This is a genomic window from Erwinia sorbitola (assembly GCF_009738185.1).
Taxonomy (GTDB): Bacteria; Pseudomonadota; Gammaproteobacteria; order Enterobacterales; family Enterobacteriaceae; genus Erwinia; species Erwinia sorbitola.
In genome coordinates, this window is sequence record NZ_CP046509.1 from 1,819,559 (window position 1) to 1,877,229 (window position 57,671).

Annotated in this window: 49 protein-coding genes, 1 tRNA gene, 1 pseudogene and 1 CRISPR repeat array (2 of these 52 running past the window's edge); of the genes and pseudogenes, 36 read left to right on the forward strand and 15 right to left on the reverse strand. The window is 53.3% G+C overall.

Annotation, left to right across the window (positions count from 1 at the left end; all coding sequences use genetic code 11):
• The 3 genes from GN242_RS08145 to GN242_RS08155 all read right to left on the reverse strand — a co-directional run.
• Nucleotides 1–319, reverse strand: partial view of a DUF1852 domain-containing protein gene (locus tag GN242_RS08145; RefSeq protein ID WP_156287257.1) — the 5' end (the start) only. Its footprint begins 659 nt before the window's first position; the window shows 319 of its 978 coding nt (coding positions 1–319); the start codon lies at nucleotides 317–319; its stop codon lies off the left edge, out of view.
• 362 nt (nucleotides 320–681) lie between these two features.
• A complete protein-coding gene (gene yajD, locus GN242_RS08150) occupies nucleotides 682–1,029 on the reverse strand; it encodes an HNH nuclease YajD (protein ID WP_154751548.1) in 348 nt (115 codons plus the stop codon).
• Between the two features lie 231 nt (nucleotides 1,030–1,260).
• Nucleotides 1,261–2,379 (reverse strand): NADH:flavin oxidoreductase, encoded by a 1,119-nt coding sequence (locus GN242_RS08155; protein ID WP_156287258.1) that lies wholly within the window; start codon nucleotides 2,377–2,379, stop codon nucleotides 1,261–1,263.
• A 103-nt stretch (nucleotides 2,380–2,482) separates the two neighbouring features.
• Here GN242_RS08155 and GN242_RS08160 point away from each other — a divergent pair, with 103 nt between their 5' ends.
• A complete protein-coding gene (locus tag GN242_RS08160) occupies nucleotides 2,483–2,857 on the forward strand; it encodes a winged helix-turn-helix transcriptional regulator (RefSeq protein WP_154751546.1) in 375 nt (124 codons plus the stop codon).
• A gap of 117 nt (nucleotides 2,858–2,974) precedes the next feature.
• Here GN242_RS08160 and GN242_RS08165 read toward each other — a convergent pair whose 3' ends face one another.
• A complete protein-coding gene (locus tag GN242_RS08165; RefSeq protein ID WP_231617144.1) occupies nucleotides 2,975–3,679 on the reverse strand; it encodes a TetR/AcrR family transcriptional regulator in 705 nt (234 codons plus the stop codon).
• Here GN242_RS08165 and GN242_RS08170 point away from each other — a divergent pair.
• The 3 genes from GN242_RS08170 to GN242_RS08180 all read left to right on the forward strand — a co-directional run bounded on the left by GN242_RS08170 (nucleotide 3,668) and on the right by GN242_RS08180 (nucleotide 9,459).
• A complete protein-coding gene (locus GN242_RS08170; protein ID WP_156287259.1) occupies nucleotides 3,668–4,552 on the forward strand; it encodes an NAD(P)H-binding protein in 885 nt (294 codons plus the stop codon). The two genes, GN242_RS08165 and GN242_RS08170, sit on opposite strands and share 12 nt — an antisense overlap.
• Nucleotides 4,553–5,263: 711 nt before the next feature.
• Nucleotides 5,264–6,373 (forward strand): efflux RND transporter periplasmic adaptor subunit, encoded by a 1,110-nt coding sequence (locus tag GN242_RS08175; RefSeq protein WP_156287260.1) that lies wholly within the window; start codon nucleotides 5,264–5,266, stop codon nucleotides 6,371–6,373.
• Nucleotides 6,370–9,459 (forward strand): efflux RND transporter permease subunit, encoded by a 3,090-nt coding sequence (locus GN242_RS08180; protein ID WP_156287261.1) that lies wholly within the window; start codon nucleotides 6,370–6,372, stop codon nucleotides 9,457–9,459. Before GN242_RS08175 ends, GN242_RS08180 begins: the two co-directional genes overlap by 4 nt.
• A 122-nt stretch (nucleotides 9,460–9,581) precedes the next feature.
• On the opposite strand, the gene GN242_RS08185 is transcribed toward GN242_RS08180, so the two are convergent.
• Nucleotides 9,582–10,484, reverse strand: a complete 903-nt coding sequence (locus GN242_RS08185; RefSeq protein WP_156287262.1) for a LysR family transcriptional regulator — start codon at nucleotides 10,482–10,484, stop codon at nucleotides 9,582–9,584.
• A gap of 136 nt (nucleotides 10,485–10,620) precedes the next feature.
• On the opposite strand from GN242_RS08185, the gene GN242_RS08190 reads away from it, so the two are divergent.
• On the forward strand, nucleotides 10,621–11,367 hold the full coding sequence (locus tag GN242_RS08190; RefSeq protein WP_156287263.1) for an SDR family oxidoreductase: 747 nt from the start codon (nucleotides 10,621–10,623) through the stop codon (nucleotides 11,365–11,367).
• Nucleotides 11,368–11,714: 347 nt separating this feature from the next.
• Here the strand turns inward: GN242_RS08190 and GN242_RS08195 are convergent.
• Nucleotides 11,715–11,790, reverse strand: a tRNA-Asn gene (locus tag GN242_RS08195).
• Between the two features lie 511 nt (nucleotides 11,791–12,301).
• Between GN242_RS08195 and GN242_RS08200 the strand changes: the two genes are divergently transcribed.
• From GN242_RS08200 to GN242_RS08320, 25 genes are all read left to right on the forward strand, one after another.
• A complete protein-coding gene (locus tag GN242_RS08200; protein ID WP_154751539.1) occupies nucleotides 12,302–13,225 on the forward strand; it encodes a sugar ABC transporter substrate-binding protein in 924 nt (307 codons plus the stop codon).
• 31 nt (nucleotides 13,226–13,256) lie between these two features.
• Nucleotides 13,257–14,741, forward strand: coding sequence for a sugar ABC transporter ATP-binding protein (locus GN242_RS08205; protein WP_154751538.1), 1,485 nt, complete (start codon nucleotides 13,257–13,259; stop codon nucleotides 14,739–14,741).
• Nucleotides 14,742–14,760: 19 nt separating this feature from the next.
• On the forward strand, nucleotides 14,761–15,792 hold the full coding sequence (locus GN242_RS08210) for an ABC transporter permease (RefSeq protein WP_154751537.1): 1,032 nt from the start codon (nucleotides 14,761–14,763) through the stop codon (nucleotides 15,790–15,792).
• A gap of 297 nt (nucleotides 15,793–16,089) precedes the next feature.
• Nucleotides 16,090–17,007, forward strand: a complete 918-nt coding sequence (nac, locus tag GN242_RS08215) for a nitrogen assimilation transcriptional regulator NAC (RefSeq protein ID WP_154751536.1) — start codon at nucleotides 16,090–16,092, stop codon at nucleotides 17,005–17,007.
• A gap of 146 nt (nucleotides 17,008–17,153) precedes the next feature.
• Nucleotides 17,154–18,110: an HTH-type transcriptional regulator Cbl gene (gene cbl, locus GN242_RS08220; RefSeq protein WP_156287264.1), complete on the forward strand. Its 957-nt coding sequence runs from the start codon at nucleotides 17,154–17,156 to the stop codon at nucleotides 18,108–18,110.
• A 104-nt stretch (nucleotides 18,111–18,214) separates the two neighbouring features.
• Complete coding sequence (locus tag GN242_RS08225) at nucleotides 18,215–19,441, forward strand: MFS transporter (RefSeq protein WP_231617145.1); 1,227 nt, start codon at nucleotides 18,215–18,217, stop codon at nucleotides 19,439–19,441.
• Nucleotides 19,442–19,565: 124 nt separating this feature from the next.
• Complete coding sequence (locus GN242_RS08230; RefSeq protein ID WP_231617146.1) at nucleotides 19,566–20,441, forward strand: DUF3289 family protein; 876 nt, start codon at nucleotides 19,566–19,568, stop codon at nucleotides 20,439–20,441.
• Nucleotides 20,425–20,919 carry a DUF943 family protein gene (locus GN242_RS08235; protein WP_156287266.1) on the forward strand — a complete coding sequence of 165 codons (495 nt, stop codon included), beginning with the start codon at nucleotides 20,425–20,427 and terminating at the stop codon, nucleotides 20,917–20,919. The genes GN242_RS08230 and GN242_RS08235 overlap by 17 nt, the downstream gene beginning before the upstream one ends.
• Nucleotides 20,920–21,179: 260 nt before the next feature.
• Nucleotides 21,180–22,637: an NAD-dependent succinate-semialdehyde dehydrogenase gene (locus GN242_RS08240; protein ID WP_154751532.1), complete on the forward strand. Its 1,458-nt coding sequence runs from the start codon at nucleotides 21,180–21,182 to the stop codon at nucleotides 22,635–22,637.
• 363 nt (nucleotides 22,638–23,000) lie between these two features.
• Nucleotides 23,001–24,470 (forward strand): aldehyde dehydrogenase family protein, encoded by a 1,470-nt coding sequence (locus GN242_RS08245; RefSeq protein ID WP_154751531.1) that lies wholly within the window; start codon nucleotides 23,001–23,003, stop codon nucleotides 24,468–24,470.
• A 43-nt stretch (nucleotides 24,471–24,513) separates the two neighbouring features.
• Complete coding sequence (locus tag GN242_RS08250) at nucleotides 24,514–25,182, forward strand: haloacid dehalogenase type II (protein ID WP_154751530.1); 669 nt, start codon at nucleotides 24,514–24,516, stop codon at nucleotides 25,180–25,182.
• A gap of 19 nt (nucleotides 25,183–25,201) precedes the next feature.
• Nucleotides 25,202–26,479 carry an NAD(P)/FAD-dependent oxidoreductase gene (locus GN242_RS08255; RefSeq protein ID WP_156287267.1) on the forward strand — a complete coding sequence of 426 codons (1,278 nt, stop codon included), beginning with the start codon at nucleotides 25,202–25,204 and terminating at the stop codon, nucleotides 26,477–26,479.
• Nucleotides 26,480–26,537: 58 nt separating this feature from the next.
• Nucleotides 26,538–28,142: an ABC transporter substrate-binding protein gene (locus GN242_RS08260; protein WP_156287268.1), complete on the forward strand. Its 1,605-nt coding sequence runs from the start codon at nucleotides 26,538–26,540 to the stop codon at nucleotides 28,140–28,142.
• 29 nt (nucleotides 28,143–28,171) lie between these two features.
• Nucleotides 28,172–29,125: an ABC transporter permease gene (locus tag GN242_RS08265; RefSeq protein WP_133843264.1), complete on the forward strand. Its 954-nt coding sequence runs from the start codon at nucleotides 28,172–28,174 to the stop codon at nucleotides 29,123–29,125.
• A complete protein-coding gene (locus tag GN242_RS08270; RefSeq protein ID WP_154751527.1) occupies nucleotides 29,125–29,979 on the forward strand; it encodes an ABC transporter permease in 855 nt (284 codons plus the stop codon). The genes GN242_RS08265 and GN242_RS08270 overlap by 1 nt, the downstream gene beginning before the upstream one ends.
• Entirely contained in the window at nucleotides 29,976–31,640 is a 1,665-nt protein-coding gene (locus GN242_RS08275) for an ABC transporter ATP-binding protein (protein WP_154751526.1), read from the forward strand. The genes GN242_RS08270 and GN242_RS08275 overlap by 4 nt, the downstream gene beginning before the upstream one ends.
• Nucleotides 31,641–31,827: 187 nt before the next feature.
• A complete protein-coding gene (locus GN242_RS08280; protein ID WP_154751525.1) occupies nucleotides 31,828–33,159 on the forward strand; it encodes an NAD(P)/FAD-dependent oxidoreductase in 1,332 nt (443 codons plus the stop codon).
• Nucleotides 33,160–33,168: 9 nt separating this feature from the next.
• On the forward strand, nucleotides 33,169–34,017 hold the full coding sequence (locus GN242_RS08285) for a GNAT family N-acetyltransferase (protein ID WP_154751524.1): 849 nt from the start codon (nucleotides 33,169–33,171) through the stop codon (nucleotides 34,015–34,017).
• Nucleotides 34,017–34,943, forward strand: a complete 927-nt coding sequence (locus tag GN242_RS08290) for a 2-hydroxyacid dehydrogenase (protein WP_156287269.1) — start codon at nucleotides 34,017–34,019, stop codon at nucleotides 34,941–34,943. Before GN242_RS08285 ends, GN242_RS08290 begins: the two co-directional genes overlap by 1 nt.
• A gap of 1 nt (nucleotide 34,944) precedes the next feature.
• The gene (locus GN242_RS08295) at nucleotides 34,945–36,078 is read left to right on the forward strand and encodes a M20 aminoacylase family protein (protein WP_156287270.1); all 1,134 of its coding nucleotides are present in this window, start codon (nucleotides 34,945–34,947) and stop codon (nucleotides 36,076–36,078) included.
• Nucleotides 36,079–36,216: 138 nt separating this feature from the next.
• Complete coding sequence (gene gabT, locus GN242_RS08300) at nucleotides 36,217–37,533, forward strand: 4-aminobutyrate--2-oxoglutarate transaminase (RefSeq protein WP_154751521.1); 1,317 nt, start codon at nucleotides 36,217–36,219, stop codon at nucleotides 37,531–37,533.
• A gap of 137 nt (nucleotides 37,534–37,670) precedes the next feature.
• Nucleotides 37,671–38,177 carry an Lrp/AsnC family transcriptional regulator gene (locus tag GN242_RS08305; RefSeq protein WP_105594848.1) on the forward strand — a complete coding sequence of 169 codons (507 nt, stop codon included), beginning with the start codon at nucleotides 37,671–37,673 and terminating at the stop codon, nucleotides 38,175–38,177.
• 212 nt (nucleotides 38,178–38,389) lie between these two features.
• Entirely contained in the window at nucleotides 38,390–38,860 is a 471-nt protein-coding gene (locus tag GN242_RS08310; RefSeq protein WP_156287271.1) for a GNAT family N-acetyltransferase, read from the forward strand.
• Complete coding sequence (locus tag GN242_RS08315) at nucleotides 38,857–40,917, forward strand: hydantoinase/oxoprolinase family protein (protein WP_154751519.1); 2,061 nt, start codon at nucleotides 38,857–38,859, stop codon at nucleotides 40,915–40,917. The genes GN242_RS08310 and GN242_RS08315 overlap by 4 nt, the downstream gene beginning before the upstream one ends.
• Nucleotides 40,907–42,895, forward strand: a complete 1,989-nt coding sequence (locus GN242_RS08320; protein ID WP_156287272.1) for a hydantoinase B/oxoprolinase family protein — start codon at nucleotides 40,907–40,909, stop codon at nucleotides 42,893–42,895. Before GN242_RS08315 ends, GN242_RS08320 begins: the two co-directional genes overlap by 11 nt.
• Before the next feature lie 77 nt (nucleotides 42,896–42,972).
• Here the strand turns inward: GN242_RS08320 and GN242_RS08325 are convergent, their stop codons facing one another.
• The 8 genes from GN242_RS08325 to rluE all read right to left on the reverse strand — a co-directional run bounded on the left by GN242_RS08325 (nucleotide 42,973) and on the right by rluE (nucleotide 51,314).
• On the reverse strand, nucleotides 42,973–44,100 hold the full coding sequence (locus GN242_RS08325) for a ribosomal protein uL16 3-hydroxylase (RefSeq protein WP_154751517.1): 1,128 nt from the start codon (nucleotides 44,098–44,100) through the stop codon (nucleotides 42,973–42,975).
• A 93-nt stretch (nucleotides 44,101–44,193) separates the two neighbouring features.
• Nucleotides 44,194–45,654, reverse strand: a complete 1,461-nt coding sequence (gene phoQ, locus GN242_RS08330) for a two-component system sensor histidine kinase PhoQ (RefSeq protein ID WP_154751516.1) — start codon at nucleotides 45,652–45,654, stop codon at nucleotides 44,194–44,196.
• A 2-nt stretch (nucleotides 45,655–45,656) separates the two neighbouring features.
• The gene (phoP, locus tag GN242_RS08335) at nucleotides 45,657–46,325 is read right to left on the reverse strand and encodes a two-component system response regulator PhoP (RefSeq protein WP_154751515.1); all 669 of its coding nucleotides are present in this window, start codon (nucleotides 46,323–46,325) and stop codon (nucleotides 45,657–45,659) included.
• A gap of 182 nt (nucleotides 46,326–46,507) precedes the next feature.
• Nucleotides 46,508–47,878 (reverse strand): adenylosuccinate lyase, encoded by a 1,371-nt coding sequence (gene purB, locus GN242_RS08340; protein ID WP_154751514.1) that lies wholly within the window; start codon nucleotides 47,876–47,878, stop codon nucleotides 46,508–46,510.
• A gap of 28 nt (nucleotides 47,879–47,906) precedes the next feature.
• Nucleotides 47,907–48,551 (reverse strand): high frequency lysogenization protein HflD, encoded by a 645-nt coding sequence (gene hflD / locus GN242_RS08345; RefSeq protein WP_156287273.1) that lies wholly within the window; start codon nucleotides 48,549–48,551, stop codon nucleotides 47,907–47,909.
• A gap of 394 nt (nucleotides 48,552–48,945) precedes the next feature.
• Entirely contained in the window at nucleotides 48,946–50,061 is a 1,116-nt protein-coding gene (gene mnmA / locus GN242_RS08350; protein WP_154751513.1) for a tRNA 2-thiouridine(34) synthase MnmA, read from the reverse strand.
• Nucleotides 50,062–50,121: 60 nt separating this feature from the next.
• The gene (locus tag GN242_RS08355) at nucleotides 50,122–50,595 is read right to left on the reverse strand and encodes an NUDIX domain-containing protein (RefSeq protein ID WP_156287274.1); all 474 of its coding nucleotides are present in this window, start codon (nucleotides 50,593–50,595) and stop codon (nucleotides 50,122–50,124) included.
• A 62-nt stretch (nucleotides 50,596–50,657) separates the two neighbouring features.
• Nucleotides 50,658–51,314 (reverse strand): 23S rRNA pseudouridine(2457) synthase RluE, encoded by a 657-nt coding sequence (gene rluE, locus GN242_RS08360; protein ID WP_154751511.1) that lies wholly within the window; start codon nucleotides 51,312–51,314, stop codon nucleotides 50,658–50,660.
• A gap of 103 nt (nucleotides 51,315–51,417) precedes the next feature.
• On the opposite strand from rluE, the gene icd reads away from it, so the two are divergent.
• A complete protein-coding gene (gene icd, locus GN242_RS08365; protein WP_154751510.1) occupies nucleotides 51,418–52,668 on the forward strand; it encodes an NADP-dependent isocitrate dehydrogenase in 1,251 nt (416 codons plus the stop codon).
• Nucleotides 52,669–52,884: 216 nt separating this feature from the next.
• Here icd and GN242_RS08370 read toward each other — a convergent pair whose 3' ends face one another.
• Nucleotides 52,885–53,445, reverse strand: coding sequence for a TetR/AcrR family transcriptional regulator (locus GN242_RS08370; RefSeq protein WP_156287275.1), 561 nt, complete (start codon nucleotides 53,443–53,445; stop codon nucleotides 52,885–52,887).
• 298 nt (nucleotides 53,446–53,743) lie between these two features.
• On the opposite strand from GN242_RS08370, the gene GN242_RS08375 reads away from it, so the two are divergent.
• The 5 genes and pseudogenes from GN242_RS08375 to GN242_RS08395 all read left to right on the forward strand — a co-directional run.
• Nucleotides 53,744–54,526, forward strand: coding sequence for an SDR family NAD(P)-dependent oxidoreductase (locus GN242_RS08375; RefSeq protein WP_156287276.1), 783 nt, complete (start codon nucleotides 53,744–53,746; stop codon nucleotides 54,524–54,526).
• Nucleotides 54,527–54,979: 453 nt separating this feature from the next.
• Complete coding sequence (locus tag GN242_RS21835; RefSeq protein WP_156287277.1) at nucleotides 54,980–55,585, forward strand: STY1065/STY2022 family phage-derived protein; 606 nt, start codon at nucleotides 54,980–54,982, stop codon at nucleotides 55,583–55,585.
• Between the two features lie 209 nt (nucleotides 55,586–55,794).
• A pseudogene (locus GN242_RS21770) lies at nucleotides 55,795–55,989 on the forward strand (Gp138 family membrane-puncturing spike protein); the annotation flags it as partial.
• Nucleotides 55,970–56,302, forward strand: a complete 333-nt coding sequence (locus tag GN242_RS08390) for a tail fiber assembly protein (protein WP_156287278.1) — start codon at nucleotides 55,970–55,972, stop codon at nucleotides 56,300–56,302. The pseudogene GN242_RS21770 and the gene GN242_RS08390, both read left to right, overlap by 20 nt.
• Nucleotides 56,303–56,452: 150 nt before the next feature.
• A CRISPR array of direct repeats spans nucleotides 56,453–57,080; the repeat unit is 28 nt; unit sequence GTTCACTGCCGCACAGGCAGCTTAGAAG.
• Between the two features lie 250 nt (nucleotides 57,081–57,330).
• Nucleotides 57,331–57,671, forward strand: the 5' portion of a protein-coding gene (locus GN242_RS08395) for a glycosyltransferase family 9 protein (RefSeq protein ID WP_154751506.1). Its footprint extends 745 nt past the window's final position; only the first 341 of its 1,086 coding nucleotides appear in the window; its start codon is at nucleotides 57,331–57,333; the stop codon falls past the right edge of the window.

The window sequence follows — 57,671 nt, forward strand, 5'->3', positions numbered from 1 at the left end:
TGCGCTCGTTAGTTTTTTTATCAACAATATTCGTTTTCAATATTTCAATTGCAGGGAAAGTCTGCCCCTTGCCTTCAATATCCATCTCAACAGAAATTATTTCAAGTTCGACAGAATAACGATCGCTATTAGGGTTATCCCAGTGCGCCAGGGAGTTGAAACGATCGTCAATCATCGTTAAGGCATTACGCAGGTTTTCCTGACGTTTGTTTCCTCTGGCTAAATTAGCAAAGTTTGTTGTGATGCGGGTATTTTCAGAGGGATTATAGTTTTCATCAAAAGAAATGCTTTTAATGGTAAATTTAAATTGTTTATTCATGATGATCCGACTTCCTGATTTCTGATATAAACCTGAATTTATTTCTTATTTTTCAGTGTTTTTATAATCTACAGAGCTGATAGCACAGTATCTTTTATGCCAGAATCATTGATAGAGGAAAAGTGATTAAATTTCATTGAACATGAACCATCTTCATGATGGAGCAGGGCAGCGAGTCGCTGGTTACAGGCGCTACTGCATCGCAGGATTGTCAGTGAGGATCCACGAAGGCCGCTAAAGGGGGATGATAACCTGGTTACCCCTCTCCTTAGCTTAAACCGTGCCTGCTGCTGCGGTTGCCTGAATCAGTTGAGACCTGGCCTGTCAGGGCTGCATCAACAGCCCTGCGCCATAAACTGACATTATTTTTTCTTGTCGAGAATGGATTTTAGATTGGCGAAGGGGTTATAGGTCGCTGCACCAACATCATCTTGCGCGTCTTCCCCTGCCACCACGGTCGTACCGTACTGGTCAGCTTCAGTGTACTTCGAATGTTCGTGGTCATGGCAATAGAGACATAACAACTCCCAGTTACTGCCATCTTCCGGGTTATTGGTGTGGTCGTGATCGATATGGTGAACTGTTAGTTCGCGCAGGTTGGAATAAACGAACTCCCGTGAGCAGCGCCCGCATACCCATGGGTAGATTTTAAGGGCTTTCTCACGATAGCCGCTTTCCAGCCGCGTGTAGTTTTTTGGGATCAGAGCCATTGCTGATGTTACCTGTATAAAAATAATCTGCGTTAGAGCATCAATATATCTCATAACGGAACAGAAGGAGAGCGGTTGGCTATGATGTTAATGAGCAAAATGAGGGGGAAGATACGGCGATTAAAGACGCTTCACGCTTATCAGTGGCCTGCAGCCCACCTAATCCTTCAGGCGGCCCCGATTTTCAGGGCCGCCGTATGAAAATAGAGTTGCAGCAACTTTCGCGCTGTCTTAAACCAATTCAGCCAGGGATGCCGGATTAAATCCGTTCAACTTTGTGTAATTATCGTCTTGTACTTTCGTTACCCAATCCGGATCGCTCAACAGGGCGCGACCTACTGCGATAAGATCAAACTCTTCGCGCTCCATGCGCTCAATGAGTCGTTCCAGGCTTGCAGGAGCCGATCCCTTTCCGGCGAAAGCATGCGTCACATCATTATCCAGACCAACCGAACCCACGCTAATCGTCGCGGCGCCTGTCACTTTTTTCGCCCAGCCCGCACAGTTCAGGCCATTTTCACCATCAATCTCAGGGAATTCCGCTTCCCAAAACCGACGTTGCGAACAGTGCAGGATATCGACGCCAGCCTCGACCAGCGGCAATAACCATTCTTCCATTGCCGCCGGTGTTTCGGCGATTCGCACTCCGTAGTCCTGCTGCTTCCATTGGCTGACACGCATAATAATTGGAAAGTCTGAACCGACCGCATGGCGAACTGCTGAGACAATCTCACTGGCAAAGCGCGTACGCTCTTTGATTGTGGGGCCGCCGTAGCGATCGGTACGCAGATTGGTACCTGCCCAGAAGAACTGGTCGATCAGATAGCCATGAGCGCCATGGATTTCAACCGTGTCGAAGCCCAGACGTTTGGCATCTGCTGCTGCCTTGACGAACGCCGAAATGGTATCTGCAATATCTTCTTCACTCATTGCAGCGCCGCGTGGGTCTCCGGGTGCATCGAAACCTGATGGGCTTTCAACAGGTGCATCCGGTTCCCAGCCGTTGATGTAACGCGCCGCACCGGTATGCCAGATCTGCGGTGCCATTCGGCCCCCCGCATCCTTTACGGCATCAATCACATTTTTCCAGCCAGTCAGAGCCGCTTCCCCGTGGAAAAAAGGGATGCCCGAATCGTTACGTGATGCCGGGCGATCAACAACGGTTCCCTCAGAAAGTATCAGGCCGACCCCTCCCTCGGCACGACGCCGGTAGTAGGCGGCATTGGCTTCTCCCGGTATGCCATCCGGTGCAAAAAGTCGCGTCATCGGTGCCATAACAATGCGGTTTTTAAGCTGTAGAGAACGGACGGTAAAAGGGCTAAACAGAATACTGGATTTATTTTGAGACATACTCATCGACTCCATTGTGTCAGGAGTTCTATTAGGTATATTTTATAGACCTGATGTCAATCAGGCACCTTGAGTAGCCCAGGTATATCGAAGGAAACCTCTTATGCTGACTTTACACCCGCAGTGCTTCTCATCGGAATGTCCGAGCCGGGCACTGTTCGATCAAATTGCAGATAAATGGTCGATGATGGTTCTGGCTGTACTGGATGAGGAACCACAGAGATTTAACGCTATTAAGCGCCGGCTGGAGGGCGTGACTCAGAAGGCCCTGACGCAGTGCCTGCGCAGGCTCGAACGCAATGGTCTTGTCTCGCGACAGATCCTTTCGTTTTCGCCTGTGGCAGTACAATATGAAATCACGCCGCTGGGCCGGACCTTACAGCAGCCGTTTCGTGAACTACACCAATGGACGCTTAATAAATTGCCTGAAGTCGAAGCCGCAAGACGGCAGTTTGATCAGGCTGCTGAGATGAAATAAGCAAAGGTCGGGTTACCGGTATATGTCGTTGAAGCACAACCTTGCCTGGTAACAGAGCGGTAGTTTTTGATTTTTATACTCCGGAAGTGCGAGTGCAGACTGTTTGATGATGCAGGTTCAGGTTGTCCCATCAGAATCTGAAGGGATAACCTCGTCTTTCGGCCAGGCCGACATTGAAATATCAATGAGCTGTGAAAGCGTCTGACGGCTGGCTCCGGCTGAAGGCAGATTTACCACCGATTGCAGAATGCCAAAATAGTACCAGGCCAGCAGTTCAGCATCGACATCCCGCGAAATTTCACCCGTTTGTTGCCCCTCTAACAGAATATTTAACACTATCTGTCGCTGCTGGCGGATCCCTTCACTCATCGTCATTTTACCTGCGGCCGTAAGGTCTGCCTGCTCCGTGAGGCTTCGAGACAGCAGGCAGCCTTTACGCTGATCTGTTCCAGCGCTGCCCGGAAGGAACTCCCTCAGCAATGCTTCAACCCTCACTTTTGCCGAGTCAGATTGAATCGAATTCATGCGCCTCAGGACGCGATCCGTATACAGCCTGAGGCACTCATTGAACAGCCCGTCTTTATCACCAAAACGCTGATAAAGACTCGACCTGGACAGCCCTGTTGCTTCAGTAAGCTCGCTGATGGATGCATTTGCATAACCATGCCCCCAGAAAACGCCGATTGCTGCATTTAGCACGGCACTCTCATCATATTGTGGTTTACCGCTCATAAATCCTCCATTGACAAGCTGGAACGATCGTACCAGGATGTCTGGACTGATCGTTCCACAATATAATAAGGGTTCACTATGTTTAATCAATCGAATATGCCAGCTCCTGAACTTCGTATCGCTGTTGCAGGTGCGACAGGGCGGGTTGGTTCACACTTAATCAATAAGCTTGCATCAGAGGCTGTGGAGGTTATTTCGCTCACGCGTCAGAAGAGATCTGAAAATATTTCCGACCGTGTGTTATCTGCTGTTGTGGATTTTGAAAAGTTTTCAACGTTGGAGATGGCGCTGGTGGGTGTCGATAAGCTTTTCATCGCCCATGGCACTTCTCCCCAACAGGTGGCTAATGAGATAGCGCTCATTGACGCTGCGGTAAAAACAGGCGTGCGTCATATTGTTAAACTTTCGGTAATGGGGCCGGCAACACCCGTAAATCCGTTTGCGTGGCATGCAGTGATAGAGGCGCATCTGGCTCAACAACCGGTGGCCTCCACCGTCTTAAGGCCGACGACTTTCATGGATGTGCTCAAGCGTGCCGGAAGCCATATTGCTGGCGGAACCTGGGCGGGAGCTGCCGGAAACGGGCGTGTGAATTTGATCGACATTCGGGATGTAGCCGATGTGGCGCGTGTAGCATTACTGGAAAAAGTAGCAGACAACTCTCAGCGCGCATATCACCTTACTGGCCCGCGTAATTGGACAATGCATGAAGTTGCAGAGGAGTTATCTCATCTTCTGGGTTATACGGTCAGCTATTCAGACCGCTCACCCGGGCAACAGCGTACAGCTTTACTGGCTGAAGGCCTCTCTCCCTTCGTCACTGAACTGCTGGTTGGGCTTGACCGGATTTTCAACCACTCAGTTCTTATTGAGCGTACTTTGACTGTTGAAGAATTAACTGGATTGCCTTCGCGGTCATTGTCAGACTGGCTTCAGGAAAATATTGAATTTTTCAAAAGGTAGATACGAATAATCTACAGGTATTAAATTAAAGATATCTCCCCTCCGGTTAAGAGAGGGTTTCCCTGCCCGAGTATAATTTTCTCGTAACGCCTCTGCCAGCTGCCTCCGATCGCAGCAGCGTTTCATCATCATGGAGCACCTCAATCAAACTCGCTTTACCTGTCCGGAAGGCGATAAAAGAGGACTGGAGAGGGCGTTTGCACCCTTCAGGGTGAGAGTAACCAGGAGGATCATTGACAGGTCTTAAGTCAGTTTTAAATTGTGACCAAATAACTAAAAGGTTATATGTATTCAGTCGGGTGCTTCTGAACCAGATTGGAAAAATGACAAAATACACCAATGTACCTGCCCCTCAGCACTTTTCAGATCGCCACGCCCGGTGCCGGGCCGTGGTAACCGCCACAGAAGACTTCAGGCATTTCGACCACAAGAAAACCACTTTGTCATAATTGACAAAATAAATATGTTTTTTAATGGCTTACATCTGATATTTTCTATTTTTTGCAGGCTGTTGGCGCAGTAGTCTGCGCTGGCTGGCTGATTAAATTCATGGGAATTATCGATTAAGCGTACGTCGGAGCGACGGCGGCCGCAGCGATTTTGTGCTTACATATATTGAGAAGGTTATTGCCCTGATTGGTGACTATTGACATTATTGGTCACTATCTTGAGAATGCGGAAACTCTCCTGTTAACTTAATTAAGGGAATCCATGCTCAGGCTAAAACCCGCCACCCTGGCTGTTTGTCTGTTGCCGCTTGTCCTGGTGGCATGCGGCGACACTGCCGTTACCGACGATCCCCGAACCCAGCCACCTTTGGTCAGAGCTGCAACCGTAGTGAGCGCTGTCGACGGCTCCCGCGCATTCACCGGCGTTGTTGTTGCCCGAACTCAAAGCGATCTTGGCTTCAGGGTAGAGGGTAAAATTCTCGAACGCCTGGTGGATACCGGTCAGGCCGTAAAACGCGGTCAACCGCTGATGCGGCTGGATCCCGTTGATCTTGGCTTGCAGGCGCAGTCTCAGCAGCAGGCGGTTGCGGCTGCACGTGCGCGCGCACGACAAACGACAGTTGACGAAGCCCGTTATCGGGGACTGGTCACTACCGGTGCTGTTTCCGCATCGGCTTACGATCAGGTGAAGGCCGCAGCCGATACGGCTAAAGCTGAACTCAGTGCTGCTCAGGCTCAGGCCAAAGTGGCACAAAACGCGATGGGATACGCCGTGCTGCTAGCCGATGCCGATGGCGTGGTGATGGAGACGCTGGCTGAACCGGGCCAGGTGGTCAGTGCCGGGCAGCCTGTCATCCGGCTGGCAAGAGCTGGCCAGCGTGAAGCTATCGTACAGCTACCCGAGACGCTAAGGCCTGTGCCGGGCAGCGAGGCTCAGGCAACGCTCTACGGCACCGGCAATCGGCGGGTGCCAGCAAAACTGCGGCTCCTTTCCGATGCGGCAGATCCGCTAACGCGCACCTTTGAGGCAAGATATGTGCTTGAGGGAGCACTGGCGAATGCCCCGCTGGGATCCACCGTTACGCTGCATATTGCAGACGATAAAATACCGGGCCAGCTGACACAGGTGCCTTTAGCGGCCATCTATGATCCTGGCAAAGGCCCGGGTGTCTGGAGCATTTCGGGGAAGCCCGCCAAAGTATCATGGCGATCCGTTCAGGTGCAGGGATTGGGTGACGATGCGGCGAGAGTGACCGGTTCCCTTAAGCCGGGAGAGCTGGTGGTCGCTCTGGGTGCACACCTGCTGCATGACGGTGAAACTGTACGCACGATTCAGCAGGGCGATGACAGTGTTGCGGGGCGCAACCCATGAGCAGCGGGCGTTTTAATCTCTCGGCGCTGGCAGTTCGCGAGCGCTCCATTACTTTATTTCTGATTATCCTGATTTCAATCGCTGGCATTCTGTCGTTCTTCGAGCTTGGGCGGGCAGAAGATCCTCCATTTACCGTAAAGCAGATGACGATTATTTCCGCATGGCCGGGTGCCACGGCGCAGGAAATGCAGGATCAGGTCGCCGAGCCGCTTGAAAAGCGTATGCAGGAACTCAAGTGGTATGATCGTAGTGAGACTTACACCCGCCCAGGTCTGGCGTTTACCATGCTGTCACTTCAGGACAGCACGCCACCTTCACAGGTTCAGGAAGAATTTTATCAGGCGCGCAAGAAGCTCGGTGATGAAGCAAAAAATCTGCCAGCAGGCGTCATCGGGCCGATGGTCAATGATGAATTCTCTGATGTGACCTTTGCACTCTTTGCGTTGAAGGCGAAAGGGGAGCCGCAGCGCCTGCTGATCCGCGATGCGGAATCGTTGCGCCAGCGTCTTCTGCATGTGCCGGGGGTTAAGAAAGTCAATATTATTGGCGAACAGGCCGAGCGCATCTTTGTCTCGTTCTCGCATGACCGGCTGGCTACCCTGGGCATTGCTCCTCAGGATATTTTCTCCGCCCTCAACAGCCAGAACGTACTGACGCCCGCCGGTTCGATTGATACCAGCGGGCCGCAAGTCTTTATCCGTCTCGATGGAGCCTTTGACAAACTGGATAAAATCCGCAAAACGCCTATTGTCGTTCAGGGCAGGACGCTGCAACTTTCCGATGTGGCGACCGTGGAACGAGGCTACGAAGATCCAGCGACCTTCATGGTCAGAAACCAGGGAGAGCAGGCACTGCTGCTGGGTATCGTAATGCGTGAGGGCTGGAACGGTCTGGATCTGGGTAAGGCGCTGGATGCAGAAACGGCAGCAATCAATGAGGGCATGCCTCTGGGCATGACGCTGACGAAGGTGACCGATCAGTCAGCCAATATCAGCTCCTCCGTTGACGAATTCATGATTAAATTCTTTGTCGCGCTGCTGGTGGTGATGGTGGTCTGCTTCGTCAGCATGGGCTGGCGCGTGGGGGTGGTGGTCGCTGCTGCGGTGCCGCTGACACTGGCTGTGGTTTTTGTCGTAATGGAAGCTTCTGGCAAAAACTTTGACCGCATTACCCTGGGCTCGCTGATACTGGCGCTGGGGTTACTGGTGGATGATGCCATCATTGCCATCGAAATGATGGTGGTGAAGATGGAGGAGGGTTACGACCGCATCAAAGCCTCGGCCTATGCCTGGAGCCATACGGCCGCTCCGATGCTCGCCGGTACGCTGGTCACCGCCGTCGGGTTTATGCCCAATGGGTTTGCACAGTCTACGGCGGGCGAATACACCAGCAATATGTTCTGGATTGTGGGCATCGCGCTGATCGCTTCCTGGGTGGTGGCGGTAGTCTTTACGCCGTATCTGGGCGTAAAAATGCTGCCAGAGATCAAAACCGTTGAGGGCGGACACAAGGCCATCTACGACACGCGTCATTACAACCGCTTTCGCCGCGTGCTGACCCGCGTTATTGCGCAAAAATGGATCGTGGCCGGAGCCGTTATTGCCGTGTTTATTGTCGCTATCCTCGGGATGGCGCTGGTTAAAAAGCAATTCTTTCCCACCTCTGATCGACCAGAGGTGCTGGTAGAAGTGCAGATGCCTTTTGGCACCTCTATTGAGCAGACCAGCGCCGCTACAGCAAAAATCGAAAGCTGGCTGAAAAAACAGAAAGAGGCCGAAATCGTGACGTCCTACATAGGACAGGGATCACCGCGTTTTTACCTGGCCATGGCACCTGAGCTACCTGACCCCTCGTTTGCGAAAATCGTCGTGCTGACCGGGAGTCAGGAAACACGTGAGACGCTCAAGATTCGACTTCGTGAAGCGGCCGCCAGCGGGTTAGCTCCTGAAGCGCGCGTGCGCGTGACTCAGCTGGTGTTTGGTCCGTATTCCCCCTATCCGGTTGCCTACCGTGTTATGGGGCCTGATGCCACCAGGCTACGCGAAATTGCACACCAGGTTGAAAAGGTGATGCAGGCCAGCCCGCTGATGAGAACCGTCAATACGGACTGGGGGATGCGAGTACCTGCGCTGCATTTCACGCTCAATCAGGATCGTCTTCAGGCGGTTGGACTGACGTCAAATGCCGTTGCACAGCAGCTTCAGTTCCTGCTCTCCGGCGTACCTGTCACCTCTGTGCGTGAAGATATCCGTTCTGTGCAGGTGATGGGACGCGCGGCCGGAGATATAAGGCTTGATCCGGCAAAAATAGCGGGTTTTACCCTTGTCGGGTCATCAGGTCAGCGTATTCCATTGTCTCAGATTGGGGATGTGGAAGTACGAATGGAAGATCCGGTTCTGCGTCGTCGCGATCGTACCCCGACCATTACCGTGCGCGGGGATATTGCTGAAAACCTGCAGCCGCCGGATGTCTCCACGGCAATCATGAAGGCGTTACAGCCGGTCATTGATACGCTTCCGGCCGGATACCGCATCGAGCAGGCGGGGTCGATCGAAGAATCCGGGAAGGCCACCCAGGCGATGGTACCGTTATTCCCTGTCATGATTGCCATGACGCTGTTAATTATTATCCTACAGGTGCGGTCGATGTCGGCGATGGTGATGGTATTCCTCACCGCGCCGCTGGGGCTGATTGGTGTGGTGCCAACGCTGCTGCTGTTTAACCAGCCGTTTGGCATCAATGCGCTGGTAGGACTGATTGCGCTGTCGGGCATCCTGATGCGTAACACCCTGATCCTGATAGGGCAGATTCATCACAACGAGCAGGAAGGGCTGGCACCTTTCCATGCTGTAGTTGAGGCGACGGTGCAGCGAGCCAGACCGGTATTGCTCACGGCGATGGCCGCTATTCTGGCGTTTATCCCGCTGACGCATTCGGTGTTCTGGGGCACCCTGGCTTATACCCTGATTGGCGGGACGCTTGGCGGCACCATTATCACGCTGGTTTTCCTGCCCGCAATGTATGCGATCTGGTTCAAAATACGCCCCGATCAACGGGCAGCCACTGAAAACAAAAATACACCGTAATACAGAGTGCGGGGGGCTTTTCATAATAGCTCCCCGCACAGCGCTCAACAGATAAGATGAAGAGAATATAATTAAACCGGCGCTATTTTATTAATGATTCAGATATGTTCGTTATTTCAGCTTCATTTCATTGAGTTATAAACTTTGAAGGCGGGATTTTTTTCAAAAATATCAGCAACAAAATCCATGAACACAATCGCCCGTTTTGGTAAAAGTCGATTAGCAACATATACGGCCTGAATGGGAACGGGCGATGCAGTGTAATCAGTCAGTAATAATTGTAAATTGCCATTCTCCAGTCCTTCCCGGAACAGCCATTCCGGGCCCTGTGCGATCCCCATTCCTGCATTGACAAATTTCTGTACTGCTTCTGGTGAATTGACCCTGAGCCGGCCAGAAACAGGAACAGTGATATCCTGAAATCTCCAGGAAGCTCCTGTTGTTAGCAGGGTATAGATCAAACAATCATGTTGTTTTAAATCCTCAGGGGTATCAGGGGTTCCGCGTTTAGCTAAGTACTTGTTACTGGCAACACAGACGCGCTCAAACATACCAAGTCTGCGGGCACGCATAGCACTGTCCTCGAGGTGTCCAATGCGGATTGCCAACTCAGCTCCTTCATCAACGAGATTGATATAGCGATCATTAATTTGTAGATCGAGTGTCAGCTCAGGGTTGCGCTCTAAAAAATCTGGGATATGCGGAACCAGGAATGAGTGAGCCAATGCAGTAGGGCAGGCAACGCGTAATAGCCCTGTGGGGGTAACATTTTCTCTGAAAGAAGACTCTGACTCTTCGACAGCTTCCAGAATACGCCTTGCTTCCAAATAATATCGTTCTCCTTCAGGAGTCAGGGAAAGCTTGCGGGTTGATCTGTGAATTAATCTGGTCTGCAAATGTTCTTCCAGAGTTGCAACATGTCGACTGACGTTCGGTTGCCCTAAGCCTAAATCCCTGCCGGCTGCGGAAAAGCTGCCTGTTTCAGCGGTACGGATAAAGCATGTCATCAAAAGTAGTCTATCCATCCTAAAACCTATTTATGCTTTTAATGCATGAAACATATTCAGAAATGCAATCTTATCACTCTTTGAGCATGAGCATATAGTGGCTACCTGATCGGTCGTTAGCCGATCGGTTGTTAAAACTAACAGGAGATTTTACATGTCCAGATTGCAAGGTAAACGCGCACTGATTACGGGTGGAACAAGTGGTATTGGTCTTGAAACAGCGAAGCTGTTTGTTGCAGAAGGTGCACGCGTAATTGTTACTGGTGTTAACCCTGACTCGATAGCAAAGGCGCAAGCAGAACTTGGTGATGATGTGTTAGTCGTGAGCGCTGATTCCGCTGATGTCAACGCACAGAAAGCGCTGGCTCAAACAGTTAAGGAACGCTTTGGACAACTGGATATCGCTTTCCTGAATGCGGGTATATCAATGTATATGCCAATTGAGGTATGGACAGAAGAGATGTTTGACCGCATCTATGATATCAACGTTAAAGGTCCTTACTTCCTGATGCAGGCGCTGCTGCCAGTGTTCGCAAGCCCTGCCTCAGTGGTCTTTAATACATCTGTAAATGCTCACACGGGACCCGTGAACTCTTCAGTTTATGGCTCAACTAAAGCAGCATTACTTAACATGTCTAAAACACTTTCTAACGAGTTACTTTCTCGTGGGATCCGTATTAACGCCGTGAGCCCTGGCCCTGTTGATACTCCGCTTTACGATAAGGCGGGGATCCCAGCGGAATATCATGATCAAGTGATGAAAGATATCGTTGCAACCATTCCGGCGGGTCGTTTTGGTAAGCCGCAGGAAGTCGCGCAAGCGGTACTTTACTTCGCATCTGATGAGTCTGCCTGGACCGTGGGTTCAGAGATCATCATCGATGGCGGTGTTTCAATCTAAGCCACCAAAATAAGATGTACCATTCATCATCACCTGCCTCCGTTGATTAATTCCAGGCAATATCAGGAATGCACCCTGGTGTGAGAACAAAATCGCACTTCCGCTTCTCGCTCGTAGCGGACGATTTCAACTTAGTGGGCTGGTTTGTGCCACAGGCACTCTTTCCGGCACATATCCAGATAATCTGACCCCAAATCAGATCACCAGTCTTGCCTGGTGCGGTGGAAATGAAAATGTACCCGGAAGATTCTCACGCTAACCTGTTACATCAAATCATATCGAGATGCGCAAGGTTGCATGAAAACAAAAAGCCCGCTCAGGTTTCCCTGAGCGGGCTTTTCTAAATTTGGCTCCTCTGACTGGACTCGAACCAGTGACATACGGATTAACAGTCCGCCGTTCTACCGACTGAACTACAGAGGAATCGTGTGAACGGGGCGCATGTTAACGGCGTACCCACTAAATGTCAAAGGGCGATTCCACACCCGTGGTGCGTTTGCTGGCAAAAACACCATTCTGATGCTTTTTTATATTAACCGGCCGATCTTCAATCTCTGCGCCAGATCTCAATTTGTAGCGATTAGCTCGCCGATGTTAGAGGTGTGTCAAATTTTTGTTATTTGCTGATTTTAAAACATGCGTTTCGATGCTTTCATAGTGAAAGTTTCAATTGACGTTACTATGAAACAAAAAAACCGCTTTGTGGTGACGCAAGTGGGCCAGAAGCAAAAAGAAACCGCAGGTTGCAGGTAACGTCTTGTTGTAAAGAGTAAAAGTAAGACCCGATACACAGTAAAAAGAGAGATAGTTTTACCCGATATAGTTACCCCCTACACTTTAATAAAGCCGTTGGTGAGGTGACGTGAATGTAAAAGAAATTTTTCATTCGCATAATCCTTAACCTTCGCACGCTAACGATAATAAGGGCCTGGACATGAACGTGAAAAAAACAATTTTAGCGTCACTGTTAGTCTGCATGTTACCTGTTACCAGCTTTGCCAAAGACCTCCAAGTTGGCGTCTCTATGGCACTGTTTGATGACAACTTTTTGACTATTGTCCGTAATTCCATCTCGAAAGAGATGAAAGCTGAAAATGTTAATGGTCAGATTGAAGACGCTAAAGGCGATGTGGCACAGCAGCTGCAACAGGTACAAAACTTTATCGGCCAGGGTGTGGACGCCATCATTGTCAACCCGGTGGACACTAACGCAGTAAAACCCATTGTCGACCTCACAACCAAAGCTGGCATCCCGCTGGTGTTTGTTAACCGTAAACCTGCCACCACGCTGACCGGAAAAATGGCCTTCGTAGGTTCAGACTCCGAGCTGGCAGGGCGCTTGCAGATGGAAGCGCTGGCAAAACGCATGGATTACAAAGGCAACGTAGCCATTCTGCTGGGTGACCTGGCAAACGAAGCCACTCGTGAGCGCACCAAAGGTGTGAAAGCGATTGTAGCGAAATATCCTGGCCTGAAAGTCGTTCAGGAGCAGACGGCGAAATTTACCCGTAACGATGCGGTAGACGTAACCAGTAACTGGCTGACCGCCGGTGACGATATCCAGGCGATCGCCTCTAACAATGATGAAATGGCAATTGGTGCACTTCAGGCATTAGGCAAAAACGAGCAGAAAATCCTGGTTGCTGGCGTCGATGGTACCCCTGATGCATTGCAGATGATCAAAAACGGCAAGATGGTTGCCAGCGTGTTCCAGGATGCCAAAGGGCAGGGTGCAGGCGCAGTTCAGACCGCAGTGAAACTGGTTAAAGGTGAGCAGGTTCAGAAAATCGTTGATATTCCGTTCCAGCTGATCACCAAAGATAACTATGAAAACTTCACCAGCAAAAACCTGAAATAACGTCGCTGAACTCGTAGTACGGAGGTAGTAAATGACCGCATATGCGCTTGAAGCCGAAGGCATCAGCAAGTTTTTCCCGGGCGTTAAGGCGTTAAGCAACGTCTCTTTTCGCATCAAGCCGGGAACGGTGCATGCTCTGATGGGTGAGAACGGTGCGGGTAAATCTACTTTAATGAAGTGCCTCATCGGGATTTATCGTCCCGATGAGGGACAGATACGCATTAAAGGGGAGCCTGTGCAATTTGCCGATACGCTGGATGCGCTGCGTTCGGGAATTTCCATGATTCACCAGGAGCTTAATCTGGTACCGCATATGACGGTCGCCGAAAATATCTGGTTGGGTCGTGAGCCGATGAAATTCGGCTTTGTAGACCACGGTAAGCTCAACCGTTTAACCAAAGATCTGCTGGTTAAACTGAACATTCGTCTGCGTCCCGAACAGATGGTGGGCGATCTCAGTATCGCTTCCCAGCAGATGGTGGAAATCGCCAAAGCGGTTTCCTGGAACTCAGATATCGTGATTATGGACGAACCCACCTCGGCACTGACGGAAACCGAAGTGGCGCACCTGTTCACCATCATCCGCGACCTGCGCGAGCAGGGCAAAGCCATCATCTATATCAGCCATAAGATGGATGAAATCTTCGCCATTACCGATGAAGTCAGCGTGTTTCGTGACGGTACCTGGGTGGCAAGCAGCGACACAGCAAGCTATACGCGTCAGTCACTGATTACTCAGATGGTGGGGCGTGAACTGACCCAGCTGTTCCCGAAAACAGAAAGTAATATTGGCCAGGATGTGCTTACGGTACGCAGCCTGACGCGCAAAGGAGTGTTTCATGACGTCAGCTTTAGCGTACGTCGCGGGGAGATCCTTGGTGTGGCTGGTCTGGTGGGTGCCGGACGCAGTGAAGTGATGGAAAGTCTGTTTGGTATGACTTCCATTGATAGCGGAGAGATCCTGATCGATGGCGTGCCAACCACCATTGATTCTCCTGCCAGTGCGATTGATAAAGGCCTGGCATTCCTGACTGAAGACCGCAAAAAATCAGGCCTGTTCCTGGTGCTGTCAGTCATGGAGAACATGAGCATCGTTAAAATGACGGACTACAGCGCCAACGCCGGGTTCGTCAACCATGCCAATATGGCGAGGGACTGTCTGGAGCAGATTAAGCGTCTGAATATCAAGACGCCAACAATGGATCAGATTATCAACAACCTCAGCGGCGGTAACCAGCAGAAAGTATTAATTGCCCGCTGGCTGCTGGCACAGCCGAAGATTCTTATTCTTGACGAACCTACCCGTGGTATTGACGTCGGCGCAAAGGCGGAAATCTATCGCCTGATCAGCGAACTGGCAAGCCGTGGCGTTGCCATCATCATGGTGTCCTCTGAACTGCCGGAAATTATTGGCATGAGCGACCGCGTGATGGTGATGCACGGTGGACGTATTACCGGCATCCTCAATAAAGAAGAAGCCGACCAGGAAACCATTTTGTCGTTGGCGTCCGAATAAGGGCGTGAGGTAAACAAACATGAGTGATGTGAAAATGACAACGCAACCGTCTGCGGAAACACCTTCGTTCTTCAGTAGTCTGAAAGGCAAACTGCCAAAAGATACCGGTATTTTTGTGGTAATGGTCGGTATTGCGCTGATTTTTGAAGCCTTCGGCTGGTATGTGCGCGATCAGTCATTCCTGATGAACCCGAACCGTCTGGTGCTGATTGTTCTTCAGGTTGCGATTATCGGTATTATCGCCGTGGGGGTGACTCAGGTCATTATCACTACGGGGATTGACCTGTCGTCCGGCTCGGTGATTGCACTGACGGCGGTGGTTGCCGCCAGCCTGGCGCAGACCTCAGAAAGCCTGTCGCCGATGTTTCCATCGCTGGTGGATATGCCCGCAGTGCTGCCCATTGGTGCCGGGATCGGGGTCGGATTGCTCTGCGGTATCGTCAACGGCGTACTGATCACCAAAACCGGTATTCCACCATTTATTGCCACGCTGGGGATGATGGTATCGGCGCGCGGTCTGGCACAGTATTACACTCAGGGTAACCCAATCAGCTTCCTGTCCGACGGCTTTACTGCGATTGGTCAGGGTGCGATGCCGGTGATTATCTTCCTGGTGGTAGCGGTGATCTTCCATATCGCTTTGAAACATACCCGCTACGGTAAATATGTTTACGCCATTGGCGGCAATATGGTGTCGGCGAAAGTCTCCGGTATCAACGTCAATAAGTATCTGATTATTGTCTATACCATCGCGGGCGGTCTCTCTGGCCTGGCGGGTGTGGTGCTGGCAGCGCGTGTCAGCAGCGGTCAGTCGAGTATGGGCCTGGGTTACGAACTGGATGCGATTGCTGCTGCGGTCATCGGCGGATCCAGCCTGATGGGCGGCGTGGGGCGCATTACTGGTACGCTGATTGGTGCGGTGATCCTCGGTCTGATCAAAAGCGGCTTTACCTTTGTTGGTGTTGATGCCTACGTGCAGGACATTATCAAAGGGATGATTATTGTCGCGGCGGTTTCCATCGATATGTACCGTAACCGTAGTAAACGCTAATTGTCACAAGGGGCCAGGCACTCCTGGCCCTGACTGCTGCACATCCTCAACGCATTAAACGCACCATCAGTGTGCAATCGTCATAACAGATCCGACCTGCCTCTTCTCCACATTTGCGATAAATCTGCAGCGGGTAATCAGATTCTCTTATTTTACCGTCTGTTAGCCTGCATCGCCGATCCCCTGCCACCATTAGGAAAAATCTGGCACGACCCTTGCAATTATTACCCGGTCAGAATGAAAACTTATTATAAGTTATCAGCGCTGCTGGTAATTGGGATACGTGACGGAGGCATTATGAACTTAAGACGACTGAAATATTTCGTGAAAATCGTCGACATCGGCAGCCTGACACAGGCGGCTGAAGTCCTGCATATTGCACAGCCTGCGCTTAGTCAGCAGGTGGCTACGCTGGAAAACGAACTCGACCAGCAGCTGCTGATCCGTACCAAGCGCGGCGTGACGCCGACCGAAGCGGGTAAAATTCTCTATTCCCATGCGCGTACTATTTTACGTCAATGCGAACAGGCGCAGACGGCAGTGATCAATGCCGGACAGGCGCTGGCGGGGCAGGTTTCCATCGGTCTTGCGCCGGGAACTGCTGCCTCCTCACTGACCATGCCATTGCTGCAAACCGTACGTGAACAGTTCCCGGATGTGCTGGTATACCTGCACGAAAACAGCGGCGCATCTCTTAATGAAAAAGTGATGAACGGTCAGCTGGATATGGCGGTGCTGTATGACCGCTCACCCGTAGCCGGGATTACCAGTATTCCGCTGATGAAAGAAGAGCTGTATCTGGTGGGTGCCAGCACCTGTCCTGGTCAGACGATTGACCTGACAGCCGTTGCTGAGATGAACCTGTTCCTGCCGCGTGATTACAGCGCAGTGCGTAAACGCGTGGATGAAGCTTTTTCCCTGCGCCGCCTGAGTGCGCGCATCATCGGTGAAATTGAGTCAATTGCCACCCTGACAGCCGCAGTTTCCAGTGGAATGGGGGCCACGGTGCTGCCGGAGTCCGCCGCCCGCGCGCTGGTCAGCTCAACCAACGCCTGGATGGCGCGTATTACCAGCCCGACCCTCAATCTGCCGCTGTCGCTGAATATCTCTGCCACACAACCAATGTCACCTTCCGCACTGGCGGTGAAAAACATCCTGCTGTCGCTGCTGAATAACTCAGTGAACGAAGATCGCGAACTGATGCTGGTCAGTTAATTCACTCTGTGCCGGGCGCGCGATGGCGCGCCTCACTTCCTGCCTTATCGCTAAAAAGCATATAAAACCTCTTTTTATTATTTGTTGCTATCAATGTGCATCCTTAACATGAAGGAAACCAACAGATAACAGAGGGAGGAGCGCACGTGAATTTTCAGCAACTTAAAATCATTAAGGAAGCAGCACGCTGCGAGTTTAATCTTACCGAAGTGGCGAATGCGCTGTTTACCTCCCAGTCTGGAGTCAGCCGCCATATACGGGATTTGGAAGATGAACTTGGGGTCGAAATTTTTATCCGCCGGGGTAAACGCCTGTTAGGCATGACCGAGCCGGGTAAAGCGCTGCTGACCATTGCCGAGCGTATTCTCGATGAGGCAGGCAAAGTACGTCGCCTGGCCGATGTTTTTACCAATGAATCCAGCGGTGTGCTGACCATTGCCACTACCCATACTCAGGCGCGCTACAGTCTGCCAAAAGTGATCAAAGCCTTCCGTGCGCTCTATCCAAACGTTCGTCTGGAGCTGAATCAGGGATCGCCGCAGGAGATTGTCTCAATGCTGGTGGCGGGCGAAGCGGATATCGGCATTGCCAGTGAGCAGGTGGTTAATAACCCGGCGCTGGCGGCATTTCCCTGGTTCAGCTGGCATCATGCGCTGCTGGTGCCGAAGGGGCACGAACTGGAACAGCAGCAGCCGGTGACGCTGGCAGCATTAAGCCGTTATCCGCTGATCACCTATCGTCAGGGTATTACCGGGCGTTCAAGGGTTGACCGCGCATTCCATGCCGCCAGCCTGAAGCCGGATATTGTCCTTAGCGCACAGGATTCTGACGTGGTGAAAACCTACGTTGAGCTGGGGCTGGGGGTCGGTGTGCTGGCCGATCAGGCCTGCCAGCTGGATGAACATTCACCGCTCACTCGCCTGGAAGCACGTCACCTCTTCGAATCGAATACCGTCTGGCTGGGGCTGAAACGCGGCCAGCTTCAGCGTAATTTTGTCTGGCAGTTCCTCGAACTCTGCAATGCGAATCTGTCGCTGGAAGAGATCAAGCGCCAGGCGCTGTCGCTCAATGAAGAAGAACCGGTCATCGACTTCCAGATCTGAGAGTAACATGGCGTCTGGTGCAGCTATATAGTGAAATCCATGCGCCTTCCGCCTTATTCACTAACGGCATAAACTTCGGGAACTTTCACCTGTGAGCTTATGCCATGACTCTCTCTCCTATCCGCACCTCCTCCGGCCCGCTCTATGCGCTGGCCTTCAGTATGTTGATCTCATCCATGGGCAGCAGTATTGCCAATGTTGGCCTGCCGACACTGACTGCGGCGTTTCATGCCTCTTTCCCGCAGATGCAGTGGGTGGTACTGGCGTATCTGCTGGCAGTCACCGCTTCTGTACTGGTAATGGGCTGGCTGGGGGATCGCTTTGGCCGCCAACGGCTGCTGGCCTGGGGCGTGCTGTTATTTAGTATTGCTTCGCTGGGCTGTGGGCTGGCAACGCAGATTGGCTGGCTGATTGCCGCACGTATTCTCCAAGGCCTCGGCGGCGCGATGATGATGGCAAATACCCTGGCGCTGGCGATTCAGGTACTGCCCCCTGATCGCACCGGACGTGCCATGGGGCTGCTGGGAACAGTATCGGCTATTGGTACCGCGCTGGGGCCTGCGCTGGGTGGAGTGCTGATCGCTGCATTTGGCTGGCAGGCGCTGTTTCTGGTTAACCTGCCGCTGGGACTGCTGGCGTGGGGGCTGGTGCAGCATTATCTGCCCCATACAGCGGTAGCAGGCACGGTAACGCCAGGCGGCTCACTGTTGGCGCTGTTACGCCAGCGGGTGCTGATGCGGGGGTTATTAATGAGCATGGCGGTGACGACGGTGATGATGACGACATTTATTGTCGGGCCATTTTATCTGAGCCACGGGTTACAGCTCTCACCACGGCAAATCGGGCTGGTGATGGCGGTCGGCCCACTGGTGGCAGCACTGAGCGGTGTTCCAGCCGGACGTCTGGTCGATCGTTATGGGGCGCAATTTACCACTGCGGGTGGCCTGGCGGCGGTAGCGGGCGGCTGTCTGCTGCTGGCTATATTGCCACAACGGGCTGAGGTGGCGGGTTATATCGCCGGGCTGATACTGCTGACGATGGGTTATGCGCTATTCCAGGCAGCGAATAATACGGCGCTGCTGAAAGGAGCGGATCCGGCACGGCGCGGGCTGGTATCCGGGTTAATGAATCTGGGCCGTAATCTGGGATTTATCGTGGGGGCAGCGCTGATGGCGGCGGTATATGGCGCAACGGTGAAGTATGGCGATTTTTCTCCAATACAGGCATCGTCGCACGGCCTGCGGATAACGTTTCTGCTGGCAGGGATGATAGTGCTGGGGGCAATGTTGTTTTTGCACGGCAACGGTATGCGGGATCGCCAGCGGCAGTGAGAACCCATTTAGCATAAAATCTGATTTATTGTGCAGAATGAGAATTCAGGGGAGAAGCAGGCTATATTATGCGCTTATTTATTCCCCTACAGGATGGAGGGGTAAAGCAAAAAGGAGTTGCGCTGTGTCAGAACAATCGTTTGATCCCAACTCGCTGTTTAAGCAGCCTGCCATTTCTCTTCCCTGCCGTCTGTTTGAGACGATTAACCGCATGGATGAATACAGTGCCGAAGATATGCGCTATGGGGATTTGTCAGAATTTCGTCTGAAAAATGATTTCAAACTGAGGGATGTTTCCGCAAGGGTAAACCCTTACACGGGGGAGAGGATAACGGCATCGCGTTATAATCTTTTTAATCACCGGCCATCACAACCGCTTTCTGTGAAAGAAAGCGCGGATATTTTATTTGATGAGTTTCGTGAGCTATCAAGGGTATTTTCATTTGTTGGCCCTTATCGCGATCTGATCGAGAAGTTAATTACCCATATGCAAACAGGTAATGGGAAGGTGTTTAGAAGTCACTTATTAGATAGCGCATATAAAAATCAGATAGTGAACGACTCATCGAGAGAGAGTTCTCTCCTAAAAATAAAGAAATCATTTTCTGATTTTATTAACTGGGATCTTGGGCGTTACGACAGTAAAAACAAGTCTAAGATTTCAATAAATATTCTGGACTCAGTGATTCCGAAATTCAATAAATGGGTGGATAGAATAAACTCACTTACGATCAGCGTTCATGATGTGTGGGCAACCCATATTACGTTAAAATCTCTTGTCATCGAAGGTGATAACTACTCCGCTACAATCCACTATCGGGCCCAGGATCATTTTGGGCTGGATTCCAAAGACGTTTTGAATCCGGTTTACAGGCAGTTTAGAATTTTTCGTATCTGGTTTTTACTGCAACATTATGAAAAATATTCATACAAGCCATTTATCACAGAAATGAATGCCAGTATCTCACTAAAGGGAAGTCGATATGATCAGTTCAAATAAAAATAACAGGAAAAGACTGTTTAAAAAAATAATTTTATTCGTGTTGATTTTTTTTGGTTTTATTTATTGGTTGTATATTTTACTGATGCCCGTAAAAATAATCAGTTTTGTACGGGAAGGAAGTCGGATTTACCTGTTTGTAGAGCATTTCCCTGTGACCAATAAAGGGAGAATTGCATGGTGGCTGGATAATAAAGAGCTATTGATAGAAAAATATGACGTGCCTTTTATTGGCAGTAAATACCCGTGGTCGGTATTGATTGGTGAAGCCGGTGATGGGTTTCAGTTTCTGCAGCACAGGGCCAGCGACAACGATTTACGCTGTTTTGACAGTCTGAAGCCTGGCGCCAATTGTATCGAAAAAAAATGGCTGTTATGGATATCGCACTTTAATCAAGTCGACACCAGATACACTACGGATGATAGTGAATATATTCAGCGTGGCGAGAATGCTGAAATCAGGCGTGTTGATGATTAAGCAGAAGGGGGATTGCCGGCCTTAGTCCTGATACCCTGTCTCAGCCACTGAAAATGTCTGGAGGTCTGACTACCAGTCCGGGTCGAACAGAAAAATCATCGTCCTCTACGATGACGCGCAAGCCAGGCCTGACAACCCCAACGGCATAAAATTTCGTTTCCCGCAGTAAAACACGCGCCGCCGCGCATCGTCCGCGGCGATAACGCAGCATTGCCTGCGCCTCCTCCGCTAAAGTGAAATGAACTCATTAAGGAGACGCTATGCTCGCACAACGTTTACAGGATGCCACTCTGCTGCGCCAGCAGGCTTTTTTTAACGGACAGTGGCAGGATGCTATCAATGGCGAAACCCTGCCGGTGATTAACCCTTCCACTGGCGATGTGCTCTGTACCATTCCCTCACTGGGTGCTGAGGAAACCGGGCAGGCAATTGCCTTTGCCGATTCGGCACGCAAAAGCTGGGCAAAAACACCGAATGCGCAGCGCGCGCTGCTGCTGGAGAAATGGCATCAGCTGATCCTCGACAACGCTGACGACCTGGCGATTATCATGACCGCCGAACAGGGGAAACCCCTGGCAGAAGCCAAAGGGGAAGTGCTGTACGGTGCCGGTTTTGTTAAGTGGTTCGCCGAAGAAGCGCGCCGAATTTACGGTGATACCATTCCGGCACCAAGCGACGACCGCCGTATTCTTGTGCTGAAACAGCCCGTTGGCGTGGCGGCGGCGATTACGCCGTGGAACTTCCCGATTGCGATGATCACCCGCAAAGTGGCCCCGGCGCTGGCCGCAGGCTGTCCGATCATTGTTAAACCCTCAGAGCTGACACCGCTCTCTGCGCTCGCCCTGGTGGAACTGGCCCAGCGTGCAGGAATTCCCGCAGGCGTATTGCAGATTGTCACCGGGCTGCCAAAAGAGATTGGCGAAACACTCACCGCCAGCCGCACGGTACGTAAGATCTCCTTTACCGGATCAACGCGCATCGGTCAGCTGCTGATGCAGCAGAGCGCCGACAGCATTAAACGTCTCAGCCTGGAGCTGGGGGGAAATGCCCCGCTGATTGTCTTTGATGATGCGGATCTGGATATTGCCATCAGCGGCGTGATGATGAGTAAATTCCGCAATGCCGGACAGACCTGCGTCTGCGCCAATCGTATCCTGGTGCAGCGTAATATCTACCCGCGCTTTGCCGAACGCCTGCTGGCAGAGGTAGCCAAACTGAAAGTGGCAGACGGCTTTACCGAGGGCAGCACCATCGGGCCACTGATCAATCAGGCGGCGGTCAGCAAGGTTAACAGCCATATTGAAGATGCCCTGAGTCACGGGGCAGAGCTGCTGGCAGGCGGTATCAGCAATGGAAACGGCACCTTTGTAATGCCGACGGTGCTTGGCGATGTGACCAGCGCCATGCGTATCGCCCACGAGGAAACCTTTGGTCCCGTGGCTCCACTGTTTATCTTTGACACCGAAGAAGAAGCGATTGCGATGGCGAATGACACGCCTTTCGGCCTGGGTGCTTATTTCTTCACCGAAGATATTCGTCGTGCCTGGCGAGTAGGAGAAGCGCTGGAATTTGGTATGGTTGGCTTTAATACCGGATCGGTGTCGCTGGAAGTGGCACCGTTTGGCGGGATTAAATTATCAGGTGTCGGGCGCGAGGGTTCGCGCTACGGAATTGACGAATATCTGGAATCGAAAGCCTTCCATTTCGGCAGCCTGTAGCCCGAATTATTTAGGGTAAGGATTAAGGTTAATCGTTAAAAAAGGCCCGCTACCCATAAAGGTGCGGGCCTTTTTTTATCAGCAATACCGACACTTAACGGAAAACTGACAAATACACCGCTCTTATTTGGTGCAAGTTTAGTACCGGATTCACCGCGCTGGTGCATCTTTTTTGTGATGAAAATCATCTATTTAATTACTCGGCTTATCTGTAATAAAACATCGTTCATTACGGCAGAAAATTTTTTTGCACTCGCTTTTACGCATTATTATTTTTTTGCACGGGTGGCATACTTTCTGCATTGCTTAATACAAATGAAATATCTAAGACCAAAAAGTTCTGGTCAAAATAAGGGTCTGTTCATGCACAGTTTCGATCCCGATAAAATAACGTTACCGTCAGGACACTTCATTAATGGTCAACATCTGACCGGTAAAGGCACAGCATTGACCGTTAATCGTCCTTCCGACGGTCTGCGAGCAGCGGAGCTGTTTGAAGCAGATGCGGCGCTGGTGGATGACGCAGTCACCAATGCTGACCGGGCGGTACGTGACAGCGGATGGTCGTCCTGCCCGCCACGCCAGCGCGGTGCCGTACTGAAACGCTGGGCGGATCTGATTGCCGCTGATCCGCTGCTGGCGCAGTTGGAATCACTTGGTTCAACCCGGCCTATTTATGATGTGGTAAATCACGAAATTCCCTTTACCGCTGAAGCTATCCGTTTCTATGCCGAGTGCGCAGATAAATACAGCGGCGACGTGCTACCCACCCGTGACGCCAGCCTCGGCATGCTGGTGCCGGAACCGTACGGTGTAATCGGCGCGATTACCCCGTGGAACTTCCCGCTGTCGATGGCTTCGTGGAAATGTGGCCCGGCGCTGGCGGCAGGAAATGCCGTGGTGCTGAAGCCTTCCGAACTCACTCCATTCTCTACCGTGCGTATGGCCGAACTGGCGATTCAGGCGGGCCTGCCTGCGGGCGTGCTGAATATCGTACAGGGCGGCGGGGCGGTGACCGGCAGTTCGCTGGTTGCCCATCCGCTGGTGCGCAAAGTCTCCTTCACCGGATCTACCGCGACCGGAGCGCGCATTATGAGCGATGCCGCATTTAACGGCATGAAGCCGGTCACGCTGGAGCTGGGCGGTAAAAGTCCGCAGCTGGTATTTGATGACTGCGGGGATATCGATGAAGTAGCCGGGCGTATTCTGCGGGGTTTTACCGCCAACGGTGGTCAGGCCTGCGTGGCGGGCACCCGTCTGATTGTGCAACGCGGCGTTCACGATGCGCTGATAAGCAAACTGATAGAGCTTTGCCGGGGTTTCCGCGCTGGCGTCACCTGGCACGATAGCAGCCGCTATGCGCCGATGATTGACCGCCGTCAGGCTGAAAAAGTGGCGTCGGTGGTCAGCAGCGCACGTCAGCAGGGTGCTGAGGTACTGGTTGGCGGCGAGCGCTTTGCTGATACCGGCGAAGGTTATTTCTGGCAGCCAACGCTGCTTGCCGTAAACGGCAGCGATAACCCGGCGGTACAGGAAGAGATCTTCGGCCCGGTACTCACCGTGCAGATCTTTGACGACGAAGCGCAAGGTCTGGCGCTCGCCTCCCATCCAACCTACGGCCTGTGCGCCGGGGTACATACCAAAAATATCGACCGTGCCCTGCGTGCGATGCGCGGTATTGCTGCCGGAACGGTGTGGATCAACCGTTATGGCCGCTCCGGTGACTTTATTATTCCTACCGGTGGCTTCCACGGCTCCGGCATCGGTAAAGACCTCGGGCGTCAGGCCTTCGAGGCCTGCCAGCGCTATAAAAGCGTGCTGATCGACTTCTGACACCTGTTTTCATCCTTCAACCGAACTCTGTAGAGGTAGCGTAATGGCTGTGTTTAAACCGAAATACATCACCTTCGATTGCTACGGCACGCTGATCAACTTCGATATGGCCGGTGCCGCCGCCGCCATCTTCGCCGATCGCATCAGCCCGGAAAAAATGGTGGCGTTTACCACTGATTTCTCAAATTACCGCATGGATGAAGTGCTGGGCGCCTTCAAGCTCTACCCGCAGGTGGTGGCGAATGCGCTCTATCGCACCTGTAACAAATGGGGCGTGGAGTGTACGGATCGGGATTGCGCAGAAGTGATGACCGCCTGCGCTACCTGGGGGCCTCATCCGGATGTTCCTGCCGGGCTGGCGGTTGTGGCGAAAGAGTTCCCGCTGGTGCTGCTGACCAACTCCACCGATGAGCTGATCAAAAACCATATTCCACGCCTCGGCGCGCCGATTCATATGACCATTACCGCGGAAGAGGTGGGTGCCTATAAGCCGCAGATGAAAGGTTTTGAGTACATGCTGAACAAGCTTAACTGCGGGCCGGAAGAGATTCTGCACGTCTCCAGCAGCCTGCGTTATGACCTGATGACTGCTTATGACCTCGGCATCAAAAACAAAGTGTTCGTCAATCGCGGCCACGGCCCGGGTAACCCGGCCTATGAATACACTGAAATCAAAGATATCGGTGGTCTTCCGGGCGTGGTTGGGCTGTAAGCCTAAGAGGAGCAGGGCAATGAAACTGGAATCATTCTGGCAGGCAACAGCACCCGCGTTTACTGGTGCAGCAACGGGCGACCTGCCAGCCACTGCCGATGTGGTGGTGATTGGCGGCGGCTTTACCGGTATCTCAGCGGCACTCAACCTCGCCCGCAGCGGCGTGAAAGTGGTGGTGCTGGAAGCCGGTGAGGTAATGAGCCAGGCCTCCGGCCGCAATGGCGGACACTGCAATACCGGTGTGGCGCAGAACTTTGCAGCAATGGTGGAGAGCCTGGGAGTGGAGCAAGCCACTCGCTATTACCGGGCCTTTGCCGATGCAGTGGACTATGTGCAAAGCGTGGTGGCAGCAGAAGAGATCGACTGTGATTTTCGCCGCTGCGGCAAGCTGAAGCTGGCAAGTAAAGCTTCGCATCTGCCATCGCTGGTGGCGGCGTGCGAAATGATGAAACGCCACGTTGACCCGGATGTTGAGATCCTGAGTGCCGACGAAGTGAAACGCGAAATCGACTCCCCGCAGTTCCACGGTGCGCTGTTACAGCGTCATGGCGGGCAGATGCATATGGGTAAATTTGGCGTCGGCCTGGCAGAGGCAGCGGCCCGCGCCGGGGCAGCGATTTATCCGCACAGCAAGGTGACCGGACTGACGCGCCTTAACGGCTACCGTCATCGTGTCAGTACTGCGAAGGGCGATATTGTGGCGGAAAAAGTGCTGATGGCGACCGGCTGCTCGAACGTCGGCCCGTTTGACTGGTTCCAGCGCCGCATTATTCCGGTGGGCAGTTTTGTGGTGGTCACTGCGCCCCTTGAAGAGAGCCTGTTACATCGGTTACTGCCGGGCGATCGTACTTATGTCACCTCGCTCAACCTGGGCAACTACATGCGTACCACCGCCGATCGTCGCCTGGTGTTTGGTGGCCGTGCTCGCTTCGCTATCAGCAGCCCGACGTCAGATGCCAAAAGTGGCGAGGTGTTAAAAGCCGGGATGCAGGCGATGTTTCCTGCGCTGGGAAATGTTGCCATCGATTACTGCTGGGGTGGACTGGTGGATATGACCGCCGATCGTCTGCCTCATGCGGGTGAACAGGATGGGGTGTTCTATTCGCTGGGTTACAGCGGGCACGGCACCCAGATGTCCGTATGGATGGGCAGGGTCATGGCCGACCTGATAGCAGAAAAAAATAACGACAACCCTTGGCAGCGCAACAGCTGGCCAGCGGTTCCCGGCTACTTCGGCAAGCCGTGGTTCCTGCCGGTGGCGGGCCTGTATTACAAAGCCAAAGATAAGTTTTCCTGAATTAACAACATATCCCACCAGGGTATTCGTCACTAATAACGATTTCGAGGGTGTGCAAATGAGTAAATTTCGCAAAGAATTTAGCCGTGTTAACCCGAATTTGACCCAGGCGATTACGGATGTTGCTATCTCACGGCGCGGCATGATTAAGCTGCTGTCCGCAGGTGTGGTGATGAGCACCGGTCTGATTGGCTTCCCGGAGTTCAGCTTTGCCGCTGAAACCCCGGTAAAAGGCGGCAAACTGCGAGCGGCTGTCGCTAATGCCTCCGCCAGCGATACCCTTGACCCCGCCAAAGGGAGTAACAGCGGTGACTACTGCCGCCAGTTTATGTTCTACAGCGGGCTGACCGAGTTGGATAAAGATCTGAAGGCGCAGCCAGCGCTGGCAGAATCGATTAGCAGCACTGACGGCCTGAACTGGCAGGTGAAGCTGCGCACGGGTATCACCTTCCATGATGGTAAAGCGCTGACCGCTGACGATGTGGTTTACTCCCTCAGCCGCCATAAAGATCCGGCGGTGGCCTCAACGGTAATTACCCTCGCCAGCCAGATGAAAGAGATCAAGGCGACCAGCCCGTCTGAAGTGCAGATTACTCTGGAGCAGCCGAACTTTGACCTGCCGTCGATTCTGGCGACCAGTTCATTCCTGATTGTGCAGGACGGCACCAAAGACTTCAGTAAAGCTATCGGTACCGGGCCGTTTGTACTGACCTCATTCCAGCCGGGTGTCCGCACCGTTGGCAGCAAAAACAAAAATTACTACAAGCCGGGCCTGCCTCATCTCGACGAAGTGGAACTGATGGGGGTGACCGACCCGGCTGCCCGCGTCAACGCCCTGATGTCCGGCGATCTGCATATGGTTTCCACCCTGTCGGCAAATGATGTGAAACGCCTGCGTCAGAACGGCCAGTTCAACATCCTTGAGAGTAAGTCCGGGATGTACAGCGATCTGATTATCCGTACCGACCGCACGCCAGGCAGCAATCCTGACTTCGTGCTGGCGATGAAGTATCTGCAACCGCGTGAAATGATTGTAAAAACCGTGCTGCAAGGTTTTGGTGACATTGGTAACGACACCCCGGTTCCGCCGTGGCACCCGATGTTTAACAAAGATCTGCCGCAGCGCCCGCTGGATCTTGATAAAGCTAAATTCCACCTGAAGAAAGCCAATATGGTTGGTGCGAAAGTGGAAATTATTACTACCCCGAATATCGAAGGGGCAGTGGAAGGCGGCCAGCTGTTGCAGCAGATTGCCCGCTCCGCCGGTCTGAATGTGGCGGTGCGCCGCGTGCCGTATGACGGCTACTGGTCAGCGCACTGGATGAAAGATCCGATTGGCTACGGTTCCGTTAACCCGCGTCCGACGCTGGATATGCTCTTCTCACAATTTTACTTCTCCTCTGCGCCGTGGAACGAATCGGGGTGGAAAAATGCGCAGTTTGACCAGCTGGTCACCGCTGCACGCGGAGAAAGCGACCAGGGCAAGCGCAAACAGATGTATGGCGATATGCAGAAGCTGGTGTACGACAACTGCGGCACGCTAATCCCGGCCTTTATCAGCTCGATGGATGGCTGTAGCAATAAAGTGAAAGGGGTTGAGGCGATGCCGTCAGGCATGATGATGGGCTATCGCTTCCATGAATATGCCTGGCTGACGTCGTAAATCTTTAACTGTGTACGAGGAGAATGGCGATGAACAGGTACATTTTCACACTGATATTCCGGCGTATAGGGTCGGGTTTACTTACGCTTCTGATTGTCTCGGCGCTGGTGTTTTTTATTACCAGCATGCTGCCGGGCGATGCGGCGCAGATGATCCTCGGCCAGTCTGCAACGCCTGAAACGGTTGCGGCACTGCGCCAGCAGCTCGGTCTGGATCAGCCGCTGATAATGCGTTATTTCAGCTGGCTGGCCGGGATGTTTCAGGGTGACTTTGGCACCTCATTCGCCAGTAACCTACCGGTGACACAGCTGGTGGCGCAGCGTATCCCTGCCACGTTCCAGCTCGCCGTTACCACCACCCTGGTGTCGGTGCCGCTGGCGCTGTTTATTGGTATCACTGCTGCAATGAAACGCGGTTCGTTTCTCGACCGGGCGCTGGTAGTCAGTACCATGGCGGTTGTAGCCGTACCGGAATTTCTGGTTGCCACCGTGGCGGTGATTATCTTTGCGGTGAAACTGCACTGGGTGCCTGCGATGTCGCTCGGTTCCACCCATCAGGATTTTCTCGGCTTCCTGCGTACCTTTGCACTGCCGGTCATGACGCTCTGCTGTGTGGTGGTAGCGCAGATGGCGAGGATGACCCGCGCGGCCATCGTCAACCAGATGGATAGTCCGTATCTGGAGATGACCTTACTGAAAGGCGTATCGCCGCTGCGTGCCATGCTGCGCCATGCGCTGCCTAACGCTGTGGGGCCGATTGCCAATGCCATCTCACTCAGCCTCTCTTACCTGTTTGGTGGGGTGATAATTATCGAAAGTATCTTCAGCTATCCGGGCCTTGCCAGCCAGATGGTGGATGCGGTCAGCAACCGCGATCTGCCGGTGGTGCAGCTCTGCGTGATGTTCTTCGCCGTCTGCTATCTGGTGCTGTTACTGGCGGCTGACATTCTGACTATCGCGTTCAATCCTAAGTGGAGGGGCTGATGAACACATTGACGCTGCCGTGGCGCTTCTTTCAATCTCTCACCGTCAGCGGCCGCATTGGCCTGCTGATTACCCTGTTCTGGATTTTTATGGCAGTGTTTGGCACTGCGCTGGCACCACACAATCTGGAGGATATTGGCGGTGGCCCGCTGTTCGGTGACTTCAGTCGCGAGTTCTGGTTCGGGACTGACTATCTGGGACGGGACATTTTCAGCCGTATCCTGTTTGGGGCCCGTTACTCCATCGGGCTGGCGCTGAGTGCGGCGCTGCTGGCCAGCCTGGTCGGTACCCTGCTGGCGTTGCTGGCGGCGGTGGCCGGACGCTGGCTGGAGGAGGTGCTGGGGCGCATTAACGATGCAATGCTGGTACTGCCGGGTAAAATCCTTGCGCTGATGATCGTCGCGGTATTTGGCTCATCGCTGCCGATGCTGATTATCACTGCCGTATTTACCTACTGGCCAGGGGCTTATCGCATCGCCTATGCCATGGCTTCCAGCCTGCGTTCAATGGACTATGTGCAGGCCTCGCGTCTGCGAGGTGAGAGCCGTCTCTACGTGGCCATTCACGATATTCTGCCGAATATGCTGCACCCGATGCTGACTGATTTCGGCCTGCGTTTTGTCTACATCGTGCTGCTGCTCAGTGGCCTGAGCTTCCTGGGTCTGGGGGTACAGCCGCCCTATGCCGACTGGGGAACGCTGGTACGTGAAAACTTACAGGGGCTGTTCGATGGTTCGCCTGCGGTGCTGATGCCTGCGGTGGCGATTGCCAGCCTGACCATCGGTGCCAATCTGTTTATCGACAGTTTGCAGTCGATGCGTTCCTTAACTGTGGTTGCTAAGGGGGTTGCATGAATATTACGCCACATGCCTCAACGCCGATGGTCTCTGTCGACAATCTGCGTGTTACCGCGCATGCCGATGATGGCCGCGAGATCTCCCTGGTGTCCGATATCCACTTTACCGTGCAAAAAGGGGAGGTGCTGGCCCTGATTGGCGAGTCCGGCTCAGGCAAAACCACCATTGCGCTGGCGCTGATGGGCTATGCCCGCCATGGCTGTAAAATCGCCGGAGGCACGGTGCATGTAGCGGGTACCAACGTTACATCACTGACCGCCTCGCAGCTGTGCCAGTTCCGCGGTAATAAAGTGGCCTATATTGCCCAGAGTGCCGCCGCTTCCTTTAACCCTGCAATGAAAATCATGGATCAGGTGGTGGAGCCCGTCGTCATTCACGGAGTAATGAGCCGCGCCGACGCTGAAACTAAAGCCATTGAGCTATTCCGCGAACTGGCGTTGCCGAACCCGGAAACAATCGGCGACCGTTATCCGCATCAGGTCTCTGGCGGCCAGCTTCAGCGGCTGATGACGGCGATGGCGCTGATTAGCGATCCGGAAGTGGTGATCCTCGACGAACCGACCACGGCGCTCGATGTGACCACTCAGGTGGAAGTACTTAAAGCCTTCCGCCGCGTGGTACGCCAGCGTGGCACCACCGCTATCTACGTCAGCCATGATCTTGCGGTGGTGGCACAAATGGCTGATAAAATTCTGGTGCTGCTGAAGGGGGCGATTGCCGAGTACGGTACCACTGAGCAGCTGCTGCGTGCACCTCAGGCGGAATACAGTCATCTGCTGCTGGAAGCGGCAAAGCAGAAGACGCGCCCAAGCCCGTGGCAGGAGCAGGAAGAGAGCGTGCAGCCGCTGTTGCAGGTGCGCGACCTGTCCGCCGGATATGGCCCGCTGGACAGTAGCGGTCAGCCAAAAATTAAGATCCTCGAAGAGATTAATTTCAAGCTCTATCGTGGCCAGGCGATCGGCATTATCGGTGAGTCCGGTTCGGGTAAAACCACTCTGGCTCACGCCATCGCCGGTATAAATAAGCCGAGCGGCGGTCATATTCTGTTTAACGGTCACTATATCGCCGGCGATATGCACCAGCGCCCGGAGAATGAGCTGCGCCGCATCCAGTATGTATTCCAGATGGCAGATACGGCGCTGAATCCGGCGCACAGCATTGAAACTATTCTTAAACGTCCGCTGAAGCTGTTCCATGGGCTGCGGGGTGCGGCTCTGGAAAGACGTATGCTGCAACTGCTTGACCTGGTTCGCCTGCCGCGTAGCGTACTGTGGCGTAAACCCTGGTCGCTCTCTGGCGGACAGAAACAGCGCGTTAACCTGGCGCGTGCGCTGGCGGCAGAACCGGATCTGATTCTTTGTGATGAGGTCACCTCGGCGCTGGATACCGTGGTAGCGGCGGCAGTACTGGATTTGATTACCGAACTGCGCCGCGAGCTGGGGCTGTCGGTGCTGTTTATCAGTCATGATCTGCACGCCGTACGTTCGGTCTGCGATGAAATTATCGTGGTAAAAAATGGCCGTATGGTCACCCAGGTGGCGCGTGCCGATTACGATAAACCATCGACCGAGCTTTATTATGAGCGGCTGAAAAGGGCGGTGCCGGAGCTGCGCCAGGGTTGGCTTGATGAGCACGAAGAGAGCGATATCGCGCTGTGATGCTGATGCGGGTCAGGCATGCCTGACCCCTACAAGTGAGGGGACTGTTTTCAATGCCGGTGGCGACAGTCAGTGCCCGCAGCGACAGTCAGCGCCCGTGGGGATATACAGCGCCGTAGGGGCGAGGCACGCCTCGCCCGCAGCAGTAAGATGCCCGTAATTAACTATTCAAAAGGTAAGGAACAACATGCCCGCACCGATTCGATACGTACAGGACAGCCCCCACTTTCCGCCTGCGGCAGATGTGGTGGTGATCGGCGCCGGCATTGCCGGAGCGGCCGCAGCCTATGAACTGGCGAAAAAAGGCGTCAGCGTGGTGCTGATTGAAAAAGGGCTGGTGAGCGGCGAGCAGTCGAGCCGTAACTGGGGTTGGTGCCGTCAGCAGAATCGCGACGAGCGCGAGCTGCCGCTGATTAAATATGCTCTGCAACGCTGGGAGGAACTGGGCGCGGAGACAGGCGAAGAGCTGGGGTTTCGCCGCAGCGGCCTGGTGTATGCCACTAAAAGTCAGGACGATATCAACGCCTGGGAAGCGTGGAACAAAATGGCGAAAGGCTATGACTTCCACAGTGAAATTCTCACCGCCGAACGCGCTAAAGAGATGACACCTGGCAGCTCCAGCGCGTGGCTGGGTGGCATCTCTTCACCCACCGACGGTCACGCCGAACCTTCACTTGCAGCGCCCGGACTGGCCATTGCTGCTCAACGACTGGGCGCACTGGTGTTTCAACAGTGTGCTGTACGCGGGCTGGATATCTCCGCCGGACGCGTCAGCGGAGTGCTGACTGAACGCGGCTTAATCAAAACCAGCAGTGTGATCTGCGCGGGTGGCACCTGGACCTCGATGTTCTGTCGCCGTCACGGTATCGATCTGCCGCTCGGTAACGTAATTGGTACGGCATTTCGTACCGCGCCCATCGAACAGAAAATCGCTTTGCCGCTCTATACCCCAGGTTTCGCCTGCCGCCCGCAGCTGGACGGCAGCTATACCGTCTCCGTCTCCGGTCGCGGTCGCCTGGAGCCTGGCTTGCAGGGCCTGCGCTATGCGCGCCAGTTCTATCCGACCTTTAAGGCACGCCGTAAAAATCTGAAGATTAACCTCGGTATTACCCCGTTTATTAGCGGGCCGGAAGCACTGGCTAGCTGGCGGATGGACGGCATTTCGCCGTTTGAAAAAATACGTATTCTTGACCCATTGCCGGACATGGCGATGGTACAGGAGGGGCTGAGTGCCATGCGCCAGGAGTTCCCGGCAATGGCGGGCGTGCGTCTTGAACAGGCCTGGGGCGGGATGATCGACAGCACGGCGGATGCGGTGCCGGTGATTTCGCCGGTCGGTAAACTGCCGGGCCTGGTGATCTCAGCGGGTTACAGCGCCCACGGTTTCGGCATCGGCCCCGGCGCCGGTCGTCTGGCCGCCGATCTTGCCACCAAAGATACCCCGATTGTTGACCCGACGCCGTTCCGCTATGAACGTTTGATCGACGGTTCCGGCCTTGCTGCGCCGGGCATGATGTAAGGAACTGATATGACAATTGAATTCGTGACGATGAATGAGAACCACCTGGATGCCGCCTTCGCCCTGACCCGGCAGATGAAGTGGCCGCACCGCCGCGCCGACTGGCAGCAGGCGCTGCTGCTGGGTGAAGGTCTGGTGGCGCAGGAAAATGGCGAGGTAATTGGAACCGCGCTGCGCTGGCGCTGGGGGCGGGATTACGCCACCCTTGGACTGGTGATTGTTGACGGTGCCCAGCAGGGGCGCGGTATTGGTAAACAGCTGATGCAGCAGACGCTGGCAGCACTGGAAGGCAGCAATGTTCGCCTGCATGCCACCGAGGCCGGAAAGCCGCTGTATGAAAAACTGGGCTTTGTGGCTACCGGCCATGTTGAGCAGCACCAGTGTCGCGAACTCTCTCCGGTGACGCCCGTTGCCTGTGGCCCGCAGCAGCGTCTGCGCCACGCCGGCATGCAGGATGCAGCGCTGCTGACCGCACTCGATCGCCAGGCGTTGGGGCAGCATCGTCCGCTACTTATCGCCAATCTGCTCGCTAGCGCAGAGCGTTTTCTGGTGCTGGAGGAAAACGGCACGGCGGCCGGTTTTGCCTGTCTGCGACGTTTCGGCCATGGCTATGCCATCGGCCCGGTAATTGCGCGTAATCTTTCGAATGCAAAGCTGCTGGTAAGCCAGCTGTTAAGCGGTGCCAGCGGCCAGTTTGTGCGCATTGATACCGATCGTTCCGCAGGGCTTGGCCGCTGGCTGAACGAGCTGGGGATGGCGGAAGTCGATGCACCAACCACGATGTATAAAGGCGTGCCCTGGCAGCCAGAAAATGGCGGCATGCAGGCGTTCGGGCTGATGAGCCAGGCGATGGCCTGATGAATATTGTCTATAAATCTGAACCTGAACGCGGGCATAAATGGGCCGCGCTGCTGGCTGAAATGGCACCTGATGCCAGCTTCCGTCTGTGGCCGGATATCGGCGATGCTGAGGCGGTGGAGTATCTGGTTGCCTGGGTACCTCCCGCCAATATTATGCAGCAGTTCCCCAATCTGAAAGTGTTGTTCTCTGTTGGTGCCGGGGCCGATCAGTTTGATTATGCCACTCTGCCACCCGAACTGCCGGTGGTGCGCATGATCGAACCGGGACTTACCAGCGGCATGGTCGAGTATGTCACTTTTGCCGTGCTCGGCCTGCATCGCGATATGCCGCGCTACCTGCAACAACAGCGTGAAGGCATCTGGCAGGCGCACAGTGTGCATACCGCCGCCAGCCGTCGCGTGGGCGTAATGGGGCTGGGGACGCTGGGCGAGGCGGTGCTTAAACCACTGGTAGCGCTCGGCTTTGACTGCAGCGGCTGGAGCCGTACTCCGCGCGATCTGCCCGGAGTACGCTGCTGGGCGGGTAACGACCAGCTGGGTGAGTTTCTGGCGCGCACCGACATTCTTATCTGTCTGCTGCCGCTGACTGCCAGCACCGAAGGGATGCTGAACGCCGATCTGTTCCGGCAGCTACCCGCCGGTGCGGCGCTGGTGCAGGCAGGACGGGGGCCGCAGCTCAATCATCAGGACTTAGTCAGTGCACTGGATAGCCAGCAGCTGAGTGCGGCGGTGATCGATGTTACCGCTCCGGAACCGCTCCCCGCAGAGCATGCCTTCTGGCAGCATCCGGCTATCTGGCTGACGCCGCACATTGCCAGCCAGACTCAGCCTGAGAGTGCGGTACAGGCACTGCTGGAGAATATTCGCCGCTTCGAACGCGGAGAATCTATGATCGGCGTAGTCGATCGCGATAAAGGATACTGATATGGATATTGAGCATTTAGTGGCGCTGCGGCGCGATCTTCACCAGCACCCGGAACTGGGTTATCACGAGCATCGTACCAGCGGTCTGGTGGCAGATTTTCTCGTCAGACTGGGGCTGGAAGTGCATCGCGGCATCGGTAAAACCGGGGTGGTCGGCGTACTTAAGCGTGGAAACGGCACACGCACCATCGGACTGCGTGCCGATATGGATGCACTGCCGATGGATGATAATGGCAGCCAGGCATGGAAAAGTCAGCAGCCCGGAAAGTGCCATGCCTGCGGCCATGATGGTCATACGGTAATGCTGCTGGGAGCGGCAGAGCGGCTGGTGGCTGATGCTGATTTTGATGGCACGGTGAATTTTATCTTTCAGCCTGCGGAAGAGGGGCTGGCCGGGGCGCAGGCGATGATCGACGATGGTCTGTTTACCCGTTTTCCCTGTGATGCCGTCTATGCAATTCACAACTGGCCACAGCTGCCGCTGGGCACGGTGCAGACGCGTCCGGGGCCGATTATGGCAGCGGGTGATGCCTTCACTATCACCGTAGAAGGCGGCGGTGGTCATGCTGCACAGCCTCAGCTGACGCCTGATACCCTGCTGGCAACCAGCGAGCTGGTGGTGGCGCTGCACACTATTGTCAGCCGGGATCTGGATCCCTGCGATCCGGCAGTGCTGACGGTGACGCGCATTAATGGCGGTTTCTCACACAATATGATCCCGGCGCAGGCAACGCTGACCGGCACGGTGCGCACTTTTGACTCTGCGGTGCAGGATCGTATTGAAAAGCGTATGCGTGAGCTGGCGCTGCATGTGACCGCCGCACACGGACTGACCGCCAGCGTCACTTACGATCGCTATTATCCGGCCACCATCAATAGTGAGCATGAGGCAGGTGTCGCTCTCGCCGCTGCGCGCCGCGCCGGGCTGGAGCATCGCCTCGCGCCGAAACCGGCGATGACCTCGGAAGATTTCTCCTTTATGTTGCAGGCAAAACCGGGTGCCTATATCTGGCTTGGCTCGGCAGAAAGTCGCCCGCTGCATCACTCAGAATATGACTTTAATGATGCATTAATACCCTACGGCATCCGCTGGTTCTGCGCAGTGGTTGAAGAAACGCTGAGGGTAAAAATTTAACCTAAGGTTTAGGGCGAATTACGAAAGTTAATGCTGCCGTCACCTGCTGAACGGCAGCTTTCCCTTACGGCTTATTGCGATACTTGACCCATGCCCGTTCCGGGCAACTATTCATTTTCACGTCAATGAGGCAAATAAATGCACAATTTACTGGCTGAACAGCAGACATTCTCTGATAACGCCCTGTTTCTGGACGCTCGTGCAGAAAATGTTCCCCGTGGCGTAGTGACCGCACACCCTATTGTTATTGCCAAAGGCAAAGGTTCCGAAGTCTGGGATGTTGAAGGGAACCGTTATTTAGATTTCGTCGGCGGCATTGGCGTATTAAATGTTGGTCACAGTCATCCGGCGGTTATTAATGCGGTGACTGAGCAGTTGCAGCTGGTCACTCATGCCTGTTTTCAGGTGGCCGCCTATCCGGGGTATATCGAGCTGGCAAAACGCCTGAATAAGCTGATTGGCGCGGGGCAGGAGTTCAAAAGCGTATTTTTTACCAGCGGCGCTGAAGCGGTAGAAAATGCGGTTAAAATTGCGCGTGCACATACTCAACGTCCCGGCATTATTGCTTTTGACGGTGCCTTCCACGGCCGCACTTTATTAGGCGTGACATTAACCGGTATGAGCCAGCCCTATAAGCAGAACTTTGGCCCGTTCCCGGGGGATATTTATCGCGTACCTTTCCCTAATGCTTTCCACAATATTTCGGAAGAAGAGTGTTTAAAAGCGCTGGATACGCTGTTTGCCGTGCAGATTCTGCCGGAGCGGGTGGCGGCAATTATTATCGAACCGGTGCAGGGCGACGGTGGCTTCCTGGCAGCATCTCCGGCCTTTATGCAGGCGCTGCGCGCCATCACAGAGCGTCACGGCATTCTGCTGATCTGCGATGAAGTACAGACCGGCTTTGGCCGCACCGGCAAGATGTTTGGTTTCCAGCATACCGGCATTGTGCCGGATCTGGTCACCGTGGCGAAAAGCCTCGGCGGCGGTCTGCCTATTTCTGGCGTGGTGGGCAAAGCGGCGATTATGGATGCTCCAACTCCGGGCGGTCTGGGGGGTACCTACGGCGGTAACGCGCTGGGCTGCGCTGCTGCGCTGGCGGTGCTCGATCTGTTTGAGCAGGGTAATCTGCTGGAGCGTTCTAATCAGCTGGGTGAGCAGTTAAATGCACGTCTGCAACAGCTGGCTGATAAATACGCCTGTATTGGTGAAGTGCGCGGTATTGGTTTTATGCAGGCGGTTGAGATTATCGACTACGAAACTAAACAACCGGATGCCGCGCTGACGCAAAAAATCCTCGACTGCGCCTGCCAGGAGGGATTGCTGCTGATTAAATGCGGATTGCATCGCAACACTGTACGTTTCCTCGCACCGCTGGTGACCAGTGATTCGCAGCTGGAAGAAGCGCTGCACATTTTTGATATAGCACTGGCGCGGGCGACGGGGCGTTTAGGCTAGCCGCAGGGTGTTTCCCTATTGATATTATTGCAGTTATTGATGATAACGGTCGGATGGTATGGCGCGGTAAAACGCTGGCATAATTTGTTGAAAGCGTGTTATACCATTTGAGTGATATGAAACAATCAAGGGGTTCTATGAACGGCTTAATGAAACTGGACCGTATCGACATTAACATTCTGGTGCAGCTACAGAAAGATGGCCGTATCAGCAATGTGAACCTTGCCGATGCCGTTGGGCTTTCGCCCAGCCCCTGCCTGCAACGCGTAAAACGCCTTGAAACTGCGGGTTTTATTACCGGTTATGAAGCGCATATCAATCTGACGAAAATCACTGATTCAGTCACCGTTTTTACGGAAGTGACGCTTTCCGGCCATCGGCGCGAAGATTTTATGAAGTTTGAGAATGCCATCCGTGAAGTGGATGAACTGATGGAGTGCCATCTGATCACCGGGGGCTACGACTACCTGTTGCGTTTTATTACCCGCAGTATTGAACATTATCAGGAAGTGATTGAAGGGCTGCTGGATGCGAAAGTTGGCATTGATAAATACTTTAGCTATATCGTGATTAAGTCACCGATTATGAAGAGTAGTGTGCCGCTGCGTTCGTTGATTACCCGTCATACGCAGGTAGAGTTTTAACCGTGGGGCGGGCATGCCCGCCCCCAACAGCGACTCACTCCCGCAGGGGCGTGGCACGTCGCGCCCGGGGTAGCTGACCTCACCCGGCAGAATATTTCCCCGCCTCCCCCTAATTCCCCACAAAACGCCGTACTGACCTGCATCAACCCAAAAACTCCCGCAGTTAAAGGCCTTACACTCTTTTTATCCGTTAAAAACAGTCAGGAGCCACCATGCTGAAGCCGGTTATCCCTGCGGTTGCCGAATGGCATCGCGATGAATATTTGTTAAGCAGTGATGCCAGCAAAATCGATATCGCCTGGGTTCACCGCCAGCTCGCGGAAAGAAGCTACTGGGCGGCCGGACAGACGCTGGCGACTACCGAACGATCCCTCGCCGCATCCATGCCGTTCGGCATTTATTACCGTCAGCAGCAGGTTGGTTTCGGGCGACTAATCACTGATTACTGCCGCTTTGCCTACCTCAGCGATGTGATGATTGATGATGCCCATCGCGGCAAAGGGCTGGGTGGATGGTTCGCCGCCACCATTCTGACTCACCCGGAACTCAACACGATAAAACGCTGGATGCTGGCCACCGACGATGCCCACGAAGTCTATCGCCGGGCGGGATGGCAGTCAGTGGCAAAGCCACAACGATTGATGGAATTTTTCCCCACCCCACCAGAGGATAACACCCCATGAGTTACCGCGTTGGCGTCGATATTGGCGGCTCGTTCACGGATTTTGCGCTGCTGGACGAGCGTGATAACAGCATCCGCACCCTGAAAGTTCTTTCACGCCCCGACAGCCCCGGCAGTGAAATCACTACCGGACTGGCGCAGTTTCAGCAGCGTGACGGCATTGACCCGGCAGAGATCAGCTACTTCACCCACGGCACCACCGTAGGCGTCAATGCGGTGATCCAGCGTAAAGGCGTGAAACTGGCGCTGTTTGCAACGGAGGGTTTTTGCGATGTACTGGAGCTGGCACGGCTTAAGATCCCTCATATTCATGACCTGTTCTCACGCCGGCCTGCGCCGCTAATCTCTCGCGATCGGGTGTTTGCCATTAGCGAACGTACAGACCGTGACGGCAAGGTGCTACAGCCCGTAGACCGCCAGAGCGTGGTGAATGCAGTGGAAGCCGCCCGCACCGCAGGCTGTGAGGGCATTGTGGTGTCGCTATTGCACAGCTATCGCAACGGCAGCAATGAAGCGCAGGTGCGTGAGATTGTCGCAGAGCTGGCGCCGGATCTGCTGACCTCCTGTTCGGCAGAGATCTGGCCGATTATTCGCGAATATGAACGCACCATTACCGCCGTCATTAACGCCTATGTGCAGCCGAAAGTGATCCACTATCTGGACGCGTTTGAGCGGGCGCTAAAGGAGATGGGGGTGCCGGTGCCGCCGCGCATTACTAAGTCGAACGGCGGCGTGATGGGGCTGGCGCAGGCTAAAGCCGAATGCGTACAGATGGTACTTTCCGGCACCGCTTCCGGGGTGATGGGAGCCAGTTATATTGCTGAAAGCTGCGGTTTTGACCGGCTGTTAAGTCTGGATATCGGCGGAACCAGCGCCGATGTAGCGGTGATTATCGATGGCCGGCCGGAGTACGGCAGCGGTGAGATTATCGGCGACTTCCCGATCTATATTCCTTCTGTTTCGGTCACCTCCGTGGGTCAGGGTGGGGGATCTATCGCCTGGATTGATAGTCTCGGCGTCTTGCAGGTTGGCCCGGATAGCGCCGGATCGCTGCCTGGCCCGGTATGCTTCCGCCGTGGAGGCACCGAAGCCACTGCCACCGATGCCTTTGCCGCCTGCGGTCTGATTGGTCATGGCGATCTGGGCTACAACGCAGTGCAGGTGGATGTTGCTGGAGCTCGTGCTGCGGTGGGTAAACTGGCCAGGCCGCTCGGGATCACTATCGAAGAGACCGCTGAAAATATTATTGCCCTGGCTGTTTCCAGTATGTACAGCGACACCAGCGGGCTGATCTCGCGCTTTGGTCTCGATCCGCGTGAGTTCTTTTTCCTCGCGTTCGGGGGAGCCGGGCCGATGATGGGTTGCTTCCTGGCGCGTGAACTGAAGCTGAAAGGGGTAGTGGTACCGCCAACGCCGGGAGTGTTGTCGGCGCTCGGTGGACTGGTGGCTGATATTAAAAATGATTTTATCCGCACGCTCTATTGTGATTTGACCGTGGCGGTGAGTGAGAGTCTGCGACAGCATGCCCGGCAGTTGCGCACTGAAGCTGAAACCTGGCTGGCGCGCGAGTACGGCGCAGATTTACCTTATACACTCAGCTTCTCGGCAGATATGCGCTATCGTGGTCAGTCTTTTGAGATTGATGTGGCCCTGCAACCTGAATGGCTGCTGGAAGGCGATCTGGCGGCGATCCACAGCGCCTTCAACGCTCATCACACCCGCCTGTTTGGTCATCACGATGAACAGGCAGCAGTACAGCTGATCAACCTGCGGCTGGTGCTTTCATCGCCAACCCCGAAACCACGCCTGACTACCCTGGCTGAGGCCGGGGGGCCGGTACCGGTACTGCGTCAGGTAGAAGCCTGGATTGACGGACGCTGGTGGCAGGTGAATGTCGTATCCCGCAGTGCGCTGCTTGCCGGGCACCAGCTTACCGGTCCGGTGATTGTTGCGCAGGATGACTGCACCACCTGCGTTCCGCCTCAGATGCAGGTGGATGTTGATCGCTATGGCAATCTGATTATTACCCCGCAAACCGGAGCACATCATGGCAATTGATGGTCGTAACCTGCAAATTCTCGCCAACTACTGCGCAGCGGCTGCCGATGCGATGGCGTTTACTCTGATGCGCACCGCGCACTCCACGTTTGTAAAAGAGACGGAAGATTTCTCCTGTCAGATTGTCAGCCGTGAAGGTATGGCCTTTGCCTCACCGCGCAGCTTTGGTGCGCCCTGGTACAGCGGCATCGATTATGGCCCGGTGCTGGAGCTGATTGACGGCTATCAGGAAGGGGATATCTGCATCACAAATGACTCCTACGCCGGAAATGTGGCGACTCACTCGCCGGATATCCATATCTGGAAGCCGGTGTTTCATAACGGAAAGATCGCCTGCTTTGTGGTAGGCCATATTCACAATACCGACGTTGGCGGGGCGGTACCTGCTTCGCTGTCGCGCTCGTTAACGGAAATCGTGCAGGAGGGGATCCGTATTCCGCCGCTGAAAATTATCAGCGGCGGCGTGCTTAACCATGAAGTGGCGCGCATTATGAGGCTGAACGTGCGGGCGCCCGAGCAAAACTGGGGTGACTTTAATGCACAGATTGCCTCGGTCAATATTGGCGAGCGCAAGGTGCAGGAAATTATCGCCCGCTTTGGTATCGATGATTTCCTGACCGGCATTGAAGGCATTCTTGATTATGCTGAACAGCAGGCGCGCGGCATTATCAGCACCATTCCGGACGGGGACTATTTCTATGCGGATTACGCCGATGAAGATGGTGAGGGTGGCTATCCGTGCCGTATCGCCGTGACGCTGCGGGTAAAAGGCGATTGCCTGGAGCTGGATTATACCGGGAGCGACCCGCAGCTGATGTCATCGTTGAATATGCCGACCGGCGGGCGTGAACGTCATCCGCTGGCGCTGGTTGGCGTAACCTATGTGCTCTCTACCCTCGACCGTTCGCTGTTGTTAAATGCCGGAACGCTGCGCCCGACGCGCGCTATTCTTCCGCCGGGCACCATTATGAACTGCGAGGCTCCGGCAGCGGTAGGCATGCGCTCCCTGACCTGCGCGATGTCGCAGATTGCCACCGTCGGTGCCTTCTCTCTGGCGATGCCGGAACGTCTGCCCGCCAACTCACCGGGCGGTAACTCGATTATCAATATTCGTACCGTAGACGGATTGAACCGCAGCGTAGTCGCTTCGCTTGGCCCGGTGGGCGGTGGCGCGGGTGGAACGCCAAAACACGATGGGCCGGACGGTTCTGGCGGTCTGTCGGCATTTCTGAAAAACACGCCAATCGAGATTAATGAAGCGGAAGTGCCGGTGCGCTTTCTGCGCTATGGTCTGGCAGCCGACAGCGCAGGAGCCGGGGAGTATCGCGGCGGGCTGTCCACCGAAATGGCTTTCGAAGTGTTCGCACCAAATACCACTATTACCGCGCGCAACCGCAACCGCTCGGTGTTTTCATCTGCTGGCGCGGCAGGGGGACGGGCAGGGAGCACATCCTGGTTCCGCACCGAACACGCCGATGGACGGATAACTGAACATGGTAATACCGACGTGATTCACTGCGGCCCGGGCGACGTGGTGGCGATCAAAGGCCCGGGGGCTGGCGGATACGGGTTGGCGAAGAATCGCCGGGTACAGGCTGTTTTACACGACGTGCAGTGTGGGTTCCTGACGGAGCAGGCGGCGCGGGAACAGTATGGTGTGGCGTTGCAGCAGGGTGAGATTGATGAAGTCGGCACCGCCCGACTGCGTGCGGCCATGCCAGAGCATAATGGCGAACATTTTGATGTAGGTGAGGAGCGGCGTACATTTGAAGCGCTCTGGACGCGTGAGCGTTATCAACTGCTGACGGCGTTTCTGGCACAGCAACCGATTGTGTGGCGCCACTTCCTTAAGCATCAAGTCTTTGCCGCAGTGCAGGCAGGGGAAGGCAGTGAACTGGCATTGGAACAGCAGATGTCAGGGGTATTTACCGCTCTGAAGCAGCGTTTTCCTGGCCTGAACGTCTCTTCAAAAACCTGACCGGAAACGAACTTTGCGATCGTTAATAGAATATTGATGGAGGGGCGGTCGCAGATACGACCGCCCCAGGCGATGGATTACTCTTCGTCGGCAAAATACCAGTAACCGCTGTTCACCAGTGCTGCCAGCTGGGCAAGGAAGGAGGGATCGTCCAGTGCATCACCGAACTGATCCTGACCCAGAGTTAAATCATTCGCCAGTGCAATAAGCGCGGCACGGTGCGGTGATTCGATCTGCTCACCGTTAACAAACACCGCATCCCCGATTGATACCACGCGCAGACCGCCAAGGCGTGACAGCAGCGCGCCCTGTTGCAGAGCATCGTAGATCTCATCAGGCTGATAAGGGGGTTCTGGTGGGGCAACATCCAGCTCGTGGCGTGACTGCGAGATAAACTCACCAAACCACTGATTAAAGTGCTGCGGCTGATTGATGATATCCAGCATCATGGCGCGGATGCCGTCAATCTCGGCAGGGAGGATCTCAGCATTATGTTCACGTGGCTGCACTTCCGGATCGCTGAAGCGGCGGCTACCCAGTTCACGTGCCAGTACATAATCGGCAAAACCGCTAATCAGCTCACGCCCGCTTGGTGCACGGAAGCCAACAGAATAGTTAATGGCGTTTTCCAGCGAGTAGCCTTCATGCGGGAATCCTGGCGGAATATAGAGAATATCACCCGGCTCCATCTCTTCATCGATAATGGCGTCAAACGGTTCAACCTGAAGCAGATCCGGATGCGGACAGTGCTGCTTCATCTCTGTTTTCTCACCTACGCGCCAGCGTCGACGGCCGGTGCCCTGGATAATAAATACGTCGTACTGGTCAAAATGAGGGCCTACGCCGCCTCCTGGCACTGAGAATGAGATCATAAGATCGTCCACACGCCAGTCCGGGATCATACGGAACGGATGCATCAGAGCCGCAGATGGCTCGTGCCAGTGGTCGACCGCCTGCACCAGCAGCGACCAGTTGTTTTCACCAAGATGATCAAAGCTCTCAAACGGGCCGTGGCTGACCTCCCATTTCCCGTCCTGATGGCTTACCAGACGGCTGTCGACTTCATTTTCCATCGCCAGGCCAGCCAGTTCATCGGGAGAAATGGGGTCAACGAAATTTTTGAAGCCGCGCTTAAGGACTACCGGGCGTTTCTGCCAGTAGCGTTGAATAAAATCGGGCCAGTTGAGATCGAGCTGATAATCCATGATGGTTTCCTGAAACGCCAAAGTTGTAAGATTATAACAGTGCGTGGCAGTCACTGTGTACTGTCACGCTGAAATGTCGTGGCGTGTGGCGTATTACTCGTGTTTATGCAGCAGTTCCTGGCGCTGGAATTCTACTTCCATACGTGCACCGCCAAGCTCGCTGGTGCTGGCGCGTATATCTCCGGCGTATTGCTCAAGGATATCGCGCGCCAGCGACAGGCCAAGACCCTGACCAGGGCGCAGCGTGTCGGCACGCTGACCGCGAAGAAATACCAGGTCACGCTTGTTTTCCGGGATGCCCGGGCCATCATCATCAACGATCAGGCAGAGTGTATTGTCCGTCTGCCTCACGCTGACCTCAACAAACTCCAGACAGTATTTGCAGGCGTTATCCAGTACATTGCCCATAACTTCCATAAAATCGTTCTGCTCACCGACGAAGATCACCTCCGGCGAGATATCCAGCGTCAGCACCACGCCCTTACGCTGATAGACTTTATTGAGTGCCGAGCACAGCCCATCTAACAGAGCGGGCACCGAGTGCAGATCGCGTTTCAGCGCGTGATGATCGGCCTGCATGCTGGCTCGATGCAGGTAATAGCCAATCTGCTGGGAGATACGGCTGATCTGCTCGAGCATGATCGGTTCCGCTTGCTCAATTGAGAGGTTACGCTCACCGCGCAGCGAGCGCAGGGTAGTTTGCAGCACCGCCAGCGGTGTTTTCAGACTATGCGTCAGGTCGCTGAGGGTGGTGCGGTAGCGGGTGTAGCGCTGGCGTTCGTTATCCAGCAGTAAATTGAGATTGCGCACCAGTCCTTTCAGCTCCTGCGGCGGTCTTGGGTCGAGCGTGTCGCGGCTGCCTGCCTCAAGCTCGCGCACCTGAGCCGCCAGTGCACCAATTGGGCGCAGACTCCAGTGTGCCGCCAGCCACAGCAGGGGAATAATCAGCAGTAGATTGGCCAGCAGCACATAGCTGAACCATGACCACACCACATCAGAGTGCTGTAATTCCTGCGGGATGGAGTCAACGACCACGATAGTCAGCGCTGGCAGGGTAGCCGTGGCTTCGTAACGGTTTACCGCCACCGAGTGAGTGAAGGTATCATTTCCGTCGTCATCGTAGGCGCTCAGTTTATTTTGTGCCGCCCGGTCATTACCCAGCACTTCGCGGCTGGTGTGATTGTTAGTGTCAATTTCATAGAAATCAGACTTGTTTAGCCATTCACGGTGGATCTTGCTGCGAATATCCGGCACGTCGCGCTGCTGCCAGAGCAGTTTGCCGTTATTGTCGTAGATAAACACCAGCGCCGGGAAATTCAGCGTCATGCGCTCAGGCTGGACAATAGTCAGCTTATTGTCCTGCCACTGGGATAGGGTGAAAAACAGATTACTTTCACTGCGCAGCACGCGGTAGGTGTTTTTATCGAAGCTGACAACATAGCCAATGACCGCCACCATGCCGTAGGATAGTGACATAGTGAGTACCACTGCTGCGGTGGCGAGTAAGAATCGAACCCGCAGCGAAAGCGGTTTTTTGCGGCGCCAGTTGAACATTCTCAGATATCGAACCGGTAGCCCTGGCCGCGCACGGTGGTGATCACTTCCTGAGTGTGCTCTGCCTGAATTTTTTTACGCAACCGACCCATCAGCACGTCTATAGTGTGGCTTTCGCGCAGCTCGGCATCAGGATAGAGTTGCAGCATCAGCGAGTCTTTACTGACCACTTTGCCCGTATTGCGGATCAGGGTTTCAATAATAGTGTACTCAAAAGCGGTCAGCTTGATCTGCTGCTCGTTGATCGTCAGCTCACGACGTGACAGATCGACCTGGAAAGGGTGAAGGGTAATAATCTGCGAGGCCAGGCCGCTATTGCGGCGCATCAGCGCCTGCATCCGCGCGACCACCTCTTCAATATGGAAAGGTTTGGTCACATAGTCATCGGCACCCGCTTCTAATGCTTCCACTTTTGCCTGCCAGCCATCACGTGCCGTCAGCACCAGTATTGGCTGACGTACTTCCTGGCTGCGCCAGCGACGGATCAGCGCCATTCCATCTTCATCCGGCAGGCCGAGATCGACCAGAGTAATATCCGGAGTGTGTTCATTGAGGAAATAGTCGGCTTCTTTCGCGTCTTCCGCAGCATCAACCTGGTGCCCCATCTCACGCAGCTGCACTGCCAGATGATGACGCAGCAGTGGATTATCTTCCACAACTAACACACGCATAACCGAATCCTTAAATAAGATCTAACTGCCAGAAATAACAACATAGCCCCTGAATCACCGCAGGTGCAACAGCATGATAGCGACTTGTATTAACAGAGGCATTAACTGGCATTGAGTATAGGGGAGAACAGATAAACAAGAGGTTAACACGGGCCGACTGAACCGGCCCGGCAGGGTGGAGATTATTTCAGGTCGTCAACCATCTGGATTGCACGGCCAATATAGTTAGCCGGAGTCATCTGCTTCAGACGGGTTTTTTCTTCTTCCGGCAGCGCCAGGCTATCGATAAAGGTTTTCATGCCTTCAGCATCAACGCGCTTACCGCGAGTCAACTCTTTCAGCTTTTCATAAGGCTTTTCGATACCGTAACGGCGCATAACCGTCTGGATCGGCTCGGCAAGCACTTCCCAGTTGTGATCAAGCTCTTCCAGAAGACGCGCGCGGTTCACTTCCAGTTTAGAGATGCCTTTCAGCGTTGACTGATAGGCAATCAGCGCATACCCCACGCCAACACCAAGGTTACGCAGGACAGTAGAGTCGGTAAGGTCGCGCTGCCAGCGGGATACAGGCAGTTTGCTTGCCAGGTGCTGCATAACAGCGTTCGCCAGGCCGAGGTTACCTTCGGAGTTTTCGAAGTCAATTGGGTTGACCTTGTGCGGCATGGTAGAAGAACCGATTTCGCCAGCAATGGTTTTTTGCTTGAAATGGTTCAATGCAATGTAACCCCAGACATCACGATCGAAGTCGATAAGAATGGTGTTAAAGCGCGCCATACAGTCAAACAGCTCGGCAATATAGTCATGCGGCTCAATCTGCGTGGTGTATGGGTTCCAGGTTATTCCCAAAGAGGTGACAAACTCTTCGCTGAACTGATGCCAGTCAACTTCCGGATAAGCGGCAATATGGGCGTTGTAGTTGCCGACGGCACCGTTGATTTTACCCAGAATTTCAATGCGTTCTAACTGACGCAGCTGGCGCTCAAAGCGATAGGCAACGTTAGCCATCTCTTTGCCGAGCGTAGACGGAGTTGCAGGCTGGCCGTGCGTGCGTGAAAGCAGGGGGATATCACGATACTGCACCGCCAGGTCTTTTACTGCGGCGATGATTTTGTTCCAGTAAGGCACAATAACCTCACGACGTGCAGTTTCCAGCATCAGCGCATGAGACAGGTTATTGATATCTTCAGAGGTACAGGCAAAGTGAATAAATTCAGAAACCGCATGCAGCGCAGGAACGGATTCAACTTTCTCTTTCAGAAAGTACTCCACGGCTTTAACGTCGTGGTTAGTGGTACGCTCGATAGTTTTGATGCGCGCAGCGTCTTCTTCGCTAAAACCACTGACAATTGCATCAAGGAAAGCGTTTGCGTCGGCATTAAATGCAGGAACTTCTTTTATCTCTGCGCAGGCTGCCAGTTTTTGTAACCAGCGAACTTCAACCTCAACGCGGAATTTCAGCAGACCATATTCGCTGAAAATACCACGTAGTGGGCTGACTTTGTCGCCATAACGACCATCTACAGGTGAGACGGCGGTCAGAGAGGATAATTCCATTGTTGCTGCTCCAGGATCGGTTAAAAAATCAGGTTGGCGTCCCGTTAAGGCGGGCCAGAATCGCTTTTGCCTCATTGACTAAGCGGTTACGGGAAAACATCAGTTGCAGACGGCCACCGCCGACCTGCTGCCACAACACCGCCGCGCGGATACCCGCCAGCAGGGTGGCACGAACTTTACTCTGTACCAGACTATTTTGCAGGACAGTCGGTGAACCTGTGACCTGAATCCGCGGGCCGAGCGGGCTGATGACATCGACATAAATCGCCGCCATCGCGCTTAACAGCGTTTCGGACTCCAAATCGTAGTGCGCCAGCTGGCGATCAAGCTGGGCAATACGGTTTGATAACTCATTCAATGCGGTCTTGCTGGCATGAAGTTTACGCTCCAGCACCATCATGCTGAGAGTATAACGCGTCAGTTCGGCACCCAGGCCCTGGCGGCTGTTGCTGTTCAGCACCGCCAGCAGTGTCTCAAGACCAAACTGCAAATTTGCTTCGTCATTGCCAAACACCGCCAGCGTGGACGAAGGATTCAGATCCAGCAGACTTTTCAGCGATGTATTTAACGCATCCGGCGGGCAGTGCCCCTGGTGTGCCAGTTGCTGCACCAGATGAGCGGACTGGCAGATGCCTGCCAGCGCCAGGGTTATATCATAATAGTTCTTTGCCACGGTAACTCCTGTCACTCGTCATACTTCAGGCTGTTGATGCGTTAGCTGCTTTCACTCACCCGAATCACTTACTGATGTAAGCTCATCGGGATTCACTCATTTGCTGCCTTTCTACAGCCCGAATTATTTAGAGTGCGTTCATCGTCATACTTCAGGCTGTTGATGCGTTAGCTGCTTTCACTCACCCGAATCACTTACTGATGTAAGCTCATCGGGATTCACTCATTTGCTGCGTTACTCGGCTATGCCTCGCCCCGGAGGGGCCAGCGCTTTACGCTGTTCAAAAGGCTAAAGCCATTTTGTCCTACAGCCCGAATTATGTAGAGTGCGTTCATCGTCATACTTCAGGCTGTTGATGCGTTAGCTGCTTTCGTGTTAGCTGCTGTGGTCTGCATCAGTTAACCAGCGGCTGGCGCTGTTCAATGATGCCGCCACCGAGGCAGATTTCATCAAGATAAAATACCGCAGACTGCCCTGGCGTAACGGCGGCCACCGGCTGATCAAAACGTACTTCAATCCGTTCAGCATCCAGCGGAGTGACGGTGCAGGGAATATCTTCCTGACGATAGCGGGTTTTTACCACGCAGCGCAGCGGGGCAGTGAGCGTCTCACGATCTACCCAGTGCAGCTGTTGGGCGATCAGGCCTACCGACATCAGGCGCGGATGGTCATGGCCCTGCGCTACCACCAGTATATTGGCCGCCACGTCTTTATCTACCACGTACCATGGTTCTTCATTGCCGTCTTTGGTACCACCAATTCCCAGCCCTTTACGCTGACCGAGCGTGTGGTACATCAGACCCTGATGTTGCCCCACGGTATCTCCCTCAACGGAGACAATCGGGCCTGGCTGTGCAGGCAGATAACGGCCGAGGAACTCGGTAAATTTACGCTCGCCAATAAAGCAGATGCCGGTGGAATCTTTTTTCTTCGCAGTGATCAGATCAAGCTGTTCAGCAATACGACGTACTTCTGGTTTCTCCAGCTCGCCTACCGGGAACAGACTTTGTGCAATCTGCTCGTGGCCGAGGGTATAGAGGAAGTAACTCTGGTCTTTATTGCCATCCAGTCCGCGTAGCAGGCGGCTTTTGCCGTCCACATCCTGGCGGCGCACATAGTGACCGGTGGCGATATAGTCCGCCCCGAGATCTTCTGCGGCAAATTCCAGGAAAGCTTTAAATTTGATCTCTTTGTTACAGAGGATATCAGGATTGGGCGTACGGCCTGCTTTGTACTCCGCCAGGAAGTGTTCAAACACGTTGTCCCAGTATTCAGCGGCAAAGTTAACCGTATGCAGATAGATTCCGAGCTTGTCACAGACTGCCTGCGCATCGGCTAAATCTTCCGCTGCGGTGCAGTACTCCTCGCCATCATCTTCCTCCCAGTTTTTCATAAACAGGCCTTCAACCTGATAACCCTGCTGCTGTAGCAACCAGGCGGAAACTGAGGAGTCAACGCCGCCGGACATACCGACGATCACTTTTTTCTGGCTATTTGTACTGTTTGACATTGCTTGTCCGACTTTAAGGAGCCGTTAAAGGCGACTCTGATAAAATTGCGACGCATTCTATCACGCGTCGGCGGGCTGCGCACTCTCGCTAAACGGCCACTGAAACGCGCTGAGGATCTCCAGCGGATAGCGTTCCCCTGACTGATAAATTTGCAGGCTTTCTGCCACCAGCGGCGATCGTAGTTTTTTAGAGGTGATAATCTCCTGCGGCGGCAGCCACCAGCAGCGATCGATATCGCGATCCTGCGGATAAGTCTCTAAGGCTTTTGGCAGATCCAGGGCGAACAGAAAGCGCAGGAAAGGAGTGTTATCGGGTGCGATCCACTGGTGCAGGCGTAAAAAGGCCTGTGGAACAGCATCAATGCCTGTCTCTTCCGACAGTTCACGCACTGCCGCCTGAAGCAGTGTTTCATCCGCTTCCAGGTGGCCCGCAGGCTGGTTCCAGGTGGTGCGCCCACGCACGCGTTCTTCTACAACCAGAAAAAGCCCTTCAGCCTGTACTACGGTGGCTACGGTCACGTGCGGTTTAAACATAGTATTCTCCATGCGGTCGGTGTGCATTCGGCAAGTTTTAGCGAGATATTACGTCATAATAGTCATATTTCGTTGCTAATATCACGCCATTCTCCGGGTGCAAGTCCCTGTAAATGTAATGTTCCCATAGAGAAGCGGATCAGACGCAGGGTTGGAAAACCGATATGTGCTGTCATGCGTCGCACCTGGCGGTTACGCCCTTCAAACAGGGTGATTTTTAGCCAGCTGGTGGGGATGGCTTTCCGCTCGCGGATCGGTGGCTGACGATCCCATAGCCAGTCGGGGGCAGCGACTTTTTCTACTCCAGCGGGCAGGGTAGGGCCATCTTTCAGATTTACGCTACTGCGCAGAGGCTGCAAATCGCTCTCCTGCGGGTCGCCCTCCACCTGCACATAGTAGATTTTCCCGGTACGCTTGCCCGGCTGGGTCAGTGTGGCCTGAAGTGCGCCATCATTGGTCAGCACCATCAGACCTTCACTGTCACGATCCAGTCTACCGGCAGCATAAATGCCTGGCTGTGGTACATAATCTTTCAGCGTCCGGCGTCCGGCTTCATCGCTGAATTGGGGCAGTACATCGTACGGTTTGTTAAATAAAACCACGCAGCGCGGGCCTTTCGGGGCACTTTTTGCGGCGCGGCGCGGGCCGGAACGTCCAGGGTGATGATTCGTCAGGGAAGATTTTCGCATGGTCTTTGCACTTGTTAACAATAAGCGCATTATACCGCAATCCTGAGATGATTGGCGTGGCGTCAATATTCAAGTAGTATTGACGCGCATCTTACAAGTCATTAACAAAAAAAAGCGCTCGAAGGAGAGGTTAATGGAAAGCAAAGTAGTTGTTCCGGCGGAAGGTCAGAAAATCACCCTGGATCAGGGAAAACTCAACGTACCTAACAATCCAATCATCCCGTTTATCGAAGGTGATGGCATTGGCGTTGACGTGTCTCCAGTGATGATCAAAGTAGTTGATGCCGCTGTGCAGAAAGCTTACAACGGTGAGCGTAAGATTTCCTGGATGGAAATTTACACCGGTGAGAAATCGGTAGAGCTTTACGGCCAGGATGTCTGGCTGCCAGAAGAAACTCTCGACCTGATTAAAGAGTACCGCGTTGCCATCAAAGGCCCTCTGACCACCCCGGTCGGCGGCGGTATTCGTTCCCTGAACGTTGCCTTGCGCCAGCAGCTTGATCTGTACATCTGCCTGCGTCCTGTCCGTTACTACACCGGCACACCAAGCCCGGTGAAACGCCCGGAAGACACTGATATGGTGATTTTCCGCGAAAACTCCGAAGATATCTATGCTGGTATCGAGTGGAAAGCGGGTACGCCGGAAGCAGATAAAGTCATCAAGTTCCTGCGTGATGAGATGGGCGTGAAGAAAATTCGCTTCCCTGAGCAGTGCGGTATCGGCGTTAAGCCATGTTCAGAAGCAGGCACCAAACGTCTGGTGCGTGCAGCCATCGACTACGCCATCACAAATGACCGTGATTCCGTAACGCTGGTTCACAAAGGCAATATCATGAAGTTCACCGAAGGCGCTTTCAAAGACTGGGGTTACCAGCTGGCGAAAGAAGAGTTCGGCGGTGAGCTGATCGATGGCGGCCCGTGGATGAAGGTGAAAAACCCGAATACCGGCAAAGAGATCGTTATTAAAGATGTGATTGCCGATGCGTTCCTGCAACAGATTCTGCTGCGCCCGGCTGAATATGACGTGATTGCCTGTATGAACCTGAACGGTGACTACATCTCTGACGCTCTGGCTGCGCAGGTTGGCGGTATCGGTATTGCTCCGGGTGCCAACATCGGTGACGAATGCGCCCTGTTCGAAGCGACCCACGGTACAGCGCCTAAGTATGCAGGCCAGGATAAAGTGAACCCAGGTTCAATCATCCTGTCCGCAGAAATGATGCTGCGCCATATGGAGTGGTTCGAAGCCGCTGACCTGATTGTTAAAGGCATGGAAGGCGCAATTGCTGCCAAAACCGTGACCTATGACTTTGAACGTCAGATGGACGGCGCTAAGTTGCTGAAAGCTTCAGAGTTTGGCGACGCGATGATCAAACACATGTAAGTGTGTTTGTCGGCGGGGGCTGAGGCTCCCGCCATCATTTCAAGGCTACAAAGGTCTTCCCCAACAATTCCCAAACCCCTCCCGCAAAAACTACAAAAAATCAACGTCTTGTTCTGCTATCGCGATAAAGTCAATTAGAGGCTGGAGTCAATACGGCTTTGGTTACCGCAGTCGCCATGAAAGTGCATCTGCACGAGTTCGCTTTCCGCAGTGTATTCAATCTTTGGATTTTTTCTGGCTGAGAAGGCGCGAGCGGCAGACATCGAGAATCTCATCGGCCAGAGTAGAATTATCAGGGCATGCACGTGACAGCACCAGGGCACCAACAAGGTGCGCAATGGTGTCAATCAGCTCGGCACGAGTTGCGGCTTCCTCATGATTTCCCTCTGCTAAAACTGACAGCTGACGTTCAATCCCAGCGGCAAATGCCGCCTTAAATGATTCAGGCTGACGGGCGGTATCGGTTCCCAGTGCCGACATCACACAGCCTTTTCCCATATCATCGCGATGCTGACGGGACAGGTAGTATTCAATGAATTTTTCCCGGTTTACACCCGCCGTACTTTCTGCGGATTGCGCAAAACCGCAGCTCATCGCCTCCGACATCAAATCAGCTTTGGAAGCAAAGTGCTTGTAGAATCCTCCGTGGGTTAACCCTGCGGCTGACATCAGTTCCGCTACACCCACACCGTCGTAACCGCGCTCACGAAACAGCTCTGAGGCTGTTTCAACAATGCGCATTCGGTTTTCCTTAACCTGCTCCTTTGTCACTTTCATTGGTTTCTGCCCCTCTAAAAAAGTTGGGTTGAGTATACATTGATGATGATCATAATCAAACCTGTTGACTTTATAGATGATGACCATCATCATTAAATCGCGCCGTTACTAACCCTTCTTTACAGGCGAATACAGATGACTAACCGACCAATATTTCGACTATGAACTGGAAATAACAGCCCTTACTAACTCTGTCGTGATAGCACAGCTGACGCGTAACCGGGCCGGCGCACGCCGGGGATCTACATACATCGCACATTGCGAATTTTTCTCATCCATTAAGAAAGAAGATCACACTATGTCTAAAACTACAGTTCTGATTACAGGTGCATCAACGGGGATTGGTGCTGTTTACGCTGAACGGTTCGCCCGTCGTAAACACGACCTTGTTCTGGTTGCACGCGACAAAACAAAGTTAGAGAAACTTGCAGAGAGACTGCGACAGGAAAATGGTATTTCTGTCGATGTTCTGCCCGCCGACCTCACGCAAAACGAAGATTTAGTCACGGTTGAGGAGCGCCTGCGTGAAGACTCGCGGATAGGCATTCTTATCAATAATGCCGGTATCGCACAGTCGGGCAGTTTTACCGATCAGGCACCTGCTGCAATAGAAAGCCTTATCGCGCTCAACGTTACCGCCCTGACGAGACTGGCCAGTGCCGTGGCACCACGATTTGTACAAGCCGGAGAGGGTTCAATCGTCAATGTCAGTTCCGTTGTTGCACTCGCTCCGGAATTTGCCATGACGGTTTACGGCGCAACCAAAGCTTTTGTTCTGTTCTTATCCCAGGGAATGCATCTTGAACTGTCGCCTAAGGGCGTTTATGTCCAGGCGGTGCTCCCTGCCGGTACTTACACGGAAATTTGGGATCGTGCGGGTATCGACATCAGCAACTTGTCCCAAATGATGGAAGTGGGCGAATTAGTAGATGCAGCACTGGCAGGTTTTGATAGCCGTGAACCTGTCACCATTCCACCTTTACATAATGCCACACGCTGGGACTCTCTTGAGTCAGCCCGTCAGGGCCTGCTTTCCGATATCAGACAATCTGAAGTTGCAGACCGATATAAAACCGTTTAGTCCATAAGTGCCACTCTGCATAACCGTCTCACGGCAGTTTTGCAGAGAGGTAAACTCAATATCAATTCTCTGTAGACCGCGTGTTACTAAATTCATGTTATTGGTGCTGTATTATTTATAGAACGCATAATAGAACCACTCTTAAAATCTGATAAAATCAAGCATCATTGTGCCTGCTGTAGTGCCTTCATTTACTCATCTTTTCTACTGTTGAATTTGCTCATGATATATGCGCTTTTTCTTGGCGTTAATTGCGAGGTGCATTAAATATTTAATATTTAGCATTGTCGGAGTGTTGAGTGGTTTTTAAAATTGATTTACTTTGCCAGTGCGATCTTTGTTGCAGAAACGTTTGATTCTTCTGGGGTGGGTTCAATGATGTAAAGCTCCGGCAGTATTCTGTATTCCTTTAATAAACATGAATGGGAGAATGTCAAAAATGGAGGGTGAGTTATGATATATCCTGATACGGCCTGGATACCTGAAGGCTTTATCGAATTGAAGGCATTGGAACGCATCTGGATACAGGGGCGGCTGAAAATGTGGGGGCGCTGGGCATCGTATTCATTAAACCCCAAGGCGCGTAGTATCATTGAACGTATGATGCGTGAGAATACAATTACGAAGAATTCAATAAAAGATGCTTTGATGCAACTCAAAAATGCCGGGCTGGAAAAAGAACAGCTGTTCAAGTTTTTCCAGGATATCCAGAATAAACAGGCGATCAGCAGCCTGCTATTCTGTACGGATTTTGTTACTGGAACTGCTAGTGCAGCATTCCAGTGCGGTGGTTTGAAATTAACAGGTAATAATGACGGATGGGTTAGAATAAATGGTGAGAAAGTCACATCCCAGATGGTTAAAGAGCTTGGTGCGAAAGGCGATGGCGCTAATACAGTATGGAGTATGAACTTAATGCCAGCGTTTGACGGTAACAATTACGGCTTTGAGTTTGTGAAGCGTAACGGGAAAGTATTTTTGAATGTCCAGTTACTTCAAGACAGTATGGATGCACCCAAAATAATAGGTTCCTTCCCTTGCAGAAAGGTCGCCGATTAAGTCAATAATATATTTATACCTGTCATTGTTTACGTCCCCCCTTGAAGCCTGCTGTTGGTGCATCTTTGTTGGCTGCGCTCACCTATCTGAATTCTTTACCACAGTAAGCGCATTGGCACTCTGACCCTGCCGCCTCGACGTAGCTCGAATTATTTCTCATATATAACAACCCACCCTCCGGCGGGTTTTTTCTTTCTGGAGTTTAGCAAATGGCCCTATCAGTTCAGACCCGCAGCGGTGACCTTGCCGAAACGTTTAAATCCGAGCGGGAATCCGTAAAGAATCAGATTCGTGTCGCTTTGCCTGGCGTTGTGCACTCCTTCAACCCGCAAGCGGTAACGGCTGTTGTACAGCCAGCAATTCGCTATGTAGTTGAGGATAACGATGGACGGCGCAGCACCCAAAAGGCACTACAAGAAATGGGATGGGGAAAAGTGGGTGACAGATACCGATGCGCAGCATCAGTCGCTAGTATTAGAGGTGCTTTCAAAGCAAGCATCGCTGCTTGATGAGGCTACTAAAAGAATCGCTGTATGGCAGACAAAATTACTGATGGGGCGGAAACTATCTGATGATGATAGCGCAGCTCTTAATGCCTGGATGGATTACATTGATGCCGTAGAAACTATCGATGTATCTACTGTGGACGCTGACATGCATATTGCATGGCCTGCTGAACCCGCTGGCACTTTCAACGTCACAATTCCATTGCAGTGAATTCTTACTCGTGCGACAGACCCTCTTTTTTAGCATGTTTTTATCTGATTGATTATTATAATTATTTTGGCAATAGTTAAAAAGAGGGTCTGGAGGAGGAAATAAGGTAAAAAGCTAAAGAAGTAAATGGGTTAGCGCGGTAAGATAACGGTTCACTGCCGCACAGGCAGCTTAGAAGGTCTTGAGAAATGGCGCAAAGAACTTGGTGTGGTTCACTGCCGCACAGGCAGCTTAGAAGCGCTGCCGCTGCCTGCCTTTCCTCAACGTTCAGTTCACTGCCGCACAGGCAGCTTAGAAGAGGCGAGTTCACGCGCCCGGCGGTTCTCAATAGTTCACTGCCGCACAGGCAGCTTAGAAGTTTTTAGCAAAGGCGCGGATCTCGTTTTCAGGGTTCACTGCCGCACAGGCAGCTTAGAAGAATGACGGCAATCAGCAACTGCACCGCATCACGTTCACTGCCGCACAGGCAGCTTAGAAGCGTAGCGTGTGGGAATCATGCGGGAAGGAACCGTTCACTGCCGCACAGGCAGCTTAGAAGCTCAGGATGGCGCAGCAGAGAACATGCCTAAGGTTCACTGCCGCACAGGCAGCTTAGAAGAGCCTGGATGATGCAGCCAGCCCCCGACTTACGTTCACTGCCGCACAGGCAGCTTAGAAGCCGGAGAATGGTGAATTTCCCGGCCTGCCACAGTTCACTGCCGCACAGGCAGCTTAGAAGCTTACGTGGGTTAATCAGCTCAGACTTAAAACGTTCACTGCCGCACAGGCAGCTTAGAAGTACCGGCTATGGTGCAGATGGCAATCAGCTCAGCCAGATTAGTAAACTCATCGAAACGGAACAATTAAAGCCAGTAATTGACAGGTATACCCCTTTGCAGAAGCAAAGGATGCTCTTGCCTGCCTTGCTCAAGGTCATGCAATTGCCTTGGAACCTTTAATGCTTTCTCTGTGCAGACTAATTGAGCGAATGTTCTTTGCATTATAATCTGTAATGGCTTGTTTTTTACATGAGGCGTGTTCGAAATAAAATGTCATTATTATCAATATTAAGATATATAATATTTAGTGTTTATGACTATCGTAAAATTAATATTAGCAATGCCCTTGCAAGGCTTGTTGTTATTCATATCCCTGACCAGATCGGGGATGCTATGTCAGTTTTTCCGGTAATTCGCTCTCTGGAAAAATATCAGATAAAACATTTGATTATTGTCGCATCTGAGATGAATAAACCCGTATTCGAGGCCCTGACTCTAAAAAACACCATGCTGACATTGATTAGTATGAGCTTTCAGGATGATGCCCGGTTAGATGAAATAAAAGAAGTGGCAAAAAATATAAGGGAAAAATATGGCGTCCCGGATATATG

Excerpts from the sequence above, each read along its gene's own strand:
- GN242_RS08255 (WP_156287267.1), top strand. The coding sequence starts at position 25,202 with ATGAAACTGGAATCATTCTGGCAGGCAACAGCACCCGCGTTTACTGGT.
- GN242_RS08180 (WP_156287261.1), top strand. The coding sequence starts at position 6,370 with ATGAGCAGCGGGCGTTTTAATCTCTCGGCGCTGGCAGTTCGCGAGCGC.
- GN242_RS08260 (WP_156287268.1), top strand. The coding sequence starts at position 26,538 with ATGAGTAAATTTCGCAAAGAATTTAGCCGTGTTAACCCGAATTTGACC.
- GN242_RS08190 (WP_156287263.1), top strand. The coding sequence starts at position 10,621 with ATGTCCAGATTGCAAGGTAAACGCGCACTGATTACGGGTGGAACAAGT.
- GN242_RS08280 (WP_154751525.1), top strand. The coding sequence starts at position 31,828 with ATGCCCGCACCGATTCGATACGTACAGGACAGCCCCCACTTTCCGCCT.
- GN242_RS08210 (WP_154751537.1), top strand. The coding sequence starts at position 14,761 with ATGAGTGATGTGAAAATGACAACGCAACCGTCTGCGGAAACACCTTCG.
- GN242_RS08205 (WP_154751538.1), top strand. The coding sequence starts at position 13,257 with ATGACCGCATATGCGCTTGAAGCCGAAGGCATCAGCAAGTTTTTCCCG.
- GN242_RS08315 (WP_154751519.1), top strand. The coding sequence starts at position 38,857 with ATGAGTTACCGCGTTGGCGTCGATATTGGCGGCTCGTTCACGGATTTT.
- purB (WP_154751514.1), bottom strand. The coding sequence starts at position 47,878 with ATGGAATTATCCTCTCTGACCGCCGTCTCACCTGTAGATGGTCGTTAT.
- GN242_RS08185 (WP_156287262.1), bottom strand. The coding sequence starts at position 10,484 with ATGGATAGACTACTTTTGATGACATGCTTTATCCGTACCGCTGAAACA.
- GN242_RS08270 (WP_154751527.1), top strand. The coding sequence starts at position 29,125 with ATGAACACATTGACGCTGCCGTGGCGCTTCTTTCAATCTCTCACCGTC.
- nac (WP_154751536.1), top strand. The coding sequence starts at position 16,090 with ATGAACTTAAGACGACTGAAATATTTCGTGAAAATCGTCGACATCGGC.
- phoQ (WP_154751516.1), bottom strand. The coding sequence starts at position 45,654 with ATGTTCAACTGGCGCCGCAAAAAACCGCTTTCGCTGCGGGTTCGATTC.
- GN242_RS08370 (WP_156287275.1), bottom strand. The coding sequence starts at position 53,445 with ATGAAAGTGACAAAGGAGCAGGTTAAGGAAAACCGAATGCGCATTGTT.
- GN242_RS08290 (WP_156287269.1), top strand. The coding sequence starts at position 34,017 with ATGAATATTGTCTATAAATCTGAACCTGAACGCGGGCATAAATGGGCC.
- GN242_RS08155 (WP_156287258.1), bottom strand. The coding sequence starts at position 2,379 with ATGTCTCAAAATAAATCCAGTATTCTGTTTAGCCCTTTTACCGTCCGT.
- GN242_RS08305 (WP_105594848.1), top strand. The coding sequence starts at position 37,671 with ATGAACGGCTTAATGAAACTGGACCGTATCGACATTAACATTCTGGTG.
- phoP (WP_154751515.1), bottom strand. The coding sequence starts at position 46,325 with ATGCGTGTGTTAGTTGTGGAAGATAATCCACTGCTGCGTCATCATCTG.
- rluE (WP_154751511.1), bottom strand. The coding sequence starts at position 51,314 with ATGCGCTTATTGTTAACAAGTGCAAAGACCATGCGAAAATCTTCCCTG.
- GN242_RS08170 (WP_156287259.1), top strand. The coding sequence starts at position 3,668 with ATGTTTAATCAATCGAATATGCCAGCTCCTGAACTTCGTATCGCTGTT.
- GN242_RS08200 (WP_154751539.1), top strand. The coding sequence starts at position 12,302 with ATGAACGTGAAAAAAACAATTTTAGCGTCACTGTTAGTCTGCATGTTA.
- GN242_RS08295 (WP_156287270.1), top strand. The coding sequence starts at position 34,945 with ATGGATATTGAGCATTTAGTGGCGCTGCGGCGCGATCTTCACCAGCAC.
- GN242_RS08250 (WP_154751530.1), top strand. The coding sequence starts at position 24,514 with ATGGCTGTGTTTAAACCGAAATACATCACCTTCGATTGCTACGGCACG.
- GN242_RS08225 (WP_231617145.1), top strand. The coding sequence starts at position 18,215 with ATGACTCTCTCTCCTATCCGCACCTCCTCCGGCCCGCTCTATGCGCTG.
- GN242_RS08375 (WP_156287276.1), top strand. The coding sequence starts at position 53,744 with ATGTCTAAAACTACAGTTCTGATTACAGGTGCATCAACGGGGATTGGT.
- GN242_RS08390 (WP_156287278.1), top strand. The coding sequence starts at position 55,970 with ATGGACGGCGCAGCACCCAAAAGGCACTACAAGAAATGGGATGGGGAA.
- GN242_RS08355 (WP_156287274.1), bottom strand. The coding sequence starts at position 50,595 with ATGTTTAAACCGCACGTGACCGTAGCCACCGTAGTACAGGCTGAAGGG.
- GN242_RS08175 (WP_156287260.1), top strand. The coding sequence starts at position 5,264 with ATGCTCAGGCTAAAACCCGCCACCCTGGCTGTTTGTCTGTTGCCGCTT.
- GN242_RS08235 (WP_156287266.1), top strand. The coding sequence starts at position 20,425 with ATGATCAGTTCAAATAAAAATAACAGGAAAAGACTGTTTAAAAAAATA.
- icd (WP_154751510.1), top strand. The coding sequence starts at position 51,418 with ATGGAAAGCAAAGTAGTTGTTCCGGCGGAAGGTCAGAAAATCACCCTG.
- yajD (WP_154751548.1), bottom strand. The coding sequence starts at position 1,029 with ATGGCTCTGATCCCAAAAAACTACACGCGGCTGGAAAGCGGCTATCGT.
- GN242_RS08240 (WP_154751532.1), top strand. The coding sequence starts at position 21,180 with ATGCTCGCACAACGTTTACAGGATGCCACTCTGCTGCGCCAGCAGGCT.
- GN242_RS08160 (WP_154751546.1), top strand. The coding sequence starts at position 2,483 with ATGCTGACTTTACACCCGCAGTGCTTCTCATCGGAATGTCCGAGCCGG.
- GN242_RS08320 (WP_156287272.1), top strand. The coding sequence starts at position 40,907 with ATGGCAATTGATGGTCGTAACCTGCAAATTCTCGCCAACTACTGCGCA.
- GN242_RS08245 (WP_154751531.1), top strand. The coding sequence starts at position 23,001 with ATGCACAGTTTCGATCCCGATAAAATAACGTTACCGTCAGGACACTTC.
- GN242_RS08265 (WP_133843264.1), top strand. The coding sequence starts at position 28,172 with ATGAACAGGTACATTTTCACACTGATATTCCGGCGTATAGGGTCGGGT.
- GN242_RS08310 (WP_156287271.1), top strand. The coding sequence starts at position 38,390 with ATGCTGAAGCCGGTTATCCCTGCGGTTGCCGAATGGCATCGCGATGAA.
- GN242_RS08325 (WP_154751517.1), bottom strand. The coding sequence starts at position 44,100 with ATGGATTATCAGCTCGATCTCAACTGGCCCGATTTTATTCAACGCTAC.
- gabT (WP_154751521.1), top strand. The coding sequence starts at position 36,217 with ATGCACAATTTACTGGCTGAACAGCAGACATTCTCTGATAACGCCCTG.
- GN242_RS08285 (WP_154751524.1), top strand. The coding sequence starts at position 33,169 with ATGACAATTGAATTCGTGACGATGAATGAGAACCACCTGGATGCCGCC.
- GN242_RS21835 (WP_156287277.1), top strand. The coding sequence starts at position 54,980 with ATGATATATCCTGATACGGCCTGGATACCTGAAGGCTTTATCGAATTG.
- GN242_RS08275 (WP_154751526.1), top strand. The coding sequence starts at position 29,976 with ATGAATATTACGCCACATGCCTCAACGCCGATGGTCTCTGTCGACAAT.
- mnmA (WP_154751513.1), bottom strand. The coding sequence starts at position 50,061 with ATGTCAAACAGTACAAATAGCCAGAAAAAAGTGATCGTCGGTATGTCC.